Genomic DNA, 55,786 nt, shown 5'->3' on the forward strand with positions numbered 1-55,786 from the left:
CGCGCGTCAGGTCGAACCGGTCGACGGCGAGTAACAATCCGACCCGCGCGACCTGCACGAGGTCCTCATACGCCTCACCCCGGCCGGCGAAACGGCGGGCGATGTGATCCGCCAGCGGCAGGCACAGCTCGATGATGTGCTCGCGCAACGCATTACGGTGCGGATCCTGCGCGTCGAGCGCCGCGAGCTTGTCGAACCACGGCTCGATATCGTCGTATGAATCCCGGCCCCGCCGTGCTGGCGAAAAGTCAGTGGCATCAGCGACGAATTCGGTGGCCACCGTGACACCTCCTCTGGAATTTTGCTGAAGTATTTTTCGGATACCCGGCGCACCGGCCCGACAAAGATGAGTGTGATAACGATCACAGTTGAGTTTAGTGCCGGTCATCGACTGGATATGGGTTTATATATCCGCTGGTCAAGCACGTTTTTCTGAATATGTGAGACCGTAGGTATCATTATCTCGAACCAATCACGGCACCGGATCTTGATTTCTCGCGGACCTGGATTCGCTATCGATCCGGAATCGGATCGGCATGCGGCGGCGTCGAAGCCGGGAGCGCCGCGGTGGCCGAAGTGCTTACGCGCCTGCGGATCCGGGGCTCGCGGGCGGGTATCGTCCCATCGTTCGAACAGTGAACCCGCCGTCCAGGATCGGCGCGGACCATCAGGGGGACGAATGAACTCCGGCGTTTTCGGCCAGGACGGCTATGCGGTCCGATTGGAGTGGGGCGGTGAGGGGGTCGACGCGCTCGCGCCGGAATGCGGTGCGGTGATCATCGTCGACGTGCTCTCGTTCTCCACATCGGTGGATATCGCCGTCGGGCGCGGCGCCCGGGTGCTGCCGCTACCGCACCGGCACAGCGATCCGCGCGCGCAACGCGCGGCACAGGCGGCGGACGCGGTGCTCGCGGCGGCGAAAGGCGAACCGGGCTGGTCGCTGAGCCCGGCATCGCTGCTGGACCTGCCCACGGACACGCTGCTGGCGCTGCCGTCGCCGAACGGCGCGACGCTGTCCGCCCGTGCGGCCGGATTCGCCACCGCGGTATTCGCCGGATCGCTGCGCAATGCCGATGCGGTGGCCAAGGCCGCGGCCGATGCGGCGGGCGGGCGCCCCATCGGCGTGATTCCGGCGGGCGAGCGCTGGGGCATCACCGAGGGTCCGCTGCGCCCCGGCATCGAGGACTACCTCGGCGCCGGAGCAATCGCCGCCGCGCTGCTGGACCGATGCGACCATCTGTCGCCCGAAATACGTTTGGCCGCTTATGCTTTCCGCTCCGCCACCGCCGAACTCGATACCTTGCTCGCGGATTCGATATCGGGGCGGGAACTGGCCGAGATCGATATGGTCGCCGATGTGCGCCTCGCCGCCGAGCTGAACTCGAGCACCGTGGTGCCGAGGCTCGTCGATGGGATCTACTCCGGGTGGTAATCCGGCAGAGTGTCCGCTGCGGCCGGAAATTCGGTTGAGTTGATCGGCAGTCGGCCCGAGGATGGGTCTCGATGGGCGATGCGAAGGGGTATGGGGTGCTGCCGGTTTCTGTGCTGTGGGTGACGGGTGCGCCGGGTGTCGGCAAGTCGACGGTCGCGTGGGGGCTGTACGAGCGGGCGGCGGGGCGGCCGGTCGCCTACGTCGATATCGACCAGTTGGGTCTGCTGCTGCCCGCGCCGCCCGGCGATCCCCGGTATCACCGGTTGGCGAGCGGTAATCTCGTTCCGGTGCTCGAGACCTTCCGGCGGTACGGCGCGCGGCAGGTCATCGTGTCCGGTGTGGTCGACCCGGAACGGGGAATCGACGAATACCTGCCCAGTACAACCGATTTCGACTTTCAACTGATACGTCTCCGCTGTGATCGCGCCGAATTGCGTCGCCGGTTCCTCGGGCGTGGTTCACCGGAGAAGCAGCTCGACGAACTGATGGGTATCGCGGATACGTTGGATCGCAATGCGATCGGCTCGGTCTTCGATACGACCGGGTTGTCGCCGAAAGGGGTGGTAGATGCGCTTGCCGATCGGATAAGCCCTGCCGCGCAGGCGAGTACCGTTCCCTTACCCATGGCGCCCGCGTCCGGCGCGGGGATGCCGGTGCTGCTGCTCGCCGGTCCGACGGCGGTGGGGAAGTCGACCATCGGCTGGGAAGTGCTGCGGGCACTGTCGGCGCGTGGCATCCGCACCGGGTACGTCGACGTCGATCAGTTCGGCTTCCATCCGTCGGAACATCTTCCGGATATCAAGGCCGAGAACATGATTCATGCCTGGAACGGCTATCGTGGCGCGGACGCGCAAGCGCTGATCGTCGTCGCGAGGGGCGCGCCGGACATATACCTCCGTGCGCTGGCAGGCGAACTTGTCACCGCCGTGTACCTGGAGGCGTCACCGGGTGAACTCGCGCGCCGCATCGCCCGCCGCGGCAACGGTGAGGGTCCTCGGCTCGCGGGCGATTCGCTGGTAGGTATGGCTGCGGCACAACAGGATCGGCTGCTCGCCCGGGCGACGGCCGAGTCGGCCGCGCTGCGCCGCGACCGCGATGGGGCGCTGGTCATCGATACCGACCAGGAGACGCCCGCCGCGGTCGCCGCCAAGCTGGTCGATCTGTTGCTGCCCGAGACGCACCAGCCGCGATAGTCACCGAAAGCATTGAGCATGCCCGAGCCCTCGGCATGCCGGAGGGGTCAGTCCGCCCCGGCGAGGATGCCGGCGCGGGCCACCATTGCGTCGGCCACGTCGCGCGGGCGACGGCCGAGGCCGCAGGGGCTCGCGACACCGTCCACCGGGCGGCCGAGGCGCTCCTCGATCATGTGCAGGGTGTGGAGTTGCTCGGCCTCGGTGGGGGCATCGTGTACGAACCCCGCGTAGAAGGCGGTGCCCTGCGGTAGCGCGAGACGCGAAAGTGGTTCGTAGAATTCGGGTTTGGTGGAGGGCGGGATGGCGCCCGCGGCGAACGGGCCGTGTACGTACTCCAGCTTTCGTCCTGACGGCCATTGTCGCGCAATGGAATTGGCAAGGTCTACGAGCGGTGCCGCGGAGCGCAATCCGGTGGCGGCCTTGTTGTTCAAGCTGCCGAGGCACATATGCACGCCGAACCGGGTGCCCGCGGGCGCGGCGGCGGCCATCGCGGCGATCCCGGCGGCCAGACCGAACCGGGCGTCGACCTGTCGGTGCAGGGGCTGGGAGAGCGCCATCAGCACCAGTTCGGCGGTGGCCTCCAGCTGGAAAACGACGTTGTCGCCGGTCGATTCGCGGATCGTCGGGATATGGCGGAGGCTGGCGTCGGCGAAGGCTCTGCGATGCGACCGCACCCCGGCGGCGCCGACCGCGACGAAGGTCAGGCTGAGGTCGGTCGGCATGCCGACCTGCATTGTGAGCCCGGGCAATTCGTACTCCCGCCGCAGCGCGGTGAATGCGGGCAGCGCCTGCTCGGCCTCGCGCAGGTAGCCGAGATCCATCATGTCGCCGGTGAGTGTCTTGCCAGGCGGAACCCGGTGAATGGTCCTGCGCCAGCTCGGACTCCAGCGACCGACCTGTTTCACCTCGAGCGCGCCCTGCCGGACCAGATCGTCGATGATCGGCAGCACATACAGTTCGTACCTGTCGGTTTCGCCATTGGGTAGGGTGCGCATCCGCGCGCCCGCGCCGTCGAGCATCGCCCGCATCGCCTCGTCCGGGCTGTCCGCCGGATAGCTGCCGACGAAGTGCACCGCTCGCGTGCTCATAGTGGGCATTGTAGGGCGGCGATCAATTGTGCCCGGCCCGTTCAGCTCTGCCGAGTGAATCGCACCTCGACATTGGCTCCGTTATCGATCGACCGGTTGTAGGCGAGGTTGGCCCGGCCCGCGTTATCGATGGCGACCGATTGGAAATCGCCGAGTTCCCGGTTGGCCTGGCAGCTCGTACCGCCCGTACAGATCGGACCGGTCTTCACCGCTGTCGGGTCGGCCGTCTGCAGCGGGCCGAAGCTCGCCGCGAAATCGTCGCTTTCCAGGTAGGACTCGTACCAGGGCACGCCGGGAGCGGTGCCGTCGGCCGTGCCGTCGGTGTTGTTCCAGTACAGCGAGATCGCGACCTTGTCGCCCTTCGCGGCAACCCATGGATAGACCGAAGTACCGTTTCCTACAACGGTTTTCGGCTCGGACCAGGTTTGCCCCCAGTCGGCGGATACGGCCGTCTGCACCGCGCTGCGCCCGGCCGCCACCCGCAGCCACACGGCGATGAGGCGGCCGTCGCCGGAATCGGCGACGGTGGGGAAGACCAGGGTGTTATCCGAATTACCGGACGCCGCTATGGTTTTCACCGACCACGTGATGCCGCCGTCGGTGGAGCGACTGAAGCCGACTCCGCCGTTCGCCGCGTTGAAGATGACGCCGACCTTATCGGTGAGCGGGCCGCCGCCATCGCTCGCGATAACGCTGCCCGCCGAACAGGTGACGCATCCGCTCTGGTCGATGGCGGTGGCGGCGACTGTGGTCAGCGGGTAGGTGAGGCCGCCGTCGATCGACTTCGACACCGCGATACCGCTCGGGATCTGGTGGTAGGCAAGGTAGGTCGACGTCCCGGTGCTCGCCAGCCACGGCCGGTCCTGGATCGGCAGGCCGGCGATCGGCAGCGCGATCCAGCTGTCGGCCCGGTCGCCCGACCGGCCCGCCGTCGAGCTGCCCGCCCACAGATCGGCCATGGCCAGGCTGCCGTTGGGGGCGATCGCCAGCGCCGCGTCGCCGCCGCCGGGCCAGAACCCGCGCATACCCGGCGGGGTGGCGACCCAGCTCGCGCCCGCATCCGGCGACCGAAAGACGGTGCTGGGGCTGGAAATACCGTTCGAAAGCACACCCTCCGGTCCGGCTATGTACACGGTCCCGTCCGGCGCTATCTCGATCGACGGCTCGAAAGCCTTGTACCCCACCACAACCGGATCCTGGAATGGGCCCGCCGCCACGGCCTCCACCGAACTGCCCGTAGTGAACAATACCGACGCCAGGAACACCAGCATCCCGTTCCGGACCAGACCCATAGTCAGCTCACTCCATTCGTCGCCGAGTTCGTTTGTGGCACAGGGCTGGTGGTTATTCGTATCCGCGCGCCCGCCGGACGGGTGCCGTTTCCACGTGTCATCGCCCGAGTGCGCCGGACAAGGCTTCCCGCGATCGGGGGAGTCCGAAGTCCGACTCGTGGGCGACGTCGGCGGGGGCGGATTCCCGTAGCGTCGGAGGTCCGCGCCGCGGTCCCAGAATCTTTGTCTATCAGGAGGTTTCGTGCTATCCGCCCTTGTTCCGGCCTTCCGTACTCCGGATCTGCGGCGGCGGATACTGTGGACGCTCGGACTGGTCGCGCTGTTCCGGCTCGGGGCGACGCTCCCGTCGCCGGGGGTGGACTATCGGTCGGTCCGCGACTGTATCGATGTCGTGTCCGGCGGCGAGTCGGCGGGTATTTATCAGCTCATCGATGTGTTCTCCGGTGGTGCGATGCTGCAGCTCACGGTGTTCGCGGTGGGCATCGTGCCGTATATCACCGCGAGTATCGTCACCCAGTTGCTGACGGTGGTGATTCCGCGGTTCGCGGATCTGCGCGCGGAAGGTCAAGCGGGACAGGCGAAGATCACCCAGTACACCCGCTATCTGGCGGTGGCGCTGGCGGCATTGCAGGCCTCGACGCTGGTGGCGTTGGCCGCGCGCAAACAGCTGCTGCGCGGCTGCCCGAAGGATGTGCTCGCCGACAGCGGCATCTTCGCGATGTTCGTGATCGTGCTGGTGATGACCGCGGGTGCGGCCCTTGCCATGTGGTTCGGCGAGCAGATCACCGAACGCGGTATCGGCAACGGTATGTCGCTGCTGATCTTCGCCGGGATCGCCGCGCGAATCCCCAGCCAGGGCAGGTCGATTCTGAACAGCGGCGGTGTGTTGATCTTCGTCGGCGTCTGTATCGCGGTGCTGCTGATGATCATCGCCGTGATCTTCGTCGAGCAGGGTCAACGCCGGATTCCGGTGCAGTACGCCAAGCGCGTGGTCGGCCGGAAGATGTACGGCGGATCCTCGACCTATCTGCCGCTGAAGGTCAACCAGGCCGGTGTCATTCCGGTCATTTTCGGATCGTCGCTGCTGTATCTGCCGAACCTGCTGATGCAGTTGACCCAGCGCGGGCCGGGCGAGCAGACCGGATGGCAGCGGGTGGTGCAGCGGTATCTGGTCGATCCCGGAAATCCGGTCCATGTCGCGGTCTATATCGCGCTGATCGTGTTCTTCACCTACTTCTATGTCTCGGTGACGGTCGATCCGGCCGAACGGGCGGATGAGATGCGGAAGTTCGGCGGCTTCGTACCCGGCTACCGTCCCGGAAAGGCGACCGCCGACCACCTGAGTCGGGTGCTCGCGCGGATCACGCTGCCGGGGTCGGTCTACCTCGGTGTCGTCGCCGTGCTGCCGAATCTGCTGACGCGCTTCGGCACGGCCGGTCCGGCGCAGAATCTCGCATTCGGCGGCACCTCGGTGCTGATCGTGGTGAGCGTCGGCCTCGACACGATCAAACAGCTGGAAAGCCAGCTGATGACCAAGAACTACACCGGATTCCTGCGCTGATTCCCTCCATCGGGGGAGTCCGGATGCTGCCGCGGGCCGATGGACCCGCGGGCACGCGTGATCTACGGTCGGTAGACATGGCCACGACTACCTCGAAACGCCGCCTCCTCCGGGTGGTTTCGTCGCTCGTGCTCGGGATCACCGCGGCGACGCTGTCGGTCGGTTCGGCGCTCGCCGAGAGCCAACCGCCCGCCGACGTGCTGCCGCGCGGTGCCGAACCCGTGCGACCCCAGTCGGAACCCGTGGCCGCACCGCGAAGTTCGACGATCTCCGTGCTACTCGCCAATGAGCACACCGTCTTTCGTTCCGGCCTGCGCGCGGTGCTCGGCGCCCAGCCGGATCTGCGTTGCGTCGCGGAGGTCGGCGACGGCGCGGCCGCCATCGCCGAGATGCGGCGGCTGAATCCTGATGTCGCCATCCTCGACCTCGATATGCCCGGACTTGCCGATTCCGCCGCCATCGAGTCGGTCGCCGCGCTCGGCGGCGGCACCCGCATCCTCACCATCGCGGATCGCGCTACCGACGAAAATCTATATCGCGCACTACGTCTCGGTACGAGCGGATTCCTCACCAAGGCGCTGCCGTCGCGGGATCTGGTCGCCGCCGTCCGCACCGCGGCCCGCGGTGACGCACTGATCGATCCGCGCCTGACCCGTCGCCTGATCACCCGGCTCACCGACGGCATCGAACCGTTCCCGGCCGCACCGGAACTCGAAACCCTCACCGCCCGTGAACATCAGGTGTTGCTGCTGATCGCGAAGGCATACACCAATCCCGAGATCGCCCGCGCGCTCGGCGTCGGTGAACAGACGGTGAAGACGCATGTCTCCAATGTGCTGGCCAAACTGGGCGTCCGCGACCGGGTGCACGCCGCCGTCTACGCGCACACCCACCGGGTTGTGCTGCGGTTGTAGTCATGCTCGTGCTCATCCGAAGTGGATGAAGGTCTGCGCGCACGCTCCACAGGCGATCGTGGCTCGCCTCACCCGAGAATGATCGGCAGTTTCGCACCGAGCGAACCGAGTTCGATCAGCTCCGCCTCGGTTGGCGCTCGGCGCCCGGTGCCGATCAGCAGCGCGTCCTTATCCGGGAACGTAGCCGGAAATCGTGCTTCCGCAATCTGTTCCAGCATCTTGCGGGACCGGGCGAGTCCGGCCGCGGGCGGTTCGGGTGCGCCGGGGAGGTTGGCGATCAGGTCGAGGTGGTGCAGGGTCCACTCCATGACGTACGCGGACAGATAGTCGCCGACGGTGAGCACCTCGCCGCGGGTGCCGACCCGCAGGTCCGGGTCGGCGAGTTCGGCGGCGCGTCCCGCGGCCGAGCCGACATCGTCGAGATGGAATTTCAGCAGGCCCGGTTGCTGGTACGCGGCGGCCAGCCGGACGGTGAGCGCGTCGAGCGGATCGGTGCCGTCGGGCGGGGTGGCGCCGACCTCCCAGTAGGTCACGGCGTCGCGGGTGGGTTCCCCGGTCGCGGGCGTGACGAGGGTGATCAGCACGTCCTGAGCGTCGATAACCAAGTGGCACACCAGATCTCGCACGAGCCAACCGGTGCAGCCGGACGGCTGCGCGAACGCGTCGTCCGGTAGTTCGGCGACCGCCGCGCGCAACGCGCTCCAACAGAGTGAGAAGACAGGCACGGCGGCAAACTACGCTCGATCCGGCCGCGGGGCCACGGATATAGTCCGCCGCAGGCCGGGCGTCGCCGTGCCGATGGCGGCGACAGCGGCCAGGCACAGCAGTCCGCCGCTCACCAATGCCGTTGTTCCCGAAGCGAATCCGGCGACGAGTCCGGCCCGCATATTGCCCACGTCCGGCCCGGCCTGACCGACGATCTGCTCGGCGGCGGCGACCCGCCCGAGCGGCGCGTCCGGGGTGTGCAACTGCACGATCGTGCCGCGCGACACCACCGCGACGGTATCGGCGGCGCCCGCGAGCGCCAGGAGGCCGAGCCCGAGCCAGGCGTTCGGCGATATACCGAACAATGCCAGCGCCGCACCCCAAACCGCTGAGCCGCAAAGCATTACGAGCCCGGGCCGGGGCAGCCGGGTGAAGGCGCCGGACAGAATCGAGGCGATGGTCCCGCCGACCGCGATGGCGGAAAGGAACAGCCCGAGGGTGCGCGGGTTGTTCCCGAACCGTTCGGCATTGATCAGCGGGAACAGGCTGATCGGCATGGAGAGCACGGTGGTCGCGAGGTCGGTGAGCAGCGCGCCGCGCACGATCGGGCTGCCGACCAGGAAGGTGAGGCCGTCCAGCACCCCGCCCAGGCCCGGCCGCGACGGCTCGCCTTCCGGCGGCATCGGCGGTAATCCGAACGCGCCGTAGAACGCCAGTCCGAAGGTGAGCGCATCGATGAGGTAGCACCCGCCGAGGCCGATCCAGCCGAGCAGCACCCCACCCAATGCCGGTCCCGCGAGCATCGCGCCCTGCATGGAGATCCGGTTCAATGCCAAACCGGCGGCGACCTCCGATCTGGGCAGCAGGCGCGCGACGAAGGTGCGCGCCGCCGGCCCGCTGCCCGCGACGAAGGTCGACTGCGCCGCGACCAACAGCAGCACCCCGAGCACCGGGAGTTGCCCGAAGATGCCCTGCGCCGCCAGCGCCAGCGAACACACCGCCTGACCCGTGACGGTGATCAGATAGAACACCCTTCGGTCGGTCCGGTCCACGATTGATCCGGCGAACAGCCCGAATACGATGATCGGCGCCGCGAGCGCGATGCCGAGCGCACCGGTCCACACGGTGCTGTGCGTGCTCTGCCAGATCTGGTACAGCACCGCGACGAAGGTCATCTGACTGCCGAACCCGGACAGGGTGCGCCCCACCCACAGCCGCCGGAACGGCGGCGACCGCAGCGGTGCCGGATCGACGAGCGCACTCACCGCCATGTGACGCGCGCAGCAGGTTCCACACCGATCAGGAATCGAGAAGCGCGCGGCCGCGCGCCGCACATAGCGTGATCGCCATGGATATCACCATTCACAACACTTTCCTTCCGCACGACGATCCGGACGCCACGCTGGCGTTCTACCGCGACATCCTCGGTTTCGAGGTGCGTAACGACGTCGGCTACAACGGTATGCGCTGGATCACCGTCGGACCGGTCGGCCAGCCCGGCACCTCGATCGTGCTGTATCCACCGGAGGCGAATCCCGGCATCACCGATGAGGAGCGCCGGGTGATCGCGGAGATGATGGCGAAGGGCACCTTCGGGCACATCATCCTGTCCGCCAAGGATTTGGACGATGTGTTCGAGCAGGTGCAGGCCCGCGGCGCCGAGGTGGTGCAGGAGCCGACCGAGCAGCCGTACGGGGTCCGCGACTGCGCGTTCCGCGACCCGTCGGGCAACCTGGTCCGCATCAATCACCAGCGCTGACCCGCACCTACCTGGCCGCGCCGCCCGAGGCTGGTTGAATCTCGGTGAACGCGGTCGAGCAATGGATGGAGACATCATGAGCACTGCCAAGTCCGGTAAGCGAGCCGCCGACAGCCACGAGCTGATCCGCGTGCACGGCGCGCGCGTGAACAATCTGAAGGACGTCAGCATCGAGATCCCGAAGCGGCGGCTGACGGTATTCACCGGTGTCTCCGGCTCGGGCAAGAGTTCGCTGGTGTTCGGCACCATCGCCGCGGAATCGCAGCGGCTGATCAACGAGACCTACAGCGCCTTCATCCAGGGGTTCATGCAAACGCTGGCCCGGCCCGACGTGGACGTGCTGGAGGGGCTCACCACCGCGATCATCGTCGACCAGGAGCGGATGGGCGCCGACCCGCGCTCCACCGTCGGCACCGCGACCGACGCCAATGCCATGCTGCGAATCCTGTTCAGCCGCTTGGGAAAACCGCATATCGGCTCGCCGCAGGCATATTCGTTCAACGTCGCATCGATCAGCGGCGCGGGTGCGGTCACGGTCGAACGCGGCGGGCAGACCATCAAGGAGCGGCGCAGCTTCAGCATCACCGGCGGCATGTGCCCGCGCTGCGAGGGCCGGGGCTCGGTCACCGATATCGATCTGGCCCAGCTCTTCGACGACGCGAAATCGCTCAACGACGGTGCGGTCACCATCCCCGGCTACGGCGCGGACAGCTGGAATATGCGGCTGTACAAGGAATCCGGCTTCGTCGACCCGGACAAGCCGATCCGCAAGTACACCAAGCAACAGCGCAACGATTTCCTGTACAAAGAGCCGGTCCGGATGAAGATCGCCGGGATCAACATGACCTACGAGGGCCTGATCCCGCGGATCCAGAAGTCGATGCTGTCCAAGGATCGGGAGGGGATGCAACCGCATATCCGGGCGTTCGTCGACCGGGCCGTCACCTTCATGACCTGTCCGGACTGCGATGGCACCCGGCTGAGTGCGGCGGCCAGGTCCTCGAAGATCAAGGGCGTCAGCATCGCCGACGCGTGCGCGATGCAGATCAGCGATCTGGCCGAGTGGGTGGGCGGACTGGACGAGCCTTCGGTCAAGCCGCTGCTCGACGCGTTGCGGCACACCATGGATTCGTTCGTCGAGATCGGGTTGGGCTACCTCTCGCTGGACCGGCCTGCGGGCACCCTGTCGGGCGGTGAGGCCCAGCGGGTCAAGATGATTCGGCATCTCGGCTCCGCGCTCACCGATGTCACCTATGTCTTCGACGAACCGACCATCGGCCTGCACCCGCACGATATCCAGCGGATGAACGAGCTGCTGCTGCGGTTGCGGGACAAGGGAAATACGGTGCTCGTCGTCGAACACAAACCGGAGATGATCGAAATCGCGGACCACGTGGTCGATCTCGGGCCGGGCGCGGGCGCGGCGGGCGGCACGGTCTGCTTCGAGGGCACGGTGGCGAAGCTGCGGGCCAGCGGCACCATTACCGGCCGCCACTTCGACGATCGGGCGGCGCTCAAGGCGAAGGTACGAAAGCCCAAGGGCAAGTTGGCGATTCGCGGTGCGAAAACCAACAACCTGCGGAATGTGAACGTCGATATCCCGCTCGGGGTGCTGGTGGTCGTCACCGGTGTCGCGGGCTCGGGTAAGAGTTCGCTGGTGCACGGGTCGATTCCGGCGGGCGAAGGCGTGATTGCGGTGGATCAGGGCGCGATCCGCGGTTCGCGGCGCAGTAATCCGGCGACGTACACCGGACTGCTCGAACCGATCCGCAAGGCCTTCGCGAAGGCCAACGACGTGAAACCCGCACTGTTCAGCGCCAATTCGGAGGGTGCGTGCCCGAACTGCAACGGCGCGGGCGTCGTATACACCGACCTGGCGATGATGGCGGGTGTCGCGGTCACCTGTGAGGTGTGCGAGGGCAAGCGTTTTCAGCAGGCGGTACTCGAATACCACTTGGGTGGGCGCGATATCAGCGAGGTGCTCGCGATGCCGGTGGACGAGGCGAAGGAAGTCTTCGGCACCGGCGAGGCGCGAATACCGGCCGCCCAAGCCATTCTCGACCGGCTCGCCGATGTCGGACTCGGCTATCTCACCCTCGGCCAACCGCTCACCACGCTGTCCGGCGGTGAGCGGCAGCGACTGAAACTGGCCACCCACATGGGTGACAAAGGCGGCGTCTACGTGCTCGACGAGCCGACCACCGGACTGCACCTCGCCGATGTCGAACAGCTGCTCGGCCTGCTGGACCGGCTCGTCGACGCGGGTAAATCGGTGATCGTCATCGAACACCACCAGGCGGTGATGGCCCACGCCGACTGGATCATCGATCTCGGTCCCGGCGCCGGTCACGACGGCGGCCGAATCGTCTTCGAGGGCACCCCGGCCGAACTCGTCGCCACCCGCTCCACCGTCACCGGCGAACATCTGGCGGCCTACGTCGGCTGAGCCGTCAGCATGCGGCGACCTCGACGAGCTGCTTGCCGAGGTTGCCGCCCTCGAAGACCGCGCGCAGCGCACTCGGCGCGGATTCCAATCCGCCGCTTACGGTTTCGGCTACCGTCAGCTTGTCCTGCCGGTACCACTCGAGCAGCGCCGCGAACGCCTCCGGGAAGCGGTCGACGTAGTCGAGGAAGATGAAACCCTCCATGCGGGCCCGGTCGATGGCGAGCCGCATGTAGTTGCGCGGGCCCTGATCGGGGTCGGTGCCCTGATAGCCGGTCGCGATGGCGCCGCACAGGACGACGCGGGCGTGGCGCGCCAGATGTGCCAGGCCGTATTCGAGGATGCGGCCGCCGACGCCGTCCCAGAAGACGTCTACGCCGTCGGGGGCCAGCTCGCGCAGGCGGGCGTCGATATCGTCGGCGCGGTAATCGATGGCGGCGTCGAATCCGGCCCGCTCGGTGAGCCAGGCGCATTTCACCGGACCACCCGCGATCCCGATCACCTTGCAGCCCAAGGTTTTCGCGATCTGACCCGCCAACGAGCCGGTGGCGCCCGCCGCGGCCGACACCAGCACGGTCTGTCCCGGTTCCGGCTTGCCGACCTCGAGCATGCCGAAGTACGCGGTGAGTCCCGGCGGCCCGAACAGGCTCAGCATCAGCTTCGGCGGCACGTCGTCGGGGACGACGTTCAATCCGAAGAGCCCACCCTCGGAGGCGACGAGATAGTCTTGCCAGCCGACCATCCCGGCGACCCAACTGCCCTCCGGATACGCGGGGTTGTCCGAGCGCACGACCTGTCCGACGCCGCTGCCGCGCATCACCGTGTCGAGCGGCATCGCCTCGATATAGTTGTCGGCGTCGTTGAGCCAGCCGCGCTGTGTCGGGTCGATGCCGAGCCAGTGCACCCGGATCAGCGCCTCGCCGGGACCCGGATCGGGTACGGGGGAGCGGCGCAGTTCGAAATCCTCATCCCGCAACACGCCTTCGGGCCTGCGTCGCAGAATCCATTGCCGATTGACCTTTTCCGTCACCGGGCGATGTTAGGCGGGCGTCGCGGGTTGGTACGAATGATTTTGCCGCTCGCGTATGGTGGCACCGTGATCGATAGCCCGTGGGAGCCGCCGCTGGCGGGCACCGAGGCGGAGCATCTGGTCGGTGCGCCGGGCCGTTTGCGTATGACATTCCGTTGGAAGACAGCCGATTTGGATGCGGCCGGGCTGCGGGTGCGTATCGGAGCCTGACCCTCGGCGGGTTGCTGAAGCATCTCGCGCGCGCCGAGGCTCAGTGCCTCGGGCCGGTAGCTCAGTGCGCTCCGGGATTCGTACTTCCGGAGTTGCCCGCGAGGCAGGCGGGGGAGGTCGCATCGGAGACATCGACGGCCTGCGGGCCGATGACGAACGCCGAACCGCTCGCGCTGCCGCGGAAGTAGAGGTTGTGTGATCCGGGCGTGGCCGGGGTCCATGCGGCGGTGGCGTCCTTGCCGGGTTCGAGCGGTTGCTCGGAGCCGACCGTGGTGGCGGTGGTCAGGTTGGGGCCGTCCAGGAAGTAGTAGGACGTGGTGCCCGACTGGATTTTGATGCGCGGCACGGTGAGCGTGTACGTCTGGTTGACGCAGTGGACGGTGCCGGACACCGTGAGAAACGGCTCGTCGGCGGCGGCGATCGCGGCCGTCGCGACGGCCGGTGCGGCGACCAGCGCCAGCACTGCGGCGCGGAATGCGGGGCGGGCCAGCTGTTTCAAGTCGCACTCCTCGGCTCTGTGGTGGACCCGAACGGGTTGTCGCTCTGCGATATCGGTGCTGCCGGAGCGAACGTTACCCAATGCGGCCGTCCCGCATCGGCCGGATCGGCTTATGAGCAACTAATGGTCGCGCTACCGTCGGCGGCCGCTGGAAGCGCTATCGGGTCGACGAGGCGCAACTCGCCCGCGCAACTGTCCGCGGTCGGGGACGCATGGGATGCGGGGCTCCGGCGCATCAAGCGGATCGCCGGAGCCGTTCAGCGCACCGATGATCAACGGCCCTGATTCCGTTGGCGGTGCCTTTTCGTATGGGGAGCGGTTTCCCCGGTCCACGAGCGGGTGTGCGCGATGTCCCCGGAACTATCATGGGCGCACGAAGGCAATCCGCTTGCGCTGATTGAACTTTCATGTGTCGCGAAGGTCGGTCGGGCTCGCGGTGACAGGCCGTGCGGTTATCCACGGTATCGCTGAATCTGAAAGTGGCTCGGTAGACAAGGGAAAGTCCTATGAGCAGTCCCCGCAATATCATTGCATCTATTTCCGCGCTGGTCATCGGTGGTTTCACTACGCTCGCGCTGAATCCGGTATTGGCGCACGCCGCCGATAACACGCCCTACTACTGGGATGTGCCGGTCACGTCGCAGGCGCAGCGCGACATCATCGCCCACGCCGGTATCGAAATGGTTCCGGCGGGTCCGGACAAGGTGACCATCGCCGTCGACGAGGCGCACGCCCAGGCTCTGCGCGATCAGGGACTGGAGCCGACGAAAAAGGCTCCGGTATACAAAATTTCGCCGCAGGACCGGAAAGCCCCGGACGATACCTATTACGGCGGCTATCACACGGCACAGGATATGCTCGACCACGCCCGGAATGTGGCGACCAAATATCCGGGCATCGCAAAGGTGTACGACATCGGCAAAACCTGGCTGGCCGGGCAGGGCCAGGGCGGGCACGCCATGGACGTGATCTGCCTGACCGGCAGCGGTTCGTCGGACCAGGCGAAGGACAAGGCGAAAACGACTGCCGCGCCGGCGGGTTGCGCGCTGTCGCCCACGTCGAGCAAACCTCGCTTCCTGCTGACCGTGCAGATCCACGCCCGCGAGCTGGCGACGGGTGAGGTGGGCTGGAAGTGGATCGACTACCTCGCCGACGGCTACGGCACCGATGCCACCGCGACATCGATCCTGAACAACACCGAGGTCTGGGTGGTCCCGGTGACCAACCCGGACGGTGTCGACGTGGTGGCCAGCGGCGGGGACAGCCCGCTGATGCAGCGCAAGAATGCCGACAACAGTAATACGCCGCCGTCCTGCTCCGTCGTCGACGGATCCGGTCAGGGCCCCGGCGTGGATCTGAACCGCAATTTCACCGTCAATTGGGGCGGTGATTCGAATGACCCTTGTGCCGAGACCTATCAGGGTCCGCAGGGTGGCTCCGAACCGGAAACGCAGAATATTCAGCAGCTCTACGCGAGCCTGTTCCCCGATCAGCGTCCGGCCGGTGGCGGTGACGTCCCGGATACCGCGACCGGAATAATGATCGATCTGCATTCCTACGGGAATTACGGGATCATTCCGAACAATGCCACCCCGACGAATACCGCCCAGTTGCGCGCGTTGACCACCAAGGTCGTGCCGAGCGGATTCACCGTCGGCACCGATCTGGAGACCGTCGGATATTCGACGACGGGAACGACGACCGATCAGGCGTTCAGCGGACTGGGGCTCGCCTCGTTCACCATCGAAATCGGCCCGAACGACGCGTCGAACTGCGGTGGTTTCATGCCGCAGTATTCCTGCGTCACGGACACTTTCTGGCCGGAGCTGAAGCAGTCGTTCATCACCGCGGCGCAATCCGCGGCCGCGCCTTACAAGCAGACGGCCGCGCCCGATCAGCAGGTGGCGACTGACAAGCACGCCCACTGATCCTTGCCGCGGATAGCCGGCGGAGCATGAAATAACTTATCCACCAACAACATCCGACCCGGCCCGGTATCGGCGACCAACCCGTCACCGATACCGGGCCGGTGACATGTCGGCGCCACGGTGATGTAGCGCATACCGCGAGCACCAGCCATTGTTCGAAAGCACAAGAAGCGCAACGGATGTCGCCGCCGGTTCGGCGCGTCCGACGGTGGCCGCCAACGGTTTCGCGACGGGAAGATAAAGGGGCCCAACGGGATCGGCCGCCGCCGACGATGTCGCGAACCGTCCCGTCGGCGCCGCCGGCCGGCGAGATATCGAATCGGTAGCCTTCGACGAAAGGTGCACTGTTCGTGACATCACCCGCTCTCGCTGTTACGCCAAGCTTTCTCGTCCGCCCGTTCACACCGCACTGCGAGGTCATCTACCGCGATGCCGATCACGCCGTCATCGGGGTCTCGCCGGGCAACAGCTACTTCTCGACTCGGCGGCTGCGCGATCTCGCGCACTGGGGCCGCTCCCGTTTCGACCGGGTCGACTTCGTGTACACCGATATCCATGTCGCCGAAATGTTCGAGGCGTCAGGGTATTCCGCGCAGGAGGCGCGCCGTAAGGCGGTGAAGAACCTGCGCGGTGTTCGTGCGAAGATCACCGCGGCGGCCGCCGCCGTCGATCCGGATCGCACCCGGATCTTCGTCCGCCCGGTGTCGGAGCTGCGCTCGAACGCCGCCTACCGGGAACTCCATCGCGATATCACCGGCAGGCTGGCCGCCGACGCCGACTTTCGCGCGGTCTGCCACTCGCTGGTGGCCCGCTTCCTGGCGACGAAAACCGTTGCCGGACAAGCGACGCAGCGCCAGCTCGAGGTATGCCTGGATTACATCTGCGCCGAGGCGCCGCTATTCCTCGACACCCCGGCGATCCTCGGCGTGCCCTCCTCGCTGAACTGCTATCACCAGCTGCTGCCGATGGCCGATCTGCTCTACGCGCGCGGCGCCGGGCTGCGCGCATCGCGCAACCAGGGCCACGCCATCGTCACCCCCGACACCGGTTCCGAAGGAGCGTCCCGATGACCGTCACCGAAACCATGCTCGATTTCCCGTTCTCGGCGCGCGGCGATCGTGTCCCCGCGGAGGTCGCGGAACTGCGTGCGACGCAACCGATTCGGCGGGTGCGCACCATCGCGGGCGATCCGGCCTGGCTGGTGAGCTCCTACGAACTGTGCAGGCAGGTGCTGGAGGATCCCCGCTTCTCGCTGAAGGAGACCTCGGCGCCGGGCGTGCCGAGACAGTACGCGCTGACCATCCCACCGGAGGTGGTCAACAATATGGGCAACATCACCGGCGCCGGATTGCGCAAGGCCGTCATGAAGTCGCTCAATCCGAAAGCGCCAGGGCTGGAGGAATTCATGCGGGCGACGGCCGCGGCGCTGGTGGATCGCTTCCTCGCCGACGGCGCACCGGCCGACCTGCGCAACGATTACGCCGACCCGTACGCCGCCGCACTGCACTGCCACATCCTCGGCATCCCGCAGGACGACGCGCCGAAGCTGATGCGCAGCCTGCACATCGCGTTCATGAACTCCGCCGAACCCATCCCGGCCGCGAAACTCAACTGGGATCGTGACATCGCCTACATGCGCGAACGGCTCGACGATCCGGCGACCACCGGCCTGATGGCCGAATTGGCCGCGCTGCGTACCGATCCCGAGTACGCGCAGGTGCCCGAGGAACTGCTGGCCACCGTCGGCGTCACCCTCTTCGGCGCCGGGGTGATCTCCACCGGCGGATTCCTCACCATGGCGCTGTTCGCACTCCTGCGAAATCCGGACCTTTCGGCCCGGCTGGCCGCCGAACCCGCGCTCGTCCCCGCCGGGGTCGAGGAGTTGCTGCGCATCAACCTCTCGATCGGCGACGGTCTGCCGCGCCTGGCCACCGAGGACGTGCGACTCGGCGAAATCCTGGTCCGGCGAGGGGAATTGGTGCTGGTGCTGGTCGAGGGCGCGAACTTCGACCCGGCGGCCTTCCCGGATCCGGAGTCCATCGATCTCGCGCGCCCGAACGCGAGCGCCCACCTCTCGTTCGGCGGCGGCAGGCACTACTGCCCGGCGACCGCGCTCGGCCGCCGCCATGCCCAAATCGGCATCGAGGCGTTGCTCGCGCGCGTGCCGGCACCGCGGCTGGCCGTGCCGGTCGATCAGCTGGTCTGGCGCACTCGGTTCATGAAGCGGATACCCGAGCGGTTACCCGCCATGTGGTGAGTTCCGGGAATGGGCGGCGCGCGAAAACAGGTTGATATTGCGCGCCGCCGACAGGAAACTGTTCGGTCGCCGATGAATTGCGGGGCAACATCCCGTCTGTTCAGATGTGGCGCCGGAACACTTCGCGGCCCACAGGTGGTCCTGTCGTACGAAACGCTCCGGGAGGTTGTCCGAATGTCAGCAGAAGTATCCGCGCGCCCACCTGGGGCGCGGACCCCGACCGTGATCCGGCTGCTGGTGGCGGCGACCTTCGTGGTGATCCTGAACGAAACCATCATGATCAACGCGATTCCGCGCCTGATGTCCGATCTCGATGTCACCGAACGCTCGGCGCAGTGGGTGTCCACCGCGTTCATGCTCACCATGGCGGCGGTGATCCCGGTCACCGGATGGTTCCTGCAGCGGGTCACCACCCGGCGGGCCTACACGATCGCGATGGGCGTATTCCTGACGGGCACCGCGCTCGCCGCGGTCGCGCCGTCGTTCCCGGTCCTGTTGCTCGGACGGGTCGTGCAGGCGGGCGGCACCGCCGTGATGATGCCGCTGCTGATGACCACGCTGATGACGGTGGTTGCCGAGCACGACCGCGGCCGGGTCATGGGCAATGTCACCCTCGCCATGTCGGTCGCGCCCGCGATGGGACCGGTGATCTCCGGCCTGGTGTTGCAGGTCGCTTCGTGGCGTTGGCTTTTCGCGCTGGTGCTGCCGATCGCCGCCGCGGCCACCTGGTTCGGCCTGCGCAATCTCGACAATATCGGCGAACCGCAGGCCGGCGAGATCGACTGGTCCAGTGTGGCTTTCGCGGCGCTCGGCTTCGGCGGCCTGGTGTACGGGCTCAGCCGGTTCGGCGCGGGCAGCGCTATCGAACCCGCGCTGATCGTCGCGGCCGGACTGGCCCTCGTCGGCGTGTTCGTGGCCCGGCAGCTGCGGCTGCAGCGCACCGGCACGCCGCTGCTCGATCTGCGGACCCTGCTGTCCGGCACCTACGCCAAAGCGCTGGTGCTGATGGCGGTCGCGTTCCTGGCAATGATGGGCTCGATGATCCTGCTGCCGCTGTACCTGCAGAACCTGCGCGGCCTGAGCCCGCTGGCGACCGGTCTGCTGATGATGCCGGGCGGGCTGGCCATGGGTCTGCTCGGCCCGACCGTCGGACGGATCTACGACCGGTTCGGCGGACGGGTGCTGGTGATTCCCGGCGCCATCGGCGTCACGGTCGCACTGGCCGGATTCACCCAGGTCTCGCCGACCATCCCGTACGCGGTGCTGCTCGCGCTGCACATGCTGCTGATGGTGTCGCTGGCCGCCGCCTTCACCCCGGTGTTCACCCTGGGTCTCGGTGCGCTCCCGCAGCATCTGTACTCGCATGGCAGCTCGATACTGGCCACCCTGCAGCAGGTGGCGGCGGCCTTCGGTACCGCAATGGTGGTGACCGTGATGTCCGCCCGCAGCAACGCGCTGGCCGAGCGGGGCACCGATCCGGTCACCGCGCACCTCGACGGGATGCGCCTGGCCTTCGGGATCTCGGCCGCGCTGGCCTTGATCGTGATCGTCATGGCGGTGCTGCTGCCGAACCGGTCGACCGCCCCGGCGCACGACGATGCCGAAACGGCCGCACCGGAATTGGTGAAGGACTGAGCTGATCAGTCGGCTCGGGGGTCGCGTAGCAGGAGCGCCAGCAGGCTCGCCAGGATAGCCGCGCCGACGCAGACGGCATATACGGCGTGCATGCCGTCGACGAAGGCGCGATGCGCCGCCGCGGTCACCGCCGCGGCGGCGCGCGCGGCGGCGTCGGCCGGTATGCCGGTCTCGATGAGCCTGCCGAGCAGGGCATCCCGGGCGGCCGGTGCGAAGCCCAGTTCGATATCCGCGCGCAACGAGTGGTCGGCCATCAGCCGCTCGGTGAGCGCGGTGTCGCCGAGCGTGCCGCGCAGTGCGCCCGGTAGCACGAAACCGACGACCGAGCCGAGCAGCGTGCCGAATCCGGCGATACCGATCGTGCCGCCGATCTCCCCGACCGCCTCCTTCACCCCCGCCGCGGCGGCGGTGTGCGCGGCCGGGACCCCGCCGAGGATCGCCTCCATGGCGGAGACGGTGAGCAGCCCGTTGCCGAATCCGACCAGCGCCAGCGGCCAGCCGACGTCGACCGCTCCCGAGTCGACGGTCAGGCGCAGCAGGAACGCGAAGGCCACCGCGTAGCAGGCGGCGCCGAGCAGCAGTGTCGTCCGCGCGCCGAGCCGCTGGGTCAGCAGGCCGCCGATCGATGGGGACACGATGAGCACGACGGTCAGCGGCAGTAGCGCCACCGTCGCCGCGAATCCGCCTTTGCCCTGCACTCCCTGAAGGAAGAACATCAGGAAGAAGGTGACCGCGGACATGGCCGCGAGGGTGAGTGCGAACAACACAAGCCCGATGGTGAACGACCGGCTGCGGAACAGGCCGAGCGGAATCAGCGGATGTGGCGAAATCCTTTGCAGCACAACGAAGCCGATCAGCAGTAGCAGGCCGGTGGCGGCGAATCCGATGGTGCGCGCCGAGGCCCAACCCGCCTGCTGCGCATCGGTGAACGCCCACACCAGCGCGGTGATTCCGAGCGTCGCTGCGGCCGCGCCGGGCAGGTCGAGCGGTGGTGTTTCGCCCGGGGGCTGATCGGTCATGACCAACGCGCCGAGTACCACGCCCGCGATGCCGAACGGCACCCCGGCGAAGAATGCCCAGGACCAGCCCGCCTTTTCGACGAGCGCGCCGGCGAGCGGCGGTGCGACGGTGAGCACCAGCGCTACGGCGGGTCCGGCCCGCAGCCCGGCGGCGATGCCGGGATTGGCGACGCCGACCACGATGCCGTCGAGTTGGAACACCAAGGCTCCGACTACTACCGCGATGAGCGTGAGCCAGGCGCGGGCCGGAATCTGTTCGGCGCGTTGCGCTGTGCTCGATTGCGTTGTCATCGAACCTCGTCCGCAACGCGTTTCACCGCTCGACCACCGAAATATAGGTATCGGGCGCCGTCGGCGAGATCGAAAAACGTTACGGGCAGCCATTTTTCGTCACCAAGGAGGCGGGTGGCGAAGGTATCCTCCTCGACCGGTATCAGTGGCAACACCATCTGCTGGGTCGCGCCGAATTCCGACCGTGCACCGGTGAAGGTCATCCGTGCGACGAGTTCGGCTCCGTCGGCGGCGATTTCGAGCCGCACGCCGGCCTGCTCGTACACGCCCACGTAGCGAGCCGGATCGACCGACGGCGGATCCGACGGCGCGAACGGCTCCGGCAGCGCGACACCGGTCAGGTCGGCGATGATCTCGGCGGACAGCTCGGTGAAGGCCGACATGGTCGCGGCGCTGTTGGCGAGCATCGCCACGGCGAACCGGTGCTCCGGCAGTACCAGCAGCCGCGCGGTCTGGCCGATCGTGCCGCCGTCGTGGCCGATCACCAGATGTCCGCCCAGATCGGTGCGGGACCAGCCGAGCCCCCATGAGTCCTCCAGCTCGAAGGCGTACGGCACGGCCACCTGCTTGTCCTGCATCCGCTGGATCAGTTCGGGCGACAGCAGGCGCGTACCATCCGGGGCGAGACCATGATTCAGATGTAGTTCGGCGAAGGTGAGCACGTCGCGGGCGCGCGCGGTGATGGTTCCGGCGGGCCCGCAGCTGCGCGGCAGGTGCCAGCGTTCGGCGCGCCGCAGTGTGCCGTCGGGTCCCGGCTCGTGCCCGATGGCGGCGCGGTGCAGCAGCGCCTCCTCCGGCAGGGTGACCGTGTGCCGCAGGCCGAGCGGTTCGAACAGCAGCTCGCGCATGGCCGCGTCCCAGGTCGTCCCGGTGACGAGCTCGATGACGCGGCCCGCGAGGATGAATCCGGAGTTGCAGTACGACCAGCTGGCGTCGACCGGATGGATTCGCCCGACTCCGGCCAACTCGGTGACATAGCGCCGCAGGCAGTCGTCGCCGCGGCCGGTGTCGGTGAAGACATCGCCGTCGATGCCGCTGGTGTGGGTCAGCAAGTGGCGCATGGTGACCCGGTCGAGGATCGTCGAATCACCTTGGGCGAGTTCAGGGAAGAGATCTATCAACGGCACGTCGAGGTCGAGTTTTCCCTGGTCGACCAGGCGCATGACGGCCGTCGCGGTCCAGACCTTGGTGATGGAACCGATCTGGAACAGCGAGTCGGTGGTGGTGGGCACGCCGGTCGCGACGTTGAGCACGCCGTGCGCCACCTCGATCAGGTTGTCGCCGTGTGCGATCGCCAGTACGGCACCCGGAATCCGTTGGCGGATGGCGATTTCGGTGAGCCGCCGCTGCCAGTGCGCGGTATCCGGCGATGCGGTGGTGCCGGAGTGTGTCCGGTGTGTCACGATTGTCTCCTCTGATATCGGGTCGTGCGGTGGAGTTCAGTTGGCGGATTCCGCGTCGCGCAGCGCGTCCACGGCGATCCTCGCGGCGCTGCCGATCGCGGCATCGATCGCGGGCGCGCGCAGGTTCGCCTGCGCCGCGACGGTGAAAATGGCTACCGCGTAACGTTTTTCATCCGGGAAGGTGAGTACGCCCGCCTCGTTGCGAACGAACGGCAGGGTGCCGGTCTTGGCGCCGATAAGCACCTCGTCGCCGAAGCCGCTGGAGATCCGATGCGGCCAGATCTGCCGGTGCATGATGGCGCGCACCTCGGCACACGCCGTGGCGGGACCCGCGGTGTCCTGCCAGATCGCGGCGAGCAGCGCGGTGATCTCGCGTGGTGTGCTCGCGCTGGTGCGGGCCGGATCGCAGACCGAGAGCGCGCGCAGCTGCTCGGGATTCGCGGCGGCGAACAGGGCGTCGAGGTCGCCCGGGTCGATGTCCGGGAACTGTGACGACAGATCCTGCCGGACCGTGGCGAACAGATCTTCGCAACCGCCGATGAGCCGCGTGCGGTGCAGTCCGAGCTCGGCGAGCACCTCGCGCACCGCATCGATGCCGACCCGGCGCAGCAGCACATCGGTGGCGGCGTTGTCGCTCATTGTCAGCGCGAACGCCGCCAGGTCGCGCCAGCTCATCTCGACGTCGTCGCTGCAACCCGCGGTGCCGATGCCGCCGATCCGGTCGCGCGCGGTGACGGTGGTGCGCTCGGCCGGATCCAGCGCACCCGCGGCGACCTGGCGGGCATAGGCGAGCGCGACCGGAATCTTGAATACCGATGCCAGCACGACCGGTTCATCTGCCGCCCAACCGATTTCGGCCGGGCTGTCCAGGGCGCGCGCGTGCAGGTTGCCCTCGGCGCCGGCCGCGGCGAATACGTCGGCAATGCGCCGCTGCGCCTCGGCCGAGCCGGTACGGGTGGTGGCTGTCATGGTGGATCCTCCTCGGATGCCGGGCGGCGTCGAACACTGTGCGATGCCGCCATCGTGACGGCAGGAACCGATCGCGGCGTCGTCGAGAACGACGAATGGCGGGCGGACAATTCGTGCGTGGCGACGAAGTGGCCCGGTTTCGGTGCGACGAAGCTCGAATCCGGAATTCGGCAAGCGCGAGGAGGTATCAGATGACGTCCGTCGAAATGCGCGGCGACGCGTCCGCCGAGCCGGGGACGGTGCGGCGGTTCCGTGCCGAACTGCCCGCGCTGCTGGCCGATATCGAGCGGCTGGTGTGCTGCGAATCGCCGTCGACGGACCTGGCGGCGGTGGCCCGCGGGGCGGATGCGGTGGCGGCGATCGGCGGTGCGCTGCTTGGCGTCGCACCGGAACGGATCGTGCTGTCCGGTCGCACCCATCTGCGGTGGCGCTTCGGCGGCCCGGCCCGGGTGCTGGTGCTCGGTCACCACGACACGGTGTGGCCGGTGGGTTCGGTGCGCACCCATCCGTTCGCGGTGCGCGACGGAAAGCTTTACGGCCCTGGGTGTTTCGATATGAAGGCGGGTCTGGCGCTGGCGCTGCGCGCGGTGGCCGCACTGCCTGATCGGTCGGGGGTCACGATTCTGGTCACCGGTGACGAGGAACTGGGGGCACCGTCGTCGCGCGAATTGGTCGTCGATACGGCACGGGGCTGCGCGGCCGTTCTGGTGGCCGAGCCTGCCGCCGGAACCGCGCTGAAGATCGTCCGAAAAGGAGTGTCGCACTATCGGATTCGAGTGCGCGGCCGGGCCGCCCACGCCGGGCTGGAACCCGAGCGCGGGGTGAACGCCACCGACGAGCTGGCCCATCAGATCGGCATCGTCGCAGCCCTGGGTGACGCGGCGGTCGGCACCTCCGTGACACCGACGCTGATGTCGGCGGGCACCGCGGCGAATACGGTTCCCGCCGAGGCGTCGTGCGCGGTGGATGTACGGGCCGCGACGGTGGCCGAACAGGATCGGGTCGATGCCGCGATGCGCGGGCTGCGACCGCTGCTCGACGGCGCCGAACTGGAGGTGCTCGGCGGCCCGAACCGGCCGCCGTTGGCCGCCGAGTCGTCGCGCGAATTGTTCAGCCGCGCACAACGTCTCGGTGCCGCACTCGGTATCGGGCCGATCACCGGCGCGGCCGTCAGCGGCGGCTCCGACGGAAATCTCACCGCGGGCAGCGGCATACCGACCTTGGATGGGCTCGGGGCATGCGGCGATGGCGCGCATGCCGATCACGAACATGTGCTGATCGATGAATTGCCGGGCCGCGCCGCACTTTTCCATGTACTGCTGGAGGAATTGCTCGGCGTGCGCGAGAGCACATCGATCCAGAAAGGTAGGACAACATGAGAGCCGAATCGCTCGCCGCGGCGGTGTTATCGGACGCGACCGGCGCCGCCGAGCGAGCCGCCGCCCGCGCCGGTGTCGTGGTCCGTTCGCTGACCGAGATGGCGGATCTGGTCGAGGCGTGCCGGTTGTGCGAGACGATGTGGGGGTTCGCGCCGGAGGACCGGCCGCTGGCGCCGAATCTGTTGCGCGCGTTGTCGAAATCGGACGGGTATGTGGCGGGCGCCTTCGATGGCGCCGAAATGGTCGGCGTCGGCGTCGGATTCCACGCCGCGCCCCCGCGGCTGCTGCTGCACAGCCACATCACCGGTGTGGTGGACCGGATGCGCGGGCGCGGTGTGGGTTTCGCCTTGAAGACGCATCAGCGCGCCTGGGCGCTGCGCAACGGCGTCGAGACCATCGGCTGGACCTTCGATCCGCTGGTGCGCCGCAATGCCTACTTCAACATCGTCAAACTCGGTGCGATCCCGGTGGAATACCTGCCCGACTTCTACGGACCGATGTCCGACGCCGTCAATGCGGGCGATGCCACCGACCGGCTGCTGGTCCGGTGGCGGCTGCGCGCACCCGAGGTGGCGGCGGCCTGCGACGGACGGCCGACCGGGATCGGGGCGGCGTCGGCCGCCACCGCGGCCCGGGATAACTATCCGGCTCCGAAACCGGTTGTGGCGCTCGGTATTTCCGCCGACGGTGGACCTGTCACCGGATCGGTCGACGGCCGCACCGTACTGGTCGCGGTGCCGCCGGACATCACCGGATTGCGCGCGGCGGATCCGGCCGTGGCCAGGAGCTGGCGCGCCGCGGTACGCGCGGTCATGACCGAACTGCTGAACGACGGCGCGCGCATCACCGGATTCGACCGCGACGGCGGCTATCTACTGACCAAGGAGAACGGATGAAACTCACCGGGGTGGAATTGCGGCGCATCCAAATGCCGCTGAAATCGCCCTTTCGCACCTCGTTCGGCACCCAGTTCGCGCGAGAACTGCTACTGCTGCGCGTGGTCACCGCGGATGCGGAGGGCTGGGGTGAATGCGTCGCGATGGCCGAGCCGGTCTACTCGCCGGAATACCTCGACGGTTGCGCGGATGTGTTGCGCCGCTTCCTGATTCCCGCGCTGGCGGCCGGTGGGCCGCGCACCGCGACGGCGGTCGCCCCCGCGCTGGCGGCCTTCCACGGACATGCGATGGCCAAGGCCGCCCTGGAGATGGCGGTGCTCGACGCCGAGCTGACCGCGCTCGGCGTGCCGCTCGCCAGGGAGCTCGGTGCGACGAAAGATCGGGTGCCGTGCGGGGTTTCGGTCGGGATCATGGATTCGATCGAACAGTTGCTCGACGCGGTGTCCGGATATCTGGCGCAGGGATATCTGCGCATCAAGCTCAAGATCGAACCCGGGTGGGATGTCGAGCCGGTCCGGGCGGTGCGGGAACGGTTCGGCGATATCGCTTTACAGGTCGACGCGAACACCGCGTACACGCTCGCCGACGCCGACCGGCTGGCCCGGCTCGACCCGTTCGACCTGTTGCTCATCGAACAACCGCTCGCGGAGGACGACCTGCTCGGCCACGTCGAACTGGCTCGGCGCGTGCGCACACCGATCTGCCTGGACGAGTCGATCACCTCGGCCCGCACCGCCGCCGCGGCCATCACGCTAGGCGCCTGCCGGATCGTCAATATCAAACCGGGCCGGGTCGGCGGCTACCTCGAGTCCAGGCGCATCCACGACCTGTGTGTGGCGCACGGGGTTCCGGTGTGGTGCGGCGGGATGCTGGAGACGGGTCTCGGGCGTGCCGCGAATGTGGCGCTCGCCGCACTTCCCGGATGTGTGCTGCCCGGCGATACCTCGGCATCGGATCGCTACTACGACACCGATATAACCCCGCCGTTCGTACTGGACGACGGGCATCTTCCGGTACCGGACGGACCCGGGATCGGCGTGCGGCCGGATCTCGGCCTGCTCCAGGCGGTCACGGCCGCGACGGAATGGATTCCGATGTGACCCACCGGTCGCCCGCTACCGTGGTCGGATGACCGGCCTACCCTTTCCGGAAGGATCCGACAGACCCTTGACAAGGCCGCACCCGGTGCGGGGTGGCCGCATCTCGACGAACCTGGTTCGCATCCTCGACGATCTCGGCGCCACCATGCTCCGGCTCGTCTGCGGTGATGCCGAAGGCGCGAGAGAGATAAGCGGTGTCGTGATCCACGACCCGCTGGACGCGCCGGTGCTGCCCGCGGGTGCGCTGGTTCTCGGCATCGGTGTGCACGGGCCGGGGCAGATCGGGCGACTCCTCGACGATCTCGGCGGCCTGGACGCGGCGGTATTGGTGGTCCGCGCGCCGGTGCCCGCCGACCGGACGTTGATCGAGACCGCCCGGCGCACCGGCGTCGTGCTGCTCGAACTGACCAGGGGTGCGTCCTGGACGCAGCTGGCCACCTGGCTGCGCACACTGCTCGCCGCCGACCGGACCGGCGACCCCGAACCGGAGACATTGGGCGGCATACCGTCCGGCGATCTGTTCGCGCTGGCGAACGCGATCGCCGCGCTGCTGGACGCGCCGGTGACCATCGAGGACCGCGACAGCCGGGTACTGGCCTTCTCCGGCGGCCAGGACGCGGCGGACCGATCGCGGACCGAAACCATTCTGGGACGCCAGGTTCCGGAGCTCTATTCCGAAACCCTCGAAGCGAAAGGCATTTTCCGCGAGCTGTACCGCAGCGAGTCCCCGGTGCGGATCGAACCGCTGCCCGGGCTCGACGGGTTCATCATGCCGCGCATCGCGCAGACGGTGCGCGCGGGCGATGAGGTGCTCGGAACCATCTGGGCGGCAACCGATGCGCCGCTGACGCCGGAACGCATCCACGCGTTCGAGGAGGTCGGGAAGCTGGCCGCGGTACACCTGCTGCGGCAGCGGGCCGGCTCCGATGTCGCGCGGCGGATGCGCGCCGATCTGCTGAGCCGCGCGGTCGACGGCGGCCCGCACGCCGCCGACGCACTGCGCAAACTCGGTGTGGCCGATCGGCCGGTCACCGTGCTGGCGATGGTCCAGGATCGGGGCCGGGTCGATGGCATCGATACCGCTGCCAGACGGGCCAGCGAGCACGAGCGCCTCGCCGACGCCTTCGCCATGCACCTGAATGCCGTATATCCAACGGTGGCAACGGCTTTGCTCGGCGAGACCGGCTACGCGATCGTGCCGGTGCTCGGCGCGGACCGCGCCGCGGAGGCCGCGCGGGATTTCGTGACCCGCGTCGGCGACCGCGCGCCCGTGCTCATCGGCATCGGCACCGTCGCCGCCGACGTCGCCGACCTGCGGCGTTCCCGCGACGATGCGGATCGCGCACTGCGCGTGCTGCGTTCGGGTACGGTTTCGCGGCGGGTCGCCGATATCAGCGATGTGCAGACCGAGGCGTTGCTGCTGGAATTGCACGATCTGATGGCGCTGCGCCGCGACCGCTTGTCCGGACCGATCGCTCATTTGCGGGATTATGATGCGGCCCAAGGGAGTTGCCTGCTGGCCACGCTACGGGCCTGGCTGGATGCCTTCGGCGACGTGAACGCCGCGGCCGCCGCGGTATATATCCACCCGAATACTTTCCGGTACCGACTGCGGCGCATCGGCGAGGTCGGTGGAATAGATCTGAGCGACCCCGACGCCCGCTTCGGGGCACTGCTGCAACTGAAACTCATGGCTTTGGGCGACGGGTGAATCGTCGAGCGTGTTCCGGCGCGGCCGTCGAATTGCCTGCGACGGTGCCGCCGGGAATTTCGGGGTACTTCCCGGCGGCACCGTCATTTAAACGCAACGGATTTACTCGGCGCACCTATGAGGTACCGGCGAAATAGGTGATACCGAGTTCATCCGATTGCGCGGTCAGCACTGCTTCCAAGCGAAGTGGTAAGTGGTGGTGATGCTTCCGTCCGTGGAATCCATGGTGATGAAGCTCGTGGTCTTGGTCGGGTCCGAGGAGCCCGCGTTCGCCCGCAGTTCGGTATTGATATTGAAGTTTCGATTTTCGCCGCACGGCATGAATACCACCGAGCCGACCGGAGTCGAATCCGTCGTCTGCCAATCGTCGTCGTAGAGGCCGTTGAACGGGTGGTCGATGTACTGGGTCGGCGAATTGCCCTGGAAGTAATACCGTGCCCGTTCGAGCGCGGTCGCGCCGGCTTCGAGGTGCGCGAAGCCGCGGTAGTCGGCCTGGGCGATGCCGTAGGTGAATCCCTGTGGCACGTGCACGAGCAGGTTGAGCTGGCAGTTCCGCCGGAAATCGGTCGGGCCCGCGCCGACGCCGACCTGCGCGGTGTATTGACTGTATGTCACCGTGAAGGCCGTATTGTCCGGGGAAACCGCCACGGCCGCGGTTCCCGGCGGGCAACCGGTGCCGTTGACGGTGACCACGTCGATGACGATTTTGTCCGGCGGCGGCGGGGTGTTCCACCCGGGTACGGGATCCGCGGAACTCTGCGAGCTGGATATCGGAATGGCGAACGCGAATATCGCTGCGCCGACGGCGGCGAACTTCTTGAACATGGATTTCTCGCGATATCTCTTGATGGAAAGGGAAATCCGGAGACCCGGACGACATTCGGGGTCCCCGCGGTGCGCTCGGTGTCGGGTCCCGATCCCCGGTTGATTTTCCGAGCGTCGCGAGAATCGTAGCACCACGACCAATCGGTCTATTATCCCCAGTTGTGTTCTGTACCAAGGGGAAACGTATATTCCATGACAAATCGGCTTGTCCGGCAGTCGAAGTCGAGCCGTACGCCGCCGAATCTGTTGCTTTCCCCAGAAATTAGGCGATTCTTTACTCGGTGACCGGTGCGCGGATGGTCCGGCCGGATCGTACGATCATGGGCTGATCACCGCGCGCCGCACCGGAGTTCTCGTGCCGTATGGAAGTGACTGTGCGCCTAGGGGATCATTCGACGGTTCGGGTCTCGCGGCCGGCCCGGAGCTGTATGCCCGCGAGGATGAACCCGAGTCCCTCGGCGTATCCGTCCGCACCGGAATTCCGTTGCAGCGCATCGGCGATGAGCGGGAAGCGGGGTACGAGGATGCCCGGATCCTGTGCGGCCGCCGAATCCGGCCCGGCCTGCTCCTCGATGGTGTAGCCGAGCGTGAAGGTGAAGACCGTGTGCGCGGCCCACCGCGCCGATTCCAGGCCGAGCCCGCCATCGGTCAGGGTGCGCAACGTGAGCTCGGTGAGCTGGGCCAAGACCTGCGCCCGGCCCGGCCCGGCACCCGCCACGATCCGGGCCCCGTCGCGACGGGAAAGCAGAGCCCGATGGAACCGGTTCGCGGTCTCGCGCAACCAATCCTGCCAGTCGGCCGGGTCGTCGGGCCCCCGCAGACCCGCCAGTCCGTCCGACACGATCGTCTGCGCCAGCTCGTCGAGCAGATCCTGCTTACCGGCGAAATGCCGGTAAAGAGCGGGCACTTGGACGCCCAGTCCGGCGGCCAGGCGGCGCAGTGTGACGCCTTCGATGCCATCGGCGTCCAGCAACTCCATGGCCACGGCCACCGCGCGCGCCGCAGTCAGGCGTTCTCGTTTCGGTCGGCTCACGCGCCTGATCCTCGCACACGCCTTTCCTCGTGTTATTAACACCGTTACTATCGGTGTTACCCAATGAAGGGGGCTTCGATGAGCCAACAGGAACTTTCGTACGCCGAGGGCTGGGAGGCCGTTTATGGTCGGGGTCGCACCGCATTCGACGTCGACGAGCCATTGCCGTGGGTCGTCGCACTCGCCGACGCGGGCCGGATTCACGGCCGAGTGCTCGATGCCGGATGCGGCGGCGGGCACAATGCGCTCTTTCTCGCTCGGCGCGGCCACGCGGTGGTCGGCGTCGACGTCGCGCCGACCGCTGTCGCCCGGGCCCGGAGCAAGGCCGAAAAGCTAGGCGTGCCTGCGGAATTCATGGTCGGCGAGCTCGTGAACCCGACGGGCCTACCGGACGACTTCGGCACGGCGATCGATATCGGCTGCTTCCACAGTCTGTATCCCGAAGACCGCTCCCGCTATGCGGCGGTGCTGCACGGTGCCTGTCGTCCGGGAGCGCTGCTGCATCTGCGCTGCTTCAGCGATCGCAACCAACCGGGTTTCGCCGGTCCGGGGACCAAGGGTATTTCCGGCGCGGAGTTGGAGGAGGCGTTCGGGAGTGGCTGGGATGTCGAGGATTTGACCGCAGGCGAGGACGACGTTTTCGTGCCGGAGCGACGCACGGTTCAGTTCTGGTACGCGACCATGGTCCGTCGACCATCGTGAAATGCTTTGCCCCTCAGGATGTGTGGAAGTAGCCATGCGCGCGTAGGGTCGCACGCATGGCTTGCCGGATCACCGAACTCGTCATCGACTGCGCCGACCCGCAACGGTTGGGAGAATTCTGGTGCGAGGTTCTCGGTTACGTCGAACTCGGTTGGGAGGGCGACGATCTGGAGATCGGCCCGCCCGGAGTCGGCTTCGGCGGGCCGCAGCCGACGCTGGTGTTGAGCCGCAGCACCGAGCCGAGACGCGGGAAGCTGCCGCTGCACCTGGACGTCAGCCCCACCGATCGTGATCAGGACGCGGAATTGGCGCGGCTGTTCGCCGCGGGTGCGCGCGAGGTCGATATCGGCCAGACGGGCGCCGAAACATGGCATGTGCTCGCCGATCCGGAGGGTAACGAATTCTGTCTGCTCCGGCGGCGGGTCGACGCGGTGGATAACCGAATCACACCGTCCAGGTGACCGGCAGGCTCCGCACCCCGTAGACATCCGCGGATTCCGGTCGCAGGCTTACCTTTTCGGCGGGCACGTCGAGGCGCAGCGTGGGGAAGCGGTCGAGCAGCGCGGGGAACGCGACCCGCATCTCGACGCGGGCGAGCTGCTGGCCGAGGCATTGGTGAATACCGTGACCGAAGGCCAGATGCCCAGTGGCCTGCCTGCCGAGGTCGAGCACGTCGGGTTCGGCGAAGCGCTCGGGATCGCGATTGGCGGTGTTCATCGACAGGATGACCACCTGCCCGGCCTCGATGGTCGTGCCGCCCAACTCGACGTCCTCCAGCGCCGTGCGCTGAAATGTCTTGGCGACGCTCAGATACCGCAGCAGTTCCTCGACGGCCCGGTCGGTGAGCGCCGGCTCGGCGCGCAGCGCGTCGAGCTGCGCCGGGTTGCGCAGCAGCGCGAAAGTGCCGAGCGCCAACATATTCGCGGTGGTGTCCAGCCCGGCCGCGAGCAGAACCAGGGCAATTCCCTGCAACTCCTCGTCGGTGAGGTCGCTGTCGGTGAGGTCGCTGAGTACATCGTCGGTCGGGTTCGCGCGTTTGGTGGCCACCAGCTCGGCGAGGTAACGCTGGACCGCGGTGTAAGCCACGAGCATATCCTCGTCGCTCGTCTCCCCGCCCATGAATGTGTAGACCTGATCCTGGAAGCGATCGCGATCCCGGTACGGCACGCCCAGTAGCTCACAGATCATGACGGCGGGTATGGGTTTGGCGAACGCGGTCACCAGATCCGTTGGCGGCCCGGCCTTTTCCATGGCGTCCAGATGGTCCGCGGTGATCTGCTCGACGCGCTCGCCGAGCATTCGCATCCGCCGTACGGTGAACTTGCCCACCAACGGTTTTCGATAGCGCCCGTGCCTCGGCTCATCCATCAGGAGGAATTCGCCGGGCGGCGCGGGCGGAATCTCGATACCCGAGTAGTCGACGGTCGGGTGCAGCATGAGCTCCTTGCGCGAGCTGAACCGCGAGTCGGCCATCACCGCTCGCACCAGGTCGTATCCGGTGACCAGCCAGCCCGGTCTGCCGCCGGGAAAGGTGTAACGGCTGATGGGACCGTGCTTGCGGGCGTCGATCAATTCCGCGGGCGGGTCGAAGGGGTGGCCGGGCCGACGTTGCGTCGGCATGGTCGTGACGGTGTGGAGGGGTTCACTCATGGCGATTCCTCTTGCGGCAGTACATATTCGGCACTTCGGTGACAGCCTCACTATAAGTAGACGTATACGTACACGCAAGCGCGTGCTGCCGCGCGGGAATCGAGTTCGGCTCAGCGGGTGAGGAAATCCCGCAGCGCGGTGATCAATGCGGCCGGGTTGTCCTCCTGAACGTTGTGCCCGGCATCCGGTATCGAGACGAGTTCGCCGTACGGAATCCGTGCGATGAGGCGTTCGGCGGTGGTCCGGGTGACCACCCTGCTGCGTTCGCCGCGCACCAATAGCACCGGCACCCCGGTCAATTGCGCGGGCAGCCCTTCGACGGCTGTGAGAATGGCTGGAAAATCGGGTGTGCTCGGATCGGCCTTCGGCACCCAGTCCCCGTCGGGTGCGCGGAAGAACAGGGTGCTCATCCGGTAGGTGACGACGGCGCGGTCGGCGCTTGGGTTGATCCGCATCGCGGCGCCCACCACGGTGTCGAGATCCTGCACCGGGGTGAGACCGAGCACGAATGTTCGCATCAGCCAGGTACTTTCGAAGTCGACGCCCGGTGCGACATCGATGAGTGCCAGCCGCTCGACGAGGTCGGGTCGCGAAGCGGCGAGCTCGGCCGCGACCAGGGCGCCGAGTGACATGCCGACCAAGCGGATCCGGTCGAAGCCGAAATGGTCGGCCGCCGCGGCGACATCGGCCGCCATGGTGGCGATGCGGTAGTCGTCGGACCAGTCGCTCTCGCCGTGACCGCGCAGATCCAGCGCGACCAGCCGTGCGTCGCGGCGCAGTCCGAGGCAGACGAAGTCCCATGTGCGCGCGGTCAATCGGCCACCGTGCAGCAGGATGACCGGGGAACCCGTTCCGCCCCAGTCGAATCCGTGTAATCGACAGTCGGCGCGGGAGAAGTGGAATTCGGTGGGCGGTGTCGGGTCGGCGACCTCGACGCCCAGGTTCGTCGCCAGTTCGGCCATCGCCGGGATCGTGAATTGTCGGTGCATATCTACCCCCTTACCTTGAGCCTCCAAGGTAAGGGTTCCTACCTTGATTGGTCAAGGTAAGCTTGGCGGGTGACTACCCGAGTGCGACGCAATCCCGATGAGGCCAAGCGGATGATCCTCGAGGCGGCGAGCGGACTGCTCGCCGCGGGCGGTCCGGCCGCCGTTCAAGTGCGGGCGGTGGCCGCCGAGATCGGGGTGTCCGATGCCGCGGTCAACCACCACTTCGGCACCCGTGAGCAATTGTTGGAGGCGCTGCTGCGCTTCGGCGGGGCCAAGCTGAAGGCGCAACTGCACTCCGTGCTCAGCGCGTGGCCCGACGGTCCGATCGACCCGGCCGACCTGGTGCACGCGCTGTACGCGCTGTACGTCGACGGTTACGCCGATCTGGCGGTCGCGCTGTACCGGTCCGGCTGGCGGGATACCGGCAGCGGACTGCTCGACGAGGTGGTGGAACGGCTGCACGCCCAGGCGCGGCAGCACTGCGCGACCGTCGGGCTCACGCCGCCATCGCGCGAGACGCTCCAGGTGACGGTGGCCGCACTGCATCAGGCCGTCGCGCTGGAACCGTTGTTCGGCGGTGAATTCCGCCGCAGCGCCGGACTCGACGCGTCCGCGAGCGAGCGCACACTCGACTGGTGGATCGACATCCTGCGCACGACGGTGTTCCCGGCTGCTCCATGAAAGGCGAACAGCCGCAACGGAATTCGCTTCGGATCAGCCGAGTTCGCCGGTGGGGTCTTCTCGCCAGCGCAGCACCGCCGTCTGCACGGCCTCCTCGTCCTCGACGGCGAGGGCGCCGGACGCGCCTGCGGCGCCGAGGATTACCTCGCCGTCGGTGACCAGCACACCACCCGCGTACGGGACATAGTCGCCGCCGTAGAGGTGCTGGATGCCGTCGACGATCGCGCCCGGGAGCTGGAGTTGGCCGGAGGCCCTCAGCGTAAGCAATGCCGTGCGCGCCTTGGCCACGGCGATTCGGCTGGTCATGGGCATGCCGCCATCGGCGCGCCGCAGCGCGATCACCTCTCCGGCGACATCGATGACGGCCACCGCGAGCGGCGGGAACCCGCGCTCGGCACCGGCCGCGAGCGCCGCCGCCACCAGCCGATCCGCATCGGCCAATGTCAAACCGGGAAGTCGCGCGATATCAGACACGAGTACGAAATCTATCGGCGGCAATCCGGGGAGTCAACGCCGAATTCATCAGCGGCACAGTCTGTTACCAGCGGCCAGTACGCGCGAATGGCGCGCCACGATACTGTCCGCCTTGATCGGCCGGGGAAGCATCTACGCCTCCGCGTTGACGGCGGCGACACAGGCGCGGATGACCGCCGCGAACAGATCCCGGCTGATGGTCTCGTACTCACGTTGCCGATCGGGTTCGTCGAATTGGAGGTCGTTCCAAGATCCCATACCACCGAATACCCAGGCGGCCTGCGCCATACATGCCAGGCGATGGCTGTCGGCATGCCCCCAATGATCGGGGAACAGGTCCTGGTGATCCACGTTTCGCGGTTCGCCACTAGACCATTGCCTACGAGCCTCAGCGAACAGCTCATCCCACGGCGGCAACACATTATGGGATGCGAACTCCTCGGCATGCTGGAGTGCCTGGTCCAGGAGTCGCGCAGCTTCCTGAAGATCGGGCAGTAGGGGACCGGAAGACACCGGCTGCGACCGATAGGTAACGATCCAAATCCGCTGGTCGGGTGCGTCACGGTCGCCGATTTGCGAGCGCGCCTGCCATAACCGGTTCCCGGCCGCACCGGTCGTCAGCAGCCCGAGCTGTGTGCCGCCGGCGAACGCGGCGGCCTTGTGCGCGGCCAATCCGCGATCGTCCTGCGGATCCAGGTCCGGGACCGCGAGCCATACCCGATCCACCCCGTCTGCTACCAGCCGTCGCATCCAGCCGTCCACGCCCGCGACATCATCAAAGATGATCGAGTCGACGAACTGCATTGTGCTGTGCGGCAATTCGAACCCGGCAGGGGAGGTCTGCCGTCTGCGTAACCATGCGGTGGCGTGAGTGGCCAGGGTCATGCAACGGGCCAGTTCACCGTTCATGGACGGTAGTTTAACGAGAGTCGGTGAGCGGAGCCTGCCGCCGGTGATGACGGGTATGGCACGCGGTTCTTCGGATACTGCGTCCGGTCGGTTCCGCGCCACCGTTCGGGTGGAAATCCATGGCACAGTCAACGTTTGTCGCGCTGACCTTCGGCGAGTTGTCTGCTCACCGCCTCGGCGCCGAGGCGGCGCTGGATCGCGGCGGACAGGCTGGGGGCTGCGCCGCCGAGTACGGCGATAGCACGCAAACCCAGTGGGGCGACGTCGATTTCGGCGCGGTTGAGCTCGATGGCCCGAATGGTCACGCGCGCGACATCCCGGGGTGAGCGGGTGCCGACTCCGCGGGGCAGCGTGGCGCCGGAATCGGCGAACATGCCCGCGTCGCGGATGTAGCCGGGGAAAACCGTCGAGACGCCGACATTGTGCGGCCGCATATCCTCGCGCAGTGCGAGGGCGAAGCCGCGCAGGCCGAATTTTGTTGCGTTGTAAAGGGATAGGTGCCCGGATGCGGTCTTGCCCGATATCGATGAAATGAAGACCAGATGACCTCGGCGCCTTGCGGCCATCCGCTGCGCAGCCACTTTCGCCATCACGATCGGAGCGCGCAGGTTCACGTCCAGCACGCGGTCGATCTCATCGATCGAGCGGTCCGTCAGCAGACCGCCCGCCGGTAGCGCGGCATTGGCAACGACTATGTCCACCTCGCCCGCCGCGGCCAGCAACCGCTCGACCTCGGCCGGGTCGGCCAGGTCGGCGGGAATGGCCTTGCCGCCCAACGTCCGCGCCAGCGGCTCCAGCGAATCGGTGCGGCGTCCGGTGAGTATCAGCTCGCCTCCGCCCGCGGCCATGGCCGTCGCCAACTCCCGGCCGAGCCCGCCGGTGGCCCCGGTGATCAGTATCTTCGCATCGCGCACCCGCATGGGTTCATGGCCTCGCATGACCCAACCTTGACGTGTTCACGGTCGCGAATCTTGTACGAATGTTTGCTCATTCGCGAATGCGAGATGTTCGGCGGCGACGTCATCGCCGGCGGCCAGTGTCTTCGGTGTCGTTCCGGTGAACGCCATGACGTCCCGATGCAGATGGGCTTGATCGACATAGCCGCACTCCGCCGCGATCAGGGCTGCGCTGTGCCCCGCGGCCAAGCGGCGGGCGGCATGGTCGAAACGCACCAATTTCGCGGCGCGTTTGGGCGGCACGCCGATCTGCGACCGGAATCGAGACCACAATCGCCCTCGGCTCCAGCCGATCTGGTCCGCCAAATCCTCGACCCGCACCCGGCCGCGACTGCCGACGATGCGTTCCCACGCCCAGGCCACCTCCGGGTCGACGGATGGGCCCGCCGCGGCTCGACTGGTCAGCAAGGCATCTGTCAACGCGAAACGCTCCTCCCACGAAGGGGATTCGCCGAGTTGTTCCCGGATTCGCGTCGCGTCCGGACCCCACAGATCGTCAAGGGCGACAACGGCGCTGTCCGGATCCGCGCCGAATACGTTTCGTGCGATCAGCGGCGACAGCCGCACCTCGACGCATTCGATGCGCTGCGCCCGGACGCATACACCGGTGGGTGCGCGCCCCGCAACGAAACTGCCCTGCCACCGTCCGCCCGAGACTTCCAATTCCATTGAGCCGTCACCGAATTCGACGACCAGCGTGACCGATGGATGCGGGATCACCCGCAACTCGATCGAGCCGGGCCCGCAGCTCCGGTTGCGAAACCCGCCCATATTGATACCGCGCACCCGGCTCGGCCGCGCCGGTCGTGCGACATCCCAGGTGCGGCCCGCATCGCCGTGTCCGGGCCTGGTGGATCGCATAAGCCCATCCTATGTGCGGTGGTGCCAAGAATTTTCGTGCGATTCAGGACATCGATGCATCGTGCTGGTATTGGTGGATATCCGGGGGCATGAACTGAGGAGCGTTCATGAACGGCCAGATCGGGCTCACCCGTCGGCGTTTCATCGAGGGCGCCACCGCGGCGGTGGCGCTGGCGGCCATGCCGATCAATATCCGTCGCGCGCTCGCCGAACCGGTGGCGCCGCGGCCGATCGAACATGTGGTGCTGCTGATGCAGGAAAACCGTTCGTTCGACCACTATTTCGGCACGCTGTCCGGTGTGCGCGGATTCGGTGACCCGGATGCGGTGCGGCTGCCGGACGGGTCGACGGTGTTCATGCAGCCGGATGCGGCGAATCCGGACGGATACACCCTGCCGTTCCATCTGGATACCTATCGCAATAGCGTGCAGCGGATCCCGTCGACCTCGCACGCCTGGACGGTTCAGCACGACGCGCTCGACGGCGGCAGGATGGACCGATGGTTGCCCGCGCATCGCGCGGCCGACGGCGCGAACGGTCCCTATGTCATGAGCTACTACGAAAGAGCCGAGATCCCTTTCCATTTCGCACTCGCCGACGCGTTCACCGTCTGCGACGCCTACCACTGCTCGGTGCTCGGCCCGACGGCGCCGAACCGTTTGATGTGGATGACGGGGACGATCGATCCGGACGGCGCGGGCGGCGGTCCGATCATCAGCAACGACCTACCCGAAAACGGTTATGGCTGGACGACTTACGCCGAGCGGCTGGAACAGGCCGGTGTGAGCTGGAAGGTGTACGTCGAGGCCGGTCAGCCGTATAACGTGCTGGCCGATTTCCAGCAGTTCCGTGCGGCCGCGCCCGATTCGCCGTTGTACCGCAAGGGAGTCGCGCCATCGCCCGCGGGCGCCTTCGAGAACGACGTCTGCTCGGGCGCGCTGCCCGCCGTATCCTGGCTGATGCCGCCGGAGGTCGCGTCGGAACATCCGGCCTGGCGGCCCGCCGACGGCGCGGCGTTCATTGCCGACAAGATCAACGCCATCGCCGCCGATCCGGAGCTCTGGGCGAAAACCGTATTCATCCTGAACTACGACGAGAACGACGGGCTCTTCGATCATGTGGTGCCGCCGCTGCCGCAGGCGGGTGAACCCGGCGAATTCGTCGGGGATCTCCCGATCGGCGGCGGCTACCGCGTACCTTGCGTCATCGTGTCCCCGTGGACGGCCGGGGGATGGGTGGCGACCGAACGATTCGATCACACATCCGTGCTGCGCTTCCTCGAATGGTTCACCGGCGTAACGGAACCCAATATCTCACCGTGGCGCCGCCGCACCTTCGGCGACCTCACCTCGGCGCTACGCCTCGACCAGGCCGCCGCCCAACCCGTGACCTTCCCGGGCGTCGAACTCGAAGTGGCCAGGGCCGATATGACCGATATGCTTCCGGCGCCGGTCGTTCCGGCCAGCCCGCAGGCACAGCCGGTCCAGGCCCCGGGAACCAGACCACACGTGCCGTGAAAGGCCGTGGAGCACATATATATACGGTGGAGGACCCCTTGCCCGCCCTCGTCGTCACGGATCTGCACCTGGTTGTGTGCTGTGCGCGATGCGCCGTTACTTGTGCGCGGTGCTGGGCTGCGTTGTAAATAGGGAGTTGAACCCGTTTGCACTGCCCACCGTGCACCAAGAAAGAGACCGAATAGCCCGTCGGTCCCGGCGGGTCGTGCACGCCTCCGCGACGACTACCTGCTCCACCGTCAGTCCAGCAGGTCCACCTCCCAGTTCGCGCGCTGGATCCGCACATCGAGTTCGCGCAGTTCGCGGGCCAGATCATCGGCGCGTGAACGCAATTCGGCGACGGGTAGCGCGGTGAGCCACTTCAGCTCGGAGCGCAGCTGGCGGGCGTACCCGCCCTGGTTCGTGCCAGCCGCGGCATCGGCGGCGGCGGTCACCACGGAGTGCCGCAGCCGCAACGCATCCCGGCGTGCCAGCGCATCGGTGAGGGTATTGTCCGCGTCGATCCGCGCGGCGGCGTTGGTGCGGTTGATCCGCTGGATCAGCGTTTCGAATTCGCCGAGCACGTTTTCGACCTCGACGAGCAGCGTCGACGCGTCCTCGGCGGGCTCCTCACCCTCCTGAAAGCGGGCGTTGCCGACGATCCTGGCGCGTAGCTGCTCGATCCGCCGCGCCGCGTCCGCACGCAACGCCAGCGCCTCCGCCAACTTCAAATCCCCGACCTCCGACTATTTTTGGGTGATCCCGCCTTGCGGTGATCCTGTCAGACCTGGCTGTGCCGTTATCCCGCGGGTGCTCCCCATCGCTGGGGATGCGGCCGGATCCGCGCTGCGCCATCGAGTCTATCTCCACGGCCCGTAACCGCGAATCCGACTGTCTTACAGCCGGATTCGCGATATACACGGGGCTATTCCGGTATGACCGCGACCGCGTCGATCTCCACGAGCGCGCCCGGACGAGCATGCCCCGCGGTGGTGACAACCGTGACGGCCGTGCGGTGTTCGCCCCACACCGACCGCGTGGCCGCGTATCCCGCTTGCGGGTCGGCCCCGGCGACGAGGTGGATGCCGAGCTTGACCACATGCTCCGGACCGGTGCCCGCCGCGGCGAGCACGGCCAGCACGTTGCGCATCGCCTGTGCGGCTTGCGCTTCCGCACCATCGAGGAGGTTGCCGGAGCTGTCGGTGCCGAGCTGACCGCCGACATACAGCGTCCGGGCCGCGGGCGCGATGACGCCCTGCGCGAAAGCCGGGCTGTAGGGGAGGCTTTCGGGGTCGATCCGGGTGATCGCTTCGGTCACCGGCGTTCCCCGGATTTCGTGTGCAGGTAGAGATCCCGCAGCAGGCTGACCTCGGAAAGATGATGGATCAATTCGCGGTTGATGTGGAGTATCAGCGCGGCCATCGGCAGGTCGGGGTAGGGCTCCTTCGAGCCGACCGGGGTCAGCAGCGCGGCCTCGTCGAGGCCGCGCACCCCGGCCGTCCAGAGCTCGACCTGAGTGTCGAGTTGTTCGAGCGCGGTGGCGGCCGTTCCGGCGTACTCCCATTTGTCGTATGACGTTGCGGGCGCGCCGAAGTGCGCGGCGTTGCGCATGGCGAGCACGCCGATGATGACGTGCCCCAGCCGCCACGCGATCGTCGTGAACGGCGCGGGAGTCGGGGTCGGGTAGGCGTAGTCGATCGTGAAGTCCCCGGAGCCCGCCTGTATCGGTGCGGTCGAGGTGCCGCGCGGCCGCACGCTCCAGGCGTCGGGTACCGGCGACCAGAAGTATTCGTCGTCGGTGAGTCCGTCGAGCCGAACCCGCACCTGATTGTTCCAGTGCCACTCCCACTGCTCGCGCAATATCTGGTTCCAGTCGAACTGAGCTGAGTTCATGCCATGACCCTGACACGCCTAGCGGACAGGTTCGGTCCGCTATTTCTGGCAAGGTTGACGATATGGCAGTCGACGAACGGGGCACGACGGAGCGGGTGCTCACCCTGCTCGGGCTGCTGCAGCAGCGTCAGGTGTGGACCGGTCCCGAACTGGCCGACCGGCTCGGCGTCACGGAGCGCACGGTGCGCCGTGATGTCGGGCGGCTGCGCGCGCTCGGCTATCCGGTCCACGCCAGCCAGGGTGTCGGCGGCGGTTACCGGCTGGGGCCCGGGCAGGATCTGCCGCCGCTGCTGTTCGACGATCAGGAGGCGATCGCCACCGCGGTCGCGCTGCTCGCCGGCGTGGGTGGCGCGGTCGCCGGTGCCGGCGACGCCGCGCTCCGGGCGCTGTCCAAGCTCGACCGGGTGCTGCCGACCCGGTTGCGGCAGGAGGTGCGCGCGCTGTCGGTCGCGGTGGAATCCTTCGACGGCGGGCGCATACCGGTCGATCCCGATGTGCTGATGACGCTGGCCCGGGCCTGCCGCGACGAGGTGGAGACCGGCTTCGACTACCCGTCCGGCGGTCAGGTGCGGCTGCGGCGGGTGGAGCCGTATCGCCTGGTCGCGTCCGACCGGCGCTGGTACCTGTTCGCATACGATCTCGACCGGGCGGATTGGCGCACCTTCCGGGTCGACCGGATGTCCGCGGTATCCGCGCGGACCTGGCGATTCCACCCCCGCGACGTACCCGACGCGGTCGGCTACGTGCAGGAGAGCGTGGCGAGCCGGGTCTACCCGCACCGAGCGCGCTTCCTCGTATCCGCGCCCGCCGACGTGGTGCGCGCGCAGATTCCGCCGGCGGCGGCCGTGGTGCTGTCGCGCGGGCGCGAACGCTGCGAGGTGCGCAGCGGCGGGCGCGATCTCGACTTCGTCCTGATGCACATGCTGCTGCTCGGGCACGATTTCGAAGTGCTCGACCCGCCGTCGCTCGCGAGCCGCTGCCATGAGTTGGCCCGGCGGCTCGCGGCGGCGGGCGCGGGCAGCGTGGTGTGATGCGGCCGTAATGGATTAGCTCACACGCGTTCGTAGAAGGCGTCGATGCGGGCACGGGCGAGTGCGCGTCCGGCCGACAGCACCTCGGCCGGTTTCGCCGACTCCAGGGATTTCCCGATGGTGATCGGCTCGGCGAGGGCGAAGAGTTGGAAGACGTAGCGGTGCGGGCCGTGTCCCTTGATCGGCGCCGGGCCCATATAGCCGCGGCCCCAACCCGAACGCAGGATCAGCGCGCCCGGCGCCGGCTCGTCCGCGGCGAGCCCGTTCTGCGGGAGGCCGCCGAGCGTGGGGTCCAGGAGTGCGACGGCGTGCACGAACGGCGTCTTCATCGGTGCGTCGGGATCCTCGATCACCAGCAGCAGTTGGGCCGTTTCCGCGGGCGGCGGCGACCAGGTGAGCGCGGGGGAGCGGTCCTGGCCGCCGAGCCGCTTTCCCGCGTGGATCATGTTCAGGTGCGATTCGTGCTCGAAATCGGGGCTGGTGATCCGAAATGTGCTGTCCCCGGCCAGATTCGGTCGATTCCAGGCCAAACCTTCGTCGCCCGCGCGTTTGTTCGCCAATAGTTTTCCCATCACGGACATAGTCGAACTCCTTGGTGGTCGGTTGATTTCAGAGCTTGCGATCCCGCGCCGGAACGAGCAGCGGACGGGCGAACCGGAGGATCTCCACGGCGGCGTCGAATTCCTGTGTGGTGGCGAACCCTGGGGCGCCTGCCCATTCGGCGGGTATCGGGGCGCCGGGCCAGCTATGACCGCCGCCGAAAACGGTCCACGCGGTCACCCGGCTACCTCCGACGCCGCCGTCGACGGTGTGTCGGCTGGACAGTGCGGTGGTCGTTGTCGTGCCGGCGCCGCGGCATCGGTCGATCGCGCGCCAGTGCTCGGCGCTTTCGGCCGAACTCAGTGTGCGGCCGCGTAATTCACCGTTCGGTCCGCGATGGCGGGAATATCCGCCCTCGATCGGCTGGATCGGATCGGCGGTGCCGTTGATCAGCATCGCCGAAACCGCATGGGTCGGACGGATATCGCGCAGCGCGGCCGGAAGTGCGCCCGCCACCGCGGCGAAAACCGGTACCTGCTCGGCCAGTTCCAATGCCACCCGGTGAGACATGAACGCGCCGTTGGAGATTCCGGCGACGATCGTTCGATCCGGTGCGGTGCCGAACCGTTCGGCGCACCGGTCGATCAGCCGCCGCAGGAAGGCGATATCGTCGACGCCCGCCTCGTCGGCCGCGGTGACCCCGCGCCCATCGGCCCAACATTCTTGCCAGCCATCGGGATACGCCACCGCGATACCCGATTCCGCGGCCTGCGCGCCGAATCCGAGCCACTGGTCCATGAGCGGTCCGGCGCCACCGGCCGAAAGCCGGTCGCCCGTACCGGACATGTTGCCGTGCAACGCCAATACCAGCGGCGCGCCGCGATCCGACGGCGGACGCACGCTGAACGTGCGGGTCCGTCCGTCGACCGTCAGCTCGGCGGTGACCAGATCCTCGGTCATTCGATGCCATCCTCCATGCTCGGCAACCCGGCGATAATATACAGGCAAACTGTGCAGTGTTGCTGTACTGTAGTGAGTCGTGAACGAGGTGGCAAGCGAGAAGATCGCGGAAGAATTGCAGTCGGTGGTCGGTGCGCTCGTTCGGCGCATGCGCGCGGTCTCGCCGGAGCGTGAACTGTCGCTGTCGCAGGTTTCGGTGCTGAAACGCCTCGACCGCGACGGTCCGGCGACCATCGCCGACCTGGCCCGCGCCGACAAACTCCGCCATCAATCGATGGCCGCGACGGTCACCGCGCTCGTCGACCGCGGCCTGCTGCGCCGCACCGCCGACAGCGCCGATCTACGGCGAAAGCTGTTGACCCTCACCGATGACGGCCGCGCCCTGCTCGCCGAGCGCCGCGCAACCGGCCACGAACATCTCGCCGACCTCATCGCCGACCGGCTCACCGCCGCCGAACGAAAACAGGTGGCGACATCGCTGGCGCTACTGCGCCGGTTGCTCGATTGACGATGTCAGGTGTGTGGATCGTGTCGAAACCGGTTGGCTGTCATGGGAATCGTGAGATCGCGCGGGGTTGGTGTCGGCCCGAAAATCGGTTTCCGCACAGGTGGATTATTCGTACCGTAGGCGGCATGGATTGTGTTGTGGTCAGGCCGATGGGTGCGGACGACCTGGCGGGGGCGGAACGGACGTCGGATGTGGTGTTCCTCGACGGCGATCGGCGTGATCGGCGGGTGAGTGAGCCTGAGCCGCAACCTCGTTCGGCGGAGGCGGCGAAGGGGTGGATCGACCGCATGCGCTACTTCCTCGAGGTGGACCCGCATGGTTGTCGGGTCGCGGTCGAGGATGCGCGGATCGTCGGGTTCGCGATCTCGCAGAACCGGGATCGGTTGTGGTACTTGGCAACTTACGGTGTGCTGCCGGACCGGCAGGGGCGCGGTATCGGCAAGCGGCTGCTCGACGCGGTGCTGGCCCACGCCGACGGCCGTCAAGGAATGTTCTCGTCCACAGTGCATCCCGCGGCGACGCGCCGCTATCGGTTGGCCGGTTTCTCGTTGCACCCGCAGATGCGCATGGTGGGCACCGTCGATCGGGCCCGGCTGGTGGCGGTGACCGGTCTGTCCGACGGGTCGGCCGACGATTTCGACTGGATGGATCGGCTGGATCAGCGACTGCGCGGCGCGGGTCACGGCGAGGACCATCAGTATCTGCTGAAGCAGCACCGCCTGGTCGTATCCCGTCCGGACCGGCCCGGTTACGTCTACATCGACGGCCGGGGACGCCCGGTCCTGCTGGCCGCCGCCGATTCCGACATCGCGGAGAACCTGCTCTGGGAAGCGCTCGCTACGGCGCAGGCCGATACGCTCGTCAACTGCATCACCACGGCCAACGAATGGGCGGTGGATGTCGGGTTGGCGGCCGGACTCCAGCTCGGTCAGGAGGGCTACCTCGCCGTGCGCGGTATGCCGACCCCCGCGCCCTACCTGGCCAGCGGGCAGTTCCTCTGAACCGTAACGAGATTCGGGCCGCTCACGACTCGTCGGCGAAGACCCGCCGCATCTGCGGTAGCCGTTCGGGATGCCGCACACGCAGATAGCCGAGTACGAGAATGCCGATGAGATACCAGATTCCGATGATCAGGCCCGCCGCGCTCGACGGATAGGTCAGCGGGGTAACGAATTTCAGTACCGAGGTGCCGATACCCATCGCGGTGAGCCAGGCTGGGACGAATGCCGCGATGCCGAGCACCGGAATCACCAGATGCAGTAGCCAATTGAATTCGGCACGCTGGCGGCGCAGGTAGTACATGATGCACGACAGGTTGAACACCATGTAGACGGCGATCATCACGCCGGACAGGATGGTGGCGAGGAAGACGAAGGCCGCGCTCGGGCCGAAGTGGATGCCGATCGGCAGGCCGACGGCCAGCGTCACCAGCAGTTGGACGATGACGCCGACGTGCGGCGAATTCCACCGCGGATGGGTGCGCGCCAGTGCGGCGGGCAGCAGCCCGATCCGGGACATGGCATACCAGGTGCGGGTGGTCGCGAGCGTGCCGGCGTTCCCGTTGGCGAAGGTCGAATTCAAGATCGCCAAAAACGCCAGCACCCAACCGATTCCCCACACGTCGCGGGCGAGCGCGACCCATGGGCTGCCGTCGCCGAGCTCGCCGAAGCTCACGTATCGGTCCGGCCCGAAGTACACGTCGCCCGCATAGGTGGTGAACACATAGAACACGCCGATGGCGCAGCAGGACGCCACCACGGCGACGGGTATGGTGCGGCGCGGATTGCGGGCCTCCTCGGCGAGCGGCGCCGAGGCCTCGAAGCCGATGAATGCCAGGATGGTATAGATCGACGCCGCCGCGACGCCGGAGAACCCTTGGTAGCCTTCGACTTTCGCGAAGTGGAGGGTGAACACGCTCCCGGTGTTCGCCGTGCCCGCCTTGATCACCAGCCAGCAGGCCAGCACCAAGAACACCAGGATCTCGAACAGGCCGAGCACGGTGCCGACCTGCGCGCTGATCCGCACGCCGCGATAATTCAGCAGCGCGATCAGCAGGGCCGCCGCGATCATGACCACGATCCAGGTGGCGGTGAACGGCCAGTCGAATTCGCTGTGCAGCACCGAGCCGACCAGATAGCCGACGAGGACCGTCGTCGTGGGGCCGATCAGCGCCTCGACCAGCCCGTAACCCCAGCCGACCAGGAATCCGATCGCCGGATGCAGGGCCTCGGCGGGGTAGGTGTAGATGCTGCCCGCGGACGGCAGATGTTTGGCGAGCTGTCCGATCGAGGTGGCCACCAGCAGGCAGGCGATGAGGGCGAGCAGGACCGCCAGCGGCAGTGCGCCACCGGCATATCCGGCGCCGACGGCGATGGAGAGCGCGACAGCGCCCGCGGGCGCCATCGAGGTGACGGACTGGAACAGCACCTCGCGCAGGCCGATGGCGCCCCGCGCCAGACCCGGGGCCGCGGCATCGACCCGGCCCGTCTCCTGCCGTCCTTCGGTGGAATCGGCGGCTGCCATATCCGCCTCCTTCGTCTACAACTTTTGCGCGAGCATCGCTTACCGGCCAGATCGTCATTTTCCCGCGTCACACCCCGCGCCGGAGGAGCATTGTGAAATATGTTTGCGGATGAATTCCGTTCCTTGTCCGATAGTTTCGCCGCCCTCGGTGTGGAACTGCCGGGAACGGTCGGGCTCGCCTGCGCCCCGGTCGGCGGCGGCCACGGCATCGCGCTCGGCGACTGGTCCGGCGGCGTCGCCTGGTCCACCAGCAAGGTGCCACTCGCTGTCGCCGCGCTGCGGGCGGCGCCGACGGCCGCGAAACCCTATGTGACACCGGCCATCACCCGATCCGACAACGCGGCGGCCGAGCGGTTGTGGTCGATGCTCGGACCACCGGCCGTCGCGGCGGCGGCGGTCGAAGCGGTGCTGCGGGACGGCGGCGACACCGTCACCCGGGTGCGATCGCGGCGGGTCCGGCGGGAGTACACCGCCTTCGGTCAAACCGAATGGAGTGCCGTGCGGCAGGCGCTGTTCACCGCGCACCTGCCGTGTATCGAGCTCGGGCCGGACGTCCTCGCGCTGATGCGAAGGCTTGTCCCGGAACAGCAATGGGGTTTGGCCCGGCTGCCCGGCGCGGCGGTCAAGGCGGGCTGGGGTCCCGACGAGCAGGGCAACCTGGTGCGGCAGATGGCCGTGCTGCGCAACGGATCCGGTTGGACCGCGGTAGTTTTGGGCGCGGAACCGGATTCGGGCGCATTCACCGACGGAATCGCCTTGCTGGACAAGCTCACTGGATGGGTCGGCGCGCATTTGCGGCGACTACCCGCCGGACGATGCCAACGGTGATCGCGCCGGAATTCTCGCCTGCGGAACGATACCCGCGCCGCCCTGTCGGACCTATGCTGGAGATATGGTCGGCGCACCGCCATTCCGGGATCCTGTCGAAACGTCGTTCGCCTGGGGCTTCCCGGCCGTCACCCGTACCGGGTGGGCGGCCGACGAGTCGCTGCTGACCTGGACGGATCACGAATTCGCGCCCGCTCAGCTGATCACCGTCCACCACACCTTCGATTTCGACGGGACCGGCGCCACCGATTATCGCGACGTTGTGCGCGCGGTGTACGTATTCCACGCATCGCCCGCCCACGGTGGGCGCGGTTGGGGTGATATCGGCTACCACCTGATCATCGACCCGAACGGTGTCGTCTACGCCGGTCGCGACACCGGCGACTCAGCGCCGATCTTCCGGCCCGGTGCGGTATTGGCGCCCGGCGCGGAAGTCGTTGAGGCGGGCCATGTTTACAACGCGAACCCGGGCAATATCGGCATCTGTCTGATCGGGAACTTCGATGCGACAGAGCCGACCATGGCGTCGCTGGGCGCGCTGCGCGACGTGCTCGGAAAGCTTTGCGCCGGTTTGGGATTGGATCCGACGGCCGATGTCCGATACACCAATCCGACCACCGGACTTTCGGTCGAGATGCCGTCCATCGCCGGTCACCGGGACTGGTCGGCGATCGCGGGCCAGACGACCTGCCCCGGTCAGCATCTGTACGACCTGCTACCGGCATTGCGGGCGGCGGCCATCGAACCCATCGGCTGAACGGTTCCGAGGCGGCCGGTTTACCTTGGCGCAGCTGGTTTTCGGCCGGAGTAGCCGACGGCAGAACACGGACGCCCGGGCTGGGGCGTCCGCGTTCTGCTGTCCTGCCGGGCTAACTCAGGACTTCGGTGCGTCCGGCGGCGGGCACGGCTTGCCGTTGAGGTCGGACGGGGGCGGCAGCGGCTTGCCGTCGGGGCCGACCGGCGGCGGGAGCGGCTTGCCATCCGGGCCGAGCGGCGGGGGCAGGCATCCGTTGTTGGGCGCGTCGACCATCTGGTAGCCCGGCTGCGGGCCGGTTGCGGTGGGGGCTGCGGTGGCGGCTCCGGCGGCGATCAGGCCCGAGCCAACGATCGCCGCGGAGAAGACAATGGCCATGCGGAGTTTCATCCGGATTTCCTGTCTCGAATGTTGTTGTCGGTCATTGGGTTTAGACGCGCGGCGGCCCAATGGGTTCCATCCGAAATGCGAGTGTGATCGAGGTCACTAATTCGCCGGGTCGGTCGCTGTCGGATAGCCGTTGGCTCGGTTACGGAGCCTGCTCTTCCAGCGCCCGCGCCGCATGCAGCGCGGCCTCCAGGCTGTGCCGCGCCGCGGCGATCCCGGCGACGGTGGCCACCGTCGATTCGGCGCCGACGTCACCGAGCGCGTTCCCGAGCTGGGTCCTCGCATTCCCGATCGCGGTCAGCTCCGAGTTCAGCGCCGCCACCGTGTCGGGCGAGGTGGTTCCCGGCAGCGTCGAAATCAGCTGCGACAGCGCGGTTCGCGCCGCATCGAGCCGGGTGAGCGCCGCCGTGAGCTCCGTGGTGAGCCGCGCCGAACCGGAAGTGGCCGCCGCGGCCTCGATCCCGGAAATGCCGTCCGCGGCCGCCTGCAATGCGTCGAGATATTCGGACATCCCGGAACCTTTCGGATCGTGGGCCGGAACAACCCAGCTTAATGACCCGGCAGCTGTTTCAGTCGCGGGTGGCGATGAAGACGAACTCGCGGCCGGGACGATCCGGCGCCTCCCGAACATCGAGTACGCGAAAGTCGTTGGCGGCCAGGCTCGCTGCGAGCTCATTCCGGTCGCGGAAGCGGAGGGTCGAATCCGAGACGAGCACCGCGCCATCGGATTCGAATCGGTATTCGACGCGGAAGGAGACGAACGGGAGCCGCACATCGGTGACCGTGCGCAGTTGGCGCACGGGCCCGATGCCCGCAACGTCGACCGTGACCGGCCCGGGATCGGCGGCCCAGTCCTCCCAGGCTCGGCGCTCGGGGCGTCTGGTTTCGAAAACCAGGTGACCGCCGGGGCGCAGCGCCGCGTGAATTCGGCGCAGGCTCAGCGTCCACTCATCGTCGGAAAGGATGCATTGCACGGCATTTCCGGTCATCAGCGCGAGGTCGGCGGCGACGGCGGGCACGGTCACTGTGCTGCGGTCGACTGATTTCGAGACGATCTGTCAAGCGCCGAATCGGTTGGGGGCGGGTGGGATAGGTGACAGTTCGGCGAATTCGGTTCGGGCGGGTGCTCTTTAGACTGAATATTCTTCAGGGCTCCGGGAGTGGAAGGGTGGGTCGTGCCACGGACTCAGATGATGCGGCTGGTGCGGCGGACCGTTGCCGATTACGGGCGGGCGGAGCGGATCGGCATGCCGGTGCTCGAATTCCGGGAGGCGCGGCGGGCCGGGGTATTCGGCAGGCGCGAGCTGTTCAAATTCGGTGCGGTGCTGGGTGGTGCGGCACTGCTCGCGGGTGCGGCGGCGCGGCCGTCCGCGGCGCGGGCCGCGGACGCACCGCGAATCGCCATCGTGGGCGCGGGGATCGCCGGATTGGCCGCGGCGTCGACACTCGCCGATGCGGGCGTCGCCGCGACGGTGTACGAGGCGAGCGACCGGGTCGGCGGGCGGATGTTCTCCGAACGCGACTATTGGGCCGACGGTCAGGTCAGCGAATACGGTGGTGAGGCAATAGATTCCGATCACACCGCGATCCGGCAGCTGTGCGCGCGGTTCGGGCTGCCGCTGACCGATGTCCGCCGGGCCGCGCCGCCGGACAGCCATGATCTGCTGTATTTCGATGGCGGCTATATCCGGCAGGAGCGGTTCGTCGCCGATTTCCGGCCGGTGTACGAGGCGCTGCGGCGTGACCTGGCCGCGGCCGGGCCGGACGCGCCGACCTGGGACCGGTCGAATCCGGCATCCGTCGCGTTGAGCAATCTCTCACTGGCGGAATGGATCTCGACCCGGGTACCCGGCGGCTACGGTTCGTGGATAGCGCGATTCCTCGATGACGCGTACGTGGTGGAATACGGGATGCCGACCGTCGGCCAGACGGCGCTGAACCTGGTGTACCTCATGGGCGATCAGGCCGATCCCGACGATCCGCGAGTGTGGAGCGCCTCCGATGAACGCTTCGAGATCACCGGCGGCAACCAGCGATTGCCGGAGGCGATCGCCGCGGCGCTGCCGGAGGGCGCCATCCGGTTCGGTTCGCGGCTGGCGGCCATCGCCCGCAACGCGGACGGCACGCAGACCTTGACCTTCGAGGAGGGCGGTGCCGTGGTCGCCGATCACACCATCCTGGCGGTGCCACTCGGGGTGTACGACCGGATCGATTACCGCGCAGCGGGTTTCGACGCGCGGATGTCGGGTGTGCTGACCACGCTGGCGATGGGCAGCTGCACGAAGCTGAATATGCAGTTCACCGCGCGTCCCTGGGTCGGCGGCGGGCCATGGCCCGGTTCGTCCACCGGGATGAGCTTCACCGACCTCGGCTACCAGCAGATCTGGGACGCCACCGCCGGACAGTCCGGTGCGCACGGCATCGCGATCCAATACGGAGGAGGCCTCGGCGCGCTGAGATTCCAACCGCCCCAACCGTTTCTGACCGCCGATGATCCCGCCGTGCGCGACGCCGTCGCGACCGTGCTACCGCAATTCGATCGGGTGGTGCCAGGAGTCGCCGAGCTGTGGAACGGCAAGGCGACCCTTTCGGCATGGCACCTGAATCCGAATTCCTATGGTGCGTATAGCTGTTACCCCGTCGGCTACTGTCATCGTTTCGCCGGATACGAGGGGATGCGCCAGGGCAACATCCACCTCGCGGGTGAACACACCTCGCCGGATTCGCAGGGATATATGAACGGCGGCGCCGAAACCGGCATCCGGGCCGCCAACGAAATCCTCGCTGATCTGGGCATGACTTAGTAGCCCGGGCGTCCTGGCCGCTGACGGAATCCTTTCCGAACTAGGCGCGGGGTCCGCAGCCGGGCGTCCTGGTCGCCAATGGAATCCTCTCCGACCTAGGCATCAATCCGTAACCGGGCATCCCGCTCGCCAACGAAACCTCTCCGATCCAGGAATGAACCATTAAGCGGCGCAACCTGATCAATGCCCGCGAGCGATCCAGTCCGCGAGCGCGGGCCGTTCGGCGCCGATCGTCGTGGTCGGCCCGTGGCCCGTGTGCACGGTGGTTTCCTCGGGCAGGGTGAGCAGACGCGTACGGATCGAATCAATAATGGTGCCGAAATCGGAGTAGGAGCGCCCGGTGGCGCCCGGTCCGCCAGCGAACAGGGTGTCGCCGGTGAACAGCGCCGCCGCCTCCGGTAGGTGCAGGGAGACCGAGCCGGGGGAGTGGCCGGGAGTATGCAGGATATCGATGTCGGCACCGGCCACGGTGATCCGGTTGCGGCCGTCGAGTGAGCGATAGTCGTTGTCCGGGTGGGTCATTCGCCAGAGCGGCTCGTCGGCGGGGTGTAGGAGAACCGGCGCGTCGAGCAGGGCGCCGAGCTCCGGCGCCACGGTGACATGGTCGTTGTGCCCGTGCGTGCACAGCACCGCGACCACGTGGCGCGCGCCGACGGCCGCCGCGATGGCGGCGGCGTCGTGCGCGGCGTCGATGACGAGTACCTCGCGGTCGTCGCCGAGCAACCAGACGTTGTTGTCCACCTCCCAGGTGCCGCCGTCGAGCGTGAAGACACCCGAGGTGACCACCCGCTCGATCACAGCACCACCACCGAGCGCAGCACCTCGCCCGCCCGCATCGCGGTGAACGCCTTCTCCACACCGTCGAGCGGAATCCGTTCGGAGACAAAGCGTTCCAGCGGCAACCGGCCCTGCCGGTACAGGTCTACCAGCATCGGGAAGTCGCGCTCGGGCAGGCAGTCGCCGTACCAGGACGATTTGAGCGCGCCGCCGCGGGAGAACACCTCGATCAGCGGCAGTTCGATGGTCATCTCCGGTGTCGGCACGCCGACCAGCACCACGGTTCCGGCCAGATCGCGGGCATCGAAGGCCTGCTTCCAGGTCTCCGGGCGGCCGACCGCGTCGATCACCACGTCGGCGCCGAATCCGTCGGTGTACTCCTTGATCTTGGCGACGGCGTCCTCGGTACTCGCGTCCACCGTGTGCGTGGCACCGAATTCCTTGGCCCAGACCAGCTTTCGCGGGTCGCGATCGACGGCGACGATGGTGCGGGCGCCGGCGAGCCGGGCGCCCGCGACGGCGGCGTCGCCGACACCGCCGCAGCCGAGCACCGCGACGGTGTCGCCGCGCGAGACGTTGCCGGTGTTCATCGCCGCGCCGAGTCCGGCCATCACGCCACAGCCGAGCAGTCCGGCGACGGCCGGGTCGGCCGCGGGATCGACCTTGGTGCACTGTCTTTCGTGCACCAGCGTCTTGTCGGCGAATGCGCCGATGCCGAGCGCCGGACTCAGTTCGGTGCCGTCGGCGAGGGTCATCTTGCGGCTGGCGTTGCTGCTGTCGAAGCAGTACCACGGCCGCCCTCGCTTACACGCCCGGCACTCGCCGCAGATCGCGCGCCAGTTGAGGATGACGAAATCGCCTGGGACAACGTGGGTTACCTGATCGCCGATGGTTTCGACGACGCCTGCTGCCTCGTGTCCGAGCAGGAATGGGAAGTCGTCGTTGATGCCGCCCTCGCGGTAGTGCAGATCGGTGTGGCAGACTCCGCACGCCTGGATCCGCACCACCACGTCGTGCGGTCCCGGATCGGGCAGCACCACGTCGACGAGTTCGACCGGCGCCGCTTTGGTGCGTGCGACGATGCCGCGAACGGTTTGGGACACGAATCCTCCTACAGGGTTGCGATCGGTGCGTGGCGCCGCTCGAGTTCTTTACGGTACCGGGTGAAGAGCCGGGGATTGTCGATGGCGAAGACGGCGACCGGGACGCCGTCGCGCTCGTAGAGCGCGGTGCAGGACGGCCCGGCCGGGTCGCCGTCGACGATGCGGACCGTGTCGGCGGGTTCGCGCGCGCCCGCGAACTGGATCATCCGTCCATACTGCCGCGACCAGAAGTACGGAGGCGGCGCCGGGCGTCGCGGCGCGCCGGTGATGGCGGCGGCCGCGATGCGGGCCTGCACCCGCGCATTGGTCCAGTGCTCGCCGCGGTGATGCGTGCCGAGGTGCGGATCGTAGCCGCGGGCGCAATCGCCGATCGCGTAGACACCGGGCAGCGAGGTGCGGCAGTCGGCGTCGGTGCGGAAACCGTTGTCGATGACGATGCCGCTGGCGCGGGCCCATTCGGTTTCCGGCACCGCGCCGATGCCGACGATCACCGCGTCGGCGGGCAATTCGCTGCCGTCGCTCAGGCGCACCGCCGTGACCTGTTGCGCGCCCAGGAATTCCGTGACGGCGACACCGGTGCGCAACCGTACGCCGTTGGCGGCGTGCAGGTTCGCGCACAGCGCGCCGATACGGGTGCCGAATACCGCGGCGAGCGGTGCGTCGGTGATCTCGACGACCGTCACATCCAGACCGAAACCAGCTGCGGTAGAGGCTATTTCAGCGCCGATCAGCCCGGCTCCGACGATCACCACCCGGTGTGCGGTCGCCAGCGCGGCCCGGATCGCGCGCGCGTCATCGAGCGTGCGTAGGGTGTAGACGCCGGACAGTGTTCCGGCGCTGGGCAGGGTGCGGGCGCGGGCTCCGGTGGCGAGGACGACCGAGTCACCGGCGATTTCGGTACCGTCGTCGATGAGTACGCGGGGTGGTGCCCCGGCGGCGAGGCCGACGGCCCTGCGGCCGAGCAACCACGTTGTGCGGGAGTCGGATTCGTCCTCCGGGCGGGCGAGCGTCACATCGACATCGCCGCGCAGGAATTCCTTGGACAGCGGCGGGCGGTCGTAGGGCGGATGAATTTCCGCGCCCAGCACGGTGATCGGGCCCTCGTGGCCGAATTCGCGCAGCGCGCCGACCACCGAGTATCCGGCCAGCGACGCGCCGACCACCACGATATGCCGTGTCACGGCGTCTCCTTGTTTCCGGATACGGCCATCACGAAAATGCGGCCGTCGCTTACCCGCACCGGATGGGTGCGCACCGCGACCTTGGCGGGCGGGCCGGATACCCGGCCGGTGCGCAGATCGAAACACGATTCGTGCAACGGGCATTCGACCGTGCAGCCGTCCACCCAGCCGTCGGCCAGCGACGCGTCCTGATGGGTGCAGGTGTCGTCGATCGCGAAAAGCCCATCGGCGGTGTGGAATACCGAGATCGGCCCGCCGTGTTCGGGCCGGACGGTGGCGACCGCGCCTACCGGGAGATCCGCCGCCTCGGCGACGAACAGTTCGGTGGCTGGGGATTTCATGACGGATTCCATGACCCTCCTAGTTGCTTAATGCGCAACAGCGTCACATCACGCAACAGTGTGCGCCGCGCTGGCCGCCACCGTCAACGGCGAATTTTTTTGTGAACGAACGGTTTCCAGCGGTTGACAGCCCGGCGGTCCGGCGGGACCATCTGTTGCGTAATACGAATTCGTTGCGAATCGAGCAACATCGGAGGCACGCCTTGGCCAATCCAAGAGTTGTCGTCATCGGCGCCGGAATCGTCGGCGCGTCGCTGGCCGAGGAAATCACCACGCGCGGTTGGACGGATCTCACCGTGCTCGACCGCGGCCCGCTGTTCACCACCGGCGGATCCACTTCTCACGCACCGGGTTTGGTGTTTCAGACCAATCCGTCGAAAACCATGACCGAATTCGCCAGATACACCACTGAAAAATTCGGCGCCCTGGAACATCCGGAGGGTTGGGTGTTCAACCGGGTCGGCGGGCTGGAGGTGGCAACCACCCAGGAACGCTGGCGCGATCTGCATCGCAAAGCCGGGTGGGCGCGGTCGTGGGGTATCGAGGGCAGGCTGCTGGACCCGGCCGAATGCGCCGCGCTGCACCCGCTGCTGGATCGGGAACGCATTCTCGGCGGATTCCACACGCCGACAGACGGTTTGGCGAAGGCGGTGCGCGCCGCGGCGGCACAGGCCCGGCTCGCGACCGCGCGCGGCGCCCAATTCCGCGGACATCAGCATGTGCGCGGAATTGTCGAGCGCGGCGGCCGGGTGATCGGTGTGGAGACCGCCGACGGCATCGTACCCGCGGATATCGTGGTCTGCGCGGCCGGATTCTGGGGTGCGGAATTGGCGAAAAAGGTCGGTCTGGTGCTGCCGCTGGTGCCG

The 55,786-nt window shown here is 67.5% G+C and carries 57 protein-coding genes (2 of these 57 cut by a window edge); 26 read left to right on the forward strand and 31 right to left on the reverse strand.

Annotated elements, in window-relative coordinates:
* Positions 1 to 280 carry the 5' end (the start) of a SigB/SigF/SigG family RNA polymerase sigma factor gene (locus tag LGY53_RS19880; RefSeq protein ID WP_225728179.1) on the reverse strand. 545 nt of this gene lie to the left of the window's left edge, so 280 of the gene's 825 nt are visible here — the first part of the coding sequence; the start codon lies at positions 278 to 280; the stop codon falls past the left edge of the window.
* 399 nt (positions 281 to 679) lie between these two features.
* On the opposite strand from LGY53_RS19880, the gene LGY53_RS19885 reads away from it, so the two are divergent.
* Both LGY53_RS19885 and LGY53_RS19890 read left to right on the forward strand, forming a co-directional pair.
* Positions 680 to 1,432 (forward strand): 2-phosphosulfolactate phosphatase, encoded by a 753-nt coding sequence (locus LGY53_RS19885; protein WP_225728180.1) that lies wholly within the window; start codon positions 680 to 682, stop codon positions 1,430 to 1,432.
* A 71-nt stretch (positions 1,433 to 1,503) separates the two neighbouring features.
* Positions 1,504 to 2,625, forward strand: coding sequence for an AAA family ATPase (locus LGY53_RS19890; RefSeq protein WP_225728181.1), 1,122 nt, complete (start codon positions 1,504 to 1,506; stop codon positions 2,623 to 2,625).
* A gap of 47 nt (positions 2,626 to 2,672) precedes the next feature.
* Here LGY53_RS19890 and LGY53_RS19895 read toward each other — a convergent pair whose 3' ends face one another.
* Positions 2,673 to 3,713: a hypothetical protein gene (locus tag LGY53_RS19895; protein WP_225728182.1), complete on the reverse strand. Its 1,041-nt coding sequence runs from the start codon at positions 3,711 to 3,713 to the stop codon at positions 2,673 to 2,675.
* A 41-nt stretch (positions 3,714 to 3,754) separates the two neighbouring features.
* Positions 3,755 to 5,005, reverse strand: a complete 1,251-nt coding sequence (locus LGY53_RS19900) for a sialidase family protein (RefSeq protein WP_225728183.1) — start codon at positions 5,003 to 5,005, stop codon at positions 3,755 to 3,757.
* 241 nt (positions 5,006 to 5,246) lie between these two features.
* On the opposite strand from LGY53_RS19900, the gene secY reads away from it, so the two are divergent.
* Both secY and LGY53_RS19910 read left to right on the forward strand, forming a co-directional pair.
* Entirely contained in the window at positions 5,247 to 6,566 is a 1,320-nt protein-coding gene (gene secY, locus LGY53_RS19905) for a preprotein translocase subunit SecY (protein ID WP_225728184.1), read from the forward strand.
* A 77-nt stretch (positions 6,567 to 6,643) separates the two neighbouring features.
* On the forward strand, positions 6,644 to 7,480 hold the full coding sequence (locus tag LGY53_RS19910; protein WP_225728185.1) for a response regulator transcription factor: 837 nt from the start codon (positions 6,644 to 6,646) through the stop codon (positions 7,478 to 7,480).
* A 68-nt stretch (positions 7,481 to 7,548) separates the two neighbouring features.
* Here the strand turns inward: LGY53_RS19910 and LGY53_RS19915 are convergent, their stop codons facing one another.
* Positions 7,549 to 8,205, reverse strand: coding sequence for a maleylpyruvate isomerase N-terminal domain-containing protein (locus LGY53_RS19915; protein ID WP_225728186.1), 657 nt, complete (start codon positions 8,203 to 8,205; stop codon positions 7,549 to 7,551).
* 9 nt (positions 8,206 to 8,214) lie between these two features.
* Positions 8,215 to 9,456: an MFS transporter gene (locus LGY53_RS19920; protein ID WP_225728187.1), complete on the reverse strand. Its 1,242-nt coding sequence runs from the start codon at positions 9,454 to 9,456 to the stop codon at positions 8,215 to 8,217.
* Positions 9,457 to 9,533: 77 nt separating this feature from the next.
* Here LGY53_RS19920 and LGY53_RS19925 point away from each other — a divergent pair, with 77 nt between their 5' ends.
* Both LGY53_RS19925 and LGY53_RS19930 read left to right on the forward strand, forming a co-directional pair.
* Positions 9,534 to 9,944 (forward strand): VOC family protein, encoded by a 411-nt coding sequence (locus LGY53_RS19925; RefSeq protein ID WP_225728188.1) that lies wholly within the window; start codon positions 9,534 to 9,536, stop codon positions 9,942 to 9,944.
* A gap of 76 nt (positions 9,945 to 10,020) precedes the next feature.
* On the forward strand, positions 10,021 to 12,390 hold the full coding sequence (locus tag LGY53_RS19930) for an excinuclease ABC subunit UvrA (protein WP_225728189.1): 2,370 nt from the start codon (positions 10,021 to 10,023) through the stop codon (positions 12,388 to 12,390).
* 4 nt (positions 12,391 to 12,394) lie between these two features.
* On the opposite strand, the gene LGY53_RS19935 is transcribed toward LGY53_RS19930, so the two are convergent.
* Entirely contained in the window at positions 12,395 to 13,417 is a 1,023-nt protein-coding gene (locus tag LGY53_RS19935) for an NADP-dependent oxidoreductase (RefSeq protein ID WP_225728190.1), read from the reverse strand.
* Positions 13,418 to 13,483: 66 nt separating this feature from the next.
* Here LGY53_RS19935 and LGY53_RS19940 point away from each other — a divergent pair, with 66 nt between their 5' ends.
* Positions 13,484 to 13,627: a hypothetical protein gene (locus LGY53_RS19940; protein WP_225728191.1), complete on the forward strand. Its 144-nt coding sequence runs from the start codon at positions 13,484 to 13,486 to the stop codon at positions 13,625 to 13,627.
* Between the two features lie 61 nt (positions 13,628 to 13,688).
* On the opposite strand, the gene LGY53_RS19945 is transcribed toward LGY53_RS19940, so the two are convergent.
* Complete coding sequence (locus tag LGY53_RS19945) at positions 13,689 to 14,126, reverse strand: hypothetical protein (protein WP_225728192.1); 438 nt, start codon at positions 14,124 to 14,126, stop codon at positions 13,689 to 13,691.
* Positions 14,127 to 14,632: 506 nt separating this feature from the next.
* On the opposite strand from LGY53_RS19945, the gene LGY53_RS19950 reads away from it, so the two are divergent.
* From LGY53_RS19950 to LGY53_RS19965, 4 genes are all read left to right on the forward strand, one after another.
* A complete protein-coding gene (locus LGY53_RS19950) occupies positions 14,633 to 16,054 on the forward strand; it encodes a M14 family zinc carboxypeptidase (protein ID WP_225728193.1) in 1,422 nt (473 codons plus the stop codon).
* A gap of 350 nt (positions 16,055 to 16,404) precedes the next feature.
* Positions 16,405 to 17,124 carry a tRNA-dependent cyclodipeptide synthase gene (locus LGY53_RS19955; RefSeq protein ID WP_225728194.1) on the forward strand — a complete coding sequence of 240 codons (720 nt, stop codon included), beginning with the start codon at positions 16,405 to 16,407 and terminating at the stop codon, positions 17,122 to 17,124.
* On the forward strand, positions 17,121 to 18,311 hold the full coding sequence (locus LGY53_RS19960; protein WP_225728195.1) for a cytochrome P450: 1,191 nt from the start codon (positions 17,121 to 17,123) through the stop codon (positions 18,309 to 18,311). The genes LGY53_RS19955 and LGY53_RS19960 overlap by 4 nt, the downstream gene beginning before the upstream one ends.
* A gap of 174 nt (positions 18,312 to 18,485) precedes the next feature.
* Positions 18,486 to 19,946: an MDR family MFS transporter gene (locus LGY53_RS19965; protein WP_225728196.1), complete on the forward strand. Its 1,461-nt coding sequence runs from the start codon at positions 18,486 to 18,488 to the stop codon at positions 19,944 to 19,946.
* 5 nt (positions 19,947 to 19,951) lie between these two features.
* Here the strand turns inward: LGY53_RS19965 and LGY53_RS19970 are convergent, their stop codons facing one another.
* Genes LGY53_RS19970 through LGY53_RS19980 form a run of 3 tightly spaced genes read right to left on the reverse strand, consistent with a single transcriptional unit; the run spans position 19,952 to position 23,628 of the window.
* Positions 19,952 to 21,256 carry an MFS transporter gene (locus tag LGY53_RS19970; RefSeq protein ID WP_225728197.1) on the reverse strand — a complete coding sequence of 435 codons (1,305 nt, stop codon included), beginning with the start codon at positions 21,254 to 21,256 and terminating at the stop codon, positions 19,952 to 19,954.
* Entirely contained in the window at positions 21,253 to 22,659 is a 1,407-nt protein-coding gene (locus tag LGY53_RS19975) for a serine hydrolase (RefSeq protein WP_225728198.1), read from the reverse strand. The genes LGY53_RS19970 and LGY53_RS19975 overlap by 4 nt, the downstream gene beginning before the upstream one ends.
* A 36-nt stretch (positions 22,660 to 22,695) precedes the next feature.
* A complete protein-coding gene (locus LGY53_RS19980; protein WP_225728199.1) occupies positions 22,696 to 23,628 on the reverse strand; it encodes a serine hydrolase in 933 nt (310 codons plus the stop codon).
* A gap of 191 nt (positions 23,629 to 23,819) precedes the next feature.
* On the opposite strand from LGY53_RS19980, the gene LGY53_RS19985 reads away from it, so the two are divergent.
* The 4 genes from LGY53_RS19985 (at position 23,820) to LGY53_RS20000 (ending at position 28,714) form a co-directional block, all read left to right on the forward strand.
* Complete coding sequence (locus LGY53_RS19985) at positions 23,820 to 25,007, forward strand: M20/M25/M40 family metallo-hydrolase (protein WP_225728200.1); 1,188 nt, start codon at positions 23,820 to 23,822, stop codon at positions 25,005 to 25,007.
* On the forward strand, positions 25,004 to 25,903 hold the full coding sequence (locus LGY53_RS19990; RefSeq protein WP_225728201.1) for a GNAT family N-acetyltransferase: 900 nt from the start codon (positions 25,004 to 25,006) through the stop codon (positions 25,901 to 25,903). The genes LGY53_RS19985 and LGY53_RS19990 overlap by 4 nt, the downstream gene beginning before the upstream one ends.
* On the forward strand, positions 25,900 to 27,003 hold the full coding sequence (gene menC, locus LGY53_RS19995; RefSeq protein ID WP_225728202.1) for an o-succinylbenzoate synthase: 1,104 nt from the start codon (positions 25,900 to 25,902) through the stop codon (positions 27,001 to 27,003). Before LGY53_RS19990 ends, menC begins: the two co-directional genes overlap by 4 nt.
* Before the next feature lie 67 nt (positions 27,004 to 27,070).
* A complete protein-coding gene (locus tag LGY53_RS20000) occupies positions 27,071 to 28,714 on the forward strand; it encodes a CdaR family transcriptional regulator (protein WP_225728203.1) in 1,644 nt (547 codons plus the stop codon).
* A 165-nt stretch (positions 28,715 to 28,879) separates the two neighbouring features.
* On the opposite strand, the gene LGY53_RS20005 is transcribed toward LGY53_RS20000, so the two are convergent.
* Together LGY53_RS20005 and LGY53_RS20010 are read right to left on the reverse strand one after the other, a co-directional pair.
* Positions 28,880 to 29,539, reverse strand: a complete 660-nt coding sequence (locus LGY53_RS20005; protein ID WP_225728204.1) for a DUF4360 domain-containing protein — start codon at positions 29,537 to 29,539, stop codon at positions 28,880 to 28,882.
* 388 nt (positions 29,540 to 29,927) lie between these two features.
* Positions 29,928 to 30,572 carry a TetR/AcrR family transcriptional regulator C-terminal domain-containing protein gene (locus LGY53_RS20010; RefSeq protein WP_225728205.1) on the reverse strand — a complete coding sequence of 215 codons (645 nt, stop codon included), beginning with the start codon at positions 30,570 to 30,572 and terminating at the stop codon, positions 29,928 to 29,930.
* 78 nt (positions 30,573 to 30,650) lie between these two features.
* Here LGY53_RS20010 and LGY53_RS20015 point away from each other — a divergent pair, with 78 nt between their 5' ends.
* Positions 30,651 to 31,274 (forward strand): methyltransferase domain-containing protein, encoded by a 624-nt coding sequence (locus LGY53_RS20015; protein ID WP_225728206.1) that lies wholly within the window; start codon positions 30,651 to 30,653, stop codon positions 31,272 to 31,274.
* 56 nt (positions 31,275 to 31,330) lie between these two features.
* Entirely contained in the window at positions 31,331 to 31,735 is a 405-nt protein-coding gene (locus LGY53_RS20020) for a VOC family protein (RefSeq protein WP_225728207.1), read from the forward strand.
* Here the strand turns inward: LGY53_RS20020 and LGY53_RS20025 are convergent.
* Both LGY53_RS20025 and LGY53_RS20030 read right to left on the reverse strand, forming a co-directional pair.
* Positions 31,719 to 32,924, reverse strand: coding sequence for a cytochrome P450 (locus tag LGY53_RS20025; RefSeq protein ID WP_225728208.1), 1,206 nt, complete (start codon positions 32,922 to 32,924; stop codon positions 31,719 to 31,721). The genes LGY53_RS20020 and LGY53_RS20025 overlap by 17 nt on opposite strands.
* Before the next feature lie 110 nt (positions 32,925 to 33,034).
* Positions 33,035 to 33,913 (reverse strand): alpha/beta fold hydrolase, encoded by an 879-nt coding sequence (locus LGY53_RS20030; RefSeq protein WP_225728209.1) that lies wholly within the window; start codon positions 33,911 to 33,913, stop codon positions 33,035 to 33,037.
* A 69-nt stretch (positions 33,914 to 33,982) separates the two neighbouring features.
* On the opposite strand from LGY53_RS20030, the gene LGY53_RS20035 reads away from it, so the two are divergent.
* The gene (locus LGY53_RS20035; RefSeq protein WP_225728210.1) at positions 33,983 to 34,594 is read left to right on the forward strand and encodes a TetR/AcrR family transcriptional regulator; all 612 of its coding nucleotides are present in this window, start codon (positions 33,983 to 33,985) and stop codon (positions 34,592 to 34,594) included.
* 33 nt (positions 34,595 to 34,627) lie between these two features.
* Here the strand turns inward: LGY53_RS20035 and LGY53_RS20040 are convergent, their stop codons facing one another.
* The 4 genes from LGY53_RS20040 to LGY53_RS20055 form a co-directional block, all read right to left on the reverse strand.
* Positions 34,628 to 35,068, reverse strand: coding sequence for a heme-binding protein (locus tag LGY53_RS20040; RefSeq protein WP_225728211.1), 441 nt, complete (start codon positions 35,066 to 35,068; stop codon positions 34,628 to 34,630).
* A gap of 132 nt (positions 35,069 to 35,200) precedes the next feature.
* Positions 35,201 to 35,977: a hypothetical protein gene (locus tag LGY53_RS20045; RefSeq protein WP_225728212.1), complete on the reverse strand. Its 777-nt coding sequence runs from the start codon at positions 35,975 to 35,977 to the stop codon at positions 35,201 to 35,203.
* Between the two features lie 128 nt (positions 35,978 to 36,105).
* Positions 36,106 to 36,915, reverse strand: coding sequence for an SDR family oxidoreductase (locus LGY53_RS20050; RefSeq protein ID WP_225728213.1), 810 nt, complete (start codon positions 36,913 to 36,915; stop codon positions 36,106 to 36,108).
* A gap of 18 nt (positions 36,916 to 36,933) precedes the next feature.
* Positions 36,934 to 37,794: an AraC family transcriptional regulator gene (locus tag LGY53_RS20055; RefSeq protein ID WP_225728214.1), complete on the reverse strand. Its 861-nt coding sequence runs from the start codon at positions 37,792 to 37,794 to the stop codon at positions 36,934 to 36,936.
* 107 nt (positions 37,795 to 37,901) lie between these two features.
* On the opposite strand from LGY53_RS20055, the gene LGY53_RS20060 reads away from it, so the two are divergent.
* Positions 37,902 to 39,311, forward strand: a complete 1,410-nt coding sequence (locus tag LGY53_RS20060) for an alkaline phosphatase family protein (RefSeq protein ID WP_374111204.1) — start codon at positions 37,902 to 37,904, stop codon at positions 39,309 to 39,311.
* 239 nt (positions 39,312 to 39,550) lie between these two features.
* Here the strand turns inward: LGY53_RS20060 and LGY53_RS20065 are convergent, their stop codons facing one another.
* From LGY53_RS20065 to LGY53_RS20075, 3 genes are all read right to left on the reverse strand, one after another.
* Positions 39,551 to 40,021 (reverse strand): DIP1984 family protein, encoded by a 471-nt coding sequence (locus LGY53_RS20065; protein ID WP_225728215.1) that lies wholly within the window; start codon positions 40,019 to 40,021, stop codon positions 39,551 to 39,553.
* Positions 40,022 to 40,215: 194 nt separating this feature from the next.
* Positions 40,216 to 40,608 (reverse strand): RidA family protein, encoded by a 393-nt coding sequence (locus LGY53_RS20070; protein ID WP_225728216.1) that lies wholly within the window; start codon positions 40,606 to 40,608, stop codon positions 40,216 to 40,218.
* Positions 40,605 to 41,183 (reverse strand): DinB family protein, encoded by a 579-nt coding sequence (locus LGY53_RS20075; RefSeq protein WP_225728217.1) that lies wholly within the window; start codon positions 41,181 to 41,183, stop codon positions 40,605 to 40,607. The genes LGY53_RS20070 and LGY53_RS20075 overlap by 4 nt, the downstream gene beginning before the upstream one ends.
* 62 nt (positions 41,184 to 41,245) lie before the next feature.
* On the opposite strand from LGY53_RS20075, the gene LGY53_RS20080 reads away from it, so the two are divergent.
* Complete coding sequence (locus LGY53_RS20080; protein ID WP_225728218.1) at positions 41,246 to 42,214, forward strand: YafY family protein; 969 nt, start codon at positions 41,246 to 41,248, stop codon at positions 42,212 to 42,214.
* A gap of 20 nt (positions 42,215 to 42,234) precedes the next feature.
* Here the strand turns inward: LGY53_RS20080 and LGY53_RS20085 are convergent, their stop codons facing one another.
* Entirely contained in the window at positions 42,235 to 42,795 is a 561-nt protein-coding gene (locus LGY53_RS20085; protein ID WP_225728219.1) for a YbhB/YbcL family Raf kinase inhibitor-like protein, read from the reverse strand.
* 28 nt (positions 42,796 to 42,823) lie between these two features.
* Positions 42,824 to 43,714 carry a PHB depolymerase family esterase gene (locus LGY53_RS20090; RefSeq protein ID WP_225728220.1) on the reverse strand — a complete coding sequence of 297 codons (891 nt, stop codon included), beginning with the start codon at positions 43,712 to 43,714 and terminating at the stop codon, positions 42,824 to 42,826.
* A gap of 79 nt (positions 43,715 to 43,793) precedes the next feature.
* Here LGY53_RS20090 and LGY53_RS20095 point away from each other — a divergent pair, with 79 nt between their 5' ends.
* Complete coding sequence (locus LGY53_RS20095) at positions 43,794 to 44,222, forward strand: MarR family transcriptional regulator (RefSeq protein WP_225728221.1); 429 nt, start codon at positions 43,794 to 43,796, stop codon at positions 44,220 to 44,222.
* A gap of 125 nt (positions 44,223 to 44,347) precedes the next feature.
* A complete protein-coding gene (locus LGY53_RS20100) occupies positions 44,348 to 45,223 on the forward strand; it encodes a GNAT family N-acetyltransferase (protein WP_225728222.1) in 876 nt (291 codons plus the stop codon).
* 22 nt (positions 45,224 to 45,245) lie between these two features.
* Here the strand turns inward: LGY53_RS20100 and LGY53_RS20105 are convergent, their stop codons facing one another.
* Positions 45,246 to 46,745 (reverse strand): APC family permease, encoded by a 1,500-nt coding sequence (locus LGY53_RS20105; RefSeq protein WP_225728223.1) that lies wholly within the window; start codon positions 46,743 to 46,745, stop codon positions 45,246 to 45,248.
* 123 nt (positions 46,746 to 46,868) lie between these two features.
* On the opposite strand from LGY53_RS20105, the gene LGY53_RS20110 reads away from it, so the two are divergent.
* Together LGY53_RS20110 and LGY53_RS20115 are read left to right on the forward strand one after the other, a co-directional pair.
* Positions 46,869 to 47,573 carry a hypothetical protein gene (locus LGY53_RS20110; protein WP_225728224.1) on the forward strand — a complete coding sequence of 235 codons (705 nt, stop codon included), beginning with the start codon at positions 46,869 to 46,871 and terminating at the stop codon, positions 47,571 to 47,573.
* A gap of 64 nt (positions 47,574 to 47,637) precedes the next feature.
* Positions 47,638 to 48,330: a peptidoglycan recognition family protein gene (locus LGY53_RS20115; protein ID WP_225728225.1), complete on the forward strand. Its 693-nt coding sequence runs from the start codon at positions 47,638 to 47,640 to the stop codon at positions 48,328 to 48,330.
* A gap of 117 nt (positions 48,331 to 48,447) precedes the next feature.
* Here the strand turns inward: LGY53_RS20115 and LGY53_RS20120 are convergent, their stop codons facing one another.
* The 3 genes from LGY53_RS20120 to LGY53_RS20130 all read right to left on the reverse strand — a co-directional run bounded on the left by LGY53_RS20120 (position 48,448) and on the right by LGY53_RS20130 (position 49,739).
* Positions 48,448 to 48,717, reverse strand: coding sequence for a hypothetical protein (locus LGY53_RS20120; RefSeq protein WP_225728226.1), 270 nt, complete (start codon positions 48,715 to 48,717; stop codon positions 48,448 to 48,450).
* 139 nt (positions 48,718 to 48,856) lie between these two features.
* Complete coding sequence (locus LGY53_RS20125) at positions 48,857 to 49,225, reverse strand: hypothetical protein (RefSeq protein ID WP_225728227.1); 369 nt, start codon at positions 49,223 to 49,225, stop codon at positions 48,857 to 48,859.
* A 58-nt stretch (positions 49,226 to 49,283) separates the two neighbouring features.
* Positions 49,284 to 49,739, reverse strand: coding sequence for a hypothetical protein (locus LGY53_RS20130; RefSeq protein ID WP_225728228.1), 456 nt, complete (start codon positions 49,737 to 49,739; stop codon positions 49,284 to 49,286).
* A 150-nt stretch (positions 49,740 to 49,889) separates the two neighbouring features.
* On the opposite strand from LGY53_RS20130, the gene LGY53_RS20135 reads away from it, so the two are divergent.
* A complete protein-coding gene (locus LGY53_RS20135) occupies positions 49,890 to 51,518 on the forward strand; it encodes an NAD(P)/FAD-dependent oxidoreductase (RefSeq protein WP_308102932.1) in 1,629 nt (542 codons plus the stop codon).
* A gap of 180 nt (positions 51,519 to 51,698) precedes the next feature.
* Here LGY53_RS20135 and LGY53_RS20140 read toward each other — a convergent pair whose 3' ends face one another.
* The 4 genes from LGY53_RS20140 to LGY53_RS20155 are packed head-to-tail and all read right to left on the reverse strand — an operon-like array spanning position 51,699 to position 54,920.
* On the reverse strand, positions 51,699 to 52,316 hold the full coding sequence (locus tag LGY53_RS20140; protein WP_225728229.1) for an MBL fold metallo-hydrolase: 618 nt from the start codon (positions 52,314 to 52,316) through the stop codon (positions 51,699 to 51,701).
* Positions 52,313 to 53,398 carry an S-(hydroxymethyl)mycothiol dehydrogenase gene (locus LGY53_RS20145; protein WP_225728230.1) on the reverse strand — a complete coding sequence of 362 codons (1,086 nt, stop codon included), beginning with the start codon at positions 53,396 to 53,398 and terminating at the stop codon, positions 52,313 to 52,315. Before LGY53_RS20145 ends, LGY53_RS20140 begins: the two co-directional genes overlap by 4 nt.
* Before the next feature lie 8 nt (positions 53,399 to 53,406).
* The gene (locus LGY53_RS20150) at positions 53,407 to 54,579 is read right to left on the reverse strand and encodes an NAD(P)/FAD-dependent oxidoreductase (protein ID WP_225728231.1); all 1,173 of its coding nucleotides are present in this window, start codon (positions 54,577 to 54,579) and stop codon (positions 53,407 to 53,409) included.
* Positions 54,576 to 54,920 (reverse strand): bifunctional 3-phenylpropionate/cinnamic acid dioxygenase ferredoxin subunit, encoded by a 345-nt coding sequence (locus tag LGY53_RS20155; RefSeq protein WP_225728232.1) that lies wholly within the window; start codon positions 54,918 to 54,920, stop codon positions 54,576 to 54,578. Before LGY53_RS20155 ends, LGY53_RS20150 begins: the two co-directional genes overlap by 4 nt.
* Positions 54,921 to 55,123: 203 nt before the next feature.
* On the opposite strand from LGY53_RS20155, the gene LGY53_RS20160 reads away from it, so the two are divergent.
* A protein-coding gene (locus LGY53_RS20160; RefSeq protein ID WP_225728233.1) for an FAD-dependent oxidoreductase crosses the window boundary here: on the forward strand, positions 55,124 to 55,786 show its 5' portion. Its footprint extends 1,788 nt past the window's final position; 663 of the gene's 2,451 nt are visible here — the first part of the coding sequence; it begins with the start codon at positions 55,124 to 55,126; the stop codon falls past the right edge of the window.

This window comes from Nocardia sp. JCM 34519.1, assembly GCF_020361265.1.
GTDB classification, from domain to species: domain Bacteria; phylum Actinomycetota; class Actinomycetes; order Mycobacteriales; family Mycobacteriaceae; genus Nocardia; species Nocardia arthritidis_A.

Excerpts from the sequence above, each read along its gene's own strand:
- LGY53_RS19910 (WP_225728185.1), top strand. The coding sequence starts at position 6,644 with ATGGCCACGACTACCTCGAAACGCCGCCTCCTCCGGGTGGTTTCGTCG.
- LGY53_RS19895 (WP_225728182.1), bottom strand. The coding sequence starts at position 3,713 with ATGAGCACGCGAGCGGTGCACTTCGTCGGCAGCTATCCGGCGGACAGC.
- LGY53_RS20015 (WP_225728206.1), top strand. The coding sequence starts at position 30,651 with ATGAGCCAACAGGAACTTTCGTACGCCGAGGGCTGGGAGGCCGTTTAT.
- LGY53_RS19890 (WP_225728181.1), top strand. The coding sequence starts at position 1,504 with ATGGGCGATGCGAAGGGGTATGGGGTGCTGCCGGTTTCTGTGCTGTGG.
- LGY53_RS19980 (WP_225728199.1), bottom strand. The coding sequence starts at position 23,628 with ATGACAGCCACCACCCGTACCGGCTCGGCCGAGGCGCAGCGGCGCATT.
- LGY53_RS19920 (WP_225728187.1), bottom strand. The coding sequence starts at position 9,456 with ATGGCGGTGAGTGCGCTCGTCGATCCGGCACCGCTGCGGTCGCCGCCG.
- LGY53_RS20075 (WP_225728217.1), bottom strand. The coding sequence starts at position 41,183 with ATGAACTCAGCTCAGTTCGACTGGAACCAGATATTGCGCGAGCAGTGG.
- LGY53_RS19990 (WP_225728201.1), top strand. The coding sequence starts at position 25,004 with ATGAGAGCCGAATCGCTCGCCGCGGCGGTGTTATCGGACGCGACCGGC.
- LGY53_RS19965 (WP_225728196.1), top strand. The coding sequence starts at position 18,486 with ATGTCAGCAGAAGTATCCGCGCGCCCACCTGGGGCGCGGACCCCGACC.
- LGY53_RS19960 (WP_225728195.1), top strand. The coding sequence starts at position 17,121 with ATGACCGTCACCGAAACCATGCTCGATTTCCCGTTCTCGGCGCGCGGC.
- LGY53_RS20105 (WP_225728223.1), bottom strand. The coding sequence starts at position 46,745 with ATGGCAGCCGCCGATTCCACCGAAGGACGGCAGGAGACGGGCCGGGTC.
- LGY53_RS20100 (WP_225728222.1), top strand. The coding sequence starts at position 44,348 with ATGGATTGTGTTGTGGTCAGGCCGATGGGTGCGGACGACCTGGCGGGG.
- LGY53_RS20080 (WP_225728218.1), top strand. The coding sequence starts at position 41,246 with ATGGCAGTCGACGAACGGGGCACGACGGAGCGGGTGCTCACCCTGCTC.
- LGY53_RS20120 (WP_225728226.1), bottom strand. The coding sequence starts at position 48,717 with ATGAAACTCCGCATGGCCATTGTCTTCTCCGCGGCGATCGTTGGCTCG.
- LGY53_RS20025 (WP_225728208.1), bottom strand. The coding sequence starts at position 32,924 with ATGAGTGAACCCCTCCACACCGTCACGACCATGCCGACGCAACGTCGG.
- LGY53_RS19985 (WP_225728200.1), top strand. The coding sequence starts at position 23,820 with ATGACGTCCGTCGAAATGCGCGGCGACGCGTCCGCCGAGCCGGGGACG.
- LGY53_RS20060 (WP_374111204.1), top strand. The coding sequence starts at position 37,902 with ATGAACGGCCAGATCGGGCTCACCCGTCGGCGTTTCATCGAGGGCGCC.
- LGY53_RS20155 (WP_225728232.1), bottom strand. The coding sequence starts at position 54,920 with ATGAAATCCCCAGCCACCGAACTGTTCGTCGCCGAGGCGGCGGATCTC.
- LGY53_RS20050 (WP_225728213.1), bottom strand. The coding sequence starts at position 36,915 with ATGCGAGGCCATGAACCCATGCGGGTGCGCGATGCGAAGATACTGATC.
- LGY53_RS19950 (WP_225728193.1), top strand. The coding sequence starts at position 14,633 with ATGAGCAGTCCCCGCAATATCATTGCATCTATTTCCGCGCTGGTCATC.
- LGY53_RS20055 (WP_225728214.1), bottom strand. The coding sequence starts at position 37,794 with ATGCGATCCACCAGGCCCGGACACGGCGATGCGGGCCGCACCTGGGAT.
- LGY53_RS19885 (WP_225728180.1), top strand. The coding sequence starts at position 680 with ATGAACTCCGGCGTTTTCGGCCAGGACGGCTATGCGGTCCGATTGGAG.
- LGY53_RS20045 (WP_225728212.1), bottom strand. The coding sequence starts at position 35,977 with ATGAACGGTGAACTGGCCCGTTGCATGACCCTGGCCACTCACGCCACC.
- LGY53_RS20030 (WP_225728209.1), bottom strand. The coding sequence starts at position 33,913 with ATGCACCGACAATTCACGATCCCGGCGATGGCCGAACTGGCGACGAAC.
- LGY53_RS20125 (WP_225728227.1), bottom strand. The coding sequence starts at position 49,225 with ATGTCCGAATATCTCGACGCATTGCAGGCGGCCGCGGACGGCATTTCC.
- LGY53_RS19925 (WP_225728188.1), top strand. The coding sequence starts at position 9,534 with ATGGATATCACCATTCACAACACTTTCCTTCCGCACGACGATCCGGAC.
- LGY53_RS19900 (WP_225728183.1), bottom strand. The coding sequence starts at position 5,005 with ATGGGTCTGGTCCGGAACGGGATGCTGGTGTTCCTGGCGTCGGTATTG.
- LGY53_RS19930 (WP_225728189.1), top strand. The coding sequence starts at position 10,021 with ATGAGCACTGCCAAGTCCGGTAAGCGAGCCGCCGACAGCCACGAGCTG.
- LGY53_RS20090 (WP_225728220.1), bottom strand. The coding sequence starts at position 43,714 with ATGACCGAGGATCTGGTCACCGCCGAGCTGACGGTCGACGGACGGACC.
- LGY53_RS20115 (WP_225728225.1), top strand. The coding sequence starts at position 47,638 with ATGGTCGGCGCACCGCCATTCCGGGATCCTGTCGAAACGTCGTTCGCC.
- LGY53_RS20020 (WP_225728207.1), top strand. The coding sequence starts at position 31,331 with ATGGCTTGCCGGATCACCGAACTCGTCATCGACTGCGCCGACCCGCAA.
- menC (WP_225728202.1), top strand. The coding sequence starts at position 25,900 with ATGAAACTCACCGGGGTGGAATTGCGGCGCATCCAAATGCCGCTGAAA.
- LGY53_RS19970 (WP_225728197.1), bottom strand. The coding sequence starts at position 21,256 with ATGACAACGCAATCGAGCACAGCGCAACGCGCCGAACAGATTCCGGCC.
- LGY53_RS20085 (WP_225728219.1), bottom strand. The coding sequence starts at position 42,795 with ATGTCCGTGATGGGAAAACTATTGGCGAACAAACGCGCGGGCGACGAA.
- LGY53_RS20005 (WP_225728204.1), bottom strand. The coding sequence starts at position 29,539 with ATGTTCAAGAAGTTCGCCGCCGTCGGCGCAGCGATATTCGCGTTCGCC.